General features: G+C 69.2%; 50 protein-coding genes (1 of these 50 running past the window's edge). 29 read left to right on the plus strand and 21 right to left on the minus strand.

Annotation, left to right across the window (positions count from 1 at the left end):
• Nucleotides 1-76: 76 nt before the first annotated feature.
• From rpsF to VHR41_03585, 11 genes are all read left to right on the plus strand, one after another.
• On the plus strand, nt 77-418 hold the full coding sequence (gene rpsF, locus VHR41_03535) for a 30S ribosomal protein S6 (protein HEX3233239.1): 342 nt from the start codon (nt 77-79) through the stop codon (nt 416-418).
• Entirely contained in the window at nt 415-636 is a 222-nt protein-coding gene (gene rpsR, locus VHR41_03540; GenBank protein HEX3233240.1) for a 30S ribosomal protein S18, read from the plus strand. The genes rpsF and rpsR overlap by 4 nt, the downstream gene beginning before the upstream one ends.
• A 104-nt stretch (nt 637-740) precedes the next feature.
• Nucleotides 741-1,589 (plus strand): DUF2232 domain-containing protein, encoded by an 849-nt coding sequence (locus tag VHR41_03545; GenBank protein HEX3233241.1) that lies wholly within the window; start codon nt 741-743, stop codon nt 1,587-1,589.
• On the plus strand, nt 1,586-2,032 hold the full coding sequence (gene rplI, locus VHR41_03550; GenBank protein ID HEX3233242.1) for a 50S ribosomal protein L9: 447 nt from the start codon (nt 1,586-1,588) through the stop codon (nt 2,030-2,032). The genes VHR41_03545 and rplI overlap by 4 nt, the downstream gene beginning before the upstream one ends.
• A gap of 10 nt (nt 2,033-2,042) precedes the next feature.
• Entirely contained in the window at nt 2,043-3,923 is a 1,881-nt protein-coding gene (locus VHR41_03555; protein HEX3233243.1) for a DegV family protein, read from the plus strand.
• Nucleotides 3,920-4,273 carry a ribosome silencing factor gene (gene rsfS, locus VHR41_03560; protein ID HEX3233244.1) on the plus strand — a complete coding sequence of 118 codons (354 nt, stop codon included), beginning with the start codon at nt 3,920-3,922 and terminating at the stop codon, nt 4,271-4,273. Before VHR41_03555 ends, rsfS begins: the two co-directional genes overlap by 4 nt.
• A gap of 11 nt (nt 4,274-4,284) precedes the next feature.
• Nucleotides 4,285-7,494 (plus strand): BamA/TamA family outer membrane protein, encoded by a 3,210-nt coding sequence (locus VHR41_03565; protein ID HEX3233245.1) that lies wholly within the window; start codon nt 4,285-4,287, stop codon nt 7,492-7,494.
• A gap of 129 nt (nt 7,495-7,623) precedes the next feature.
• Nucleotides 7,624-8,982: an SPOR domain-containing protein gene (locus tag VHR41_03570; GenBank protein HEX3233246.1), complete on the plus strand. Its 1,359-nt coding sequence runs from the start codon at nt 7,624-7,626 to the stop codon at nt 8,980-8,982.
• Between the two features lie 50 nt (nt 8,983-9,032).
• Nucleotides 9,033-12,506, plus strand: a complete 3,474-nt coding sequence (locus VHR41_03575) for an AAA family ATPase (protein ID HEX3233247.1) — start codon at nt 9,033-9,035, stop codon at nt 12,504-12,506.
• Between the two features lie 36 nt (nt 12,507-12,542).
• On the plus strand, nt 12,543-13,583 hold the full coding sequence (aroF, locus tag VHR41_03580; GenBank protein HEX3233248.1) for a 3-deoxy-7-phosphoheptulonate synthase: 1,041 nt from the start codon (nt 12,543-12,545) through the stop codon (nt 13,581-13,583).
• The gene (locus VHR41_03585; protein ID HEX3233249.1) at nt 13,583-14,245 is read left to right on the plus strand and encodes an outer membrane lipoprotein carrier protein LolA; all 663 of its coding nucleotides are present in this window, start codon (nt 13,583-13,585) and stop codon (nt 14,243-14,245) included. The genes aroF and VHR41_03585 overlap by 1 nt, the downstream gene beginning before the upstream one ends.
• Here VHR41_03585 and VHR41_03590 read toward each other — a convergent pair.
• The 8 genes from VHR41_03590 to rpmE all read right to left on the minus strand — a co-directional run bounded on the left by VHR41_03590 (nt 14,239) and on the right by rpmE (nt 21,632).
• The gene (locus tag VHR41_03590) at nt 14,239-15,813 is read right to left on the minus strand and encodes a S41 family peptidase (GenBank protein ID HEX3233250.1); all 1,575 of its coding nucleotides are present in this window, start codon (nt 15,811-15,813) and stop codon (nt 14,239-14,241) included. The genes VHR41_03585 and VHR41_03590 overlap by 7 nt on opposite strands.
• 26 nt (nt 15,814-15,839) lie before the next feature.
• The gene (locus tag VHR41_03595) at nt 15,840-16,718 is read right to left on the minus strand and encodes a Rossmann-like and DUF2520 domain-containing protein (protein HEX3233251.1); all 879 of its coding nucleotides are present in this window, start codon (nt 16,716-16,718) and stop codon (nt 15,840-15,842) included.
• Between the two features lie 83 nt (nt 16,719-16,801).
• The gene (locus VHR41_03600) at nt 16,802-18,448 is read right to left on the minus strand and encodes a S41 family peptidase (protein ID HEX3233252.1); all 1,647 of its coding nucleotides are present in this window, start codon (nt 18,446-18,448) and stop codon (nt 16,802-16,804) included.
• A gap of 65 nt (nt 18,449-18,513) precedes the next feature.
• On the minus strand, nt 18,514-19,155 hold the full coding sequence (gene tmk, locus VHR41_03605; GenBank protein HEX3233253.1) for a dTMP kinase: 642 nt from the start codon (nt 19,153-19,155) through the stop codon (nt 18,514-18,516).
• The gene (locus VHR41_03610; GenBank protein HEX3233254.1) at nt 19,152-19,505 is read right to left on the minus strand and encodes a YlbF family regulator; all 354 of its coding nucleotides are present in this window, start codon (nt 19,503-19,505) and stop codon (nt 19,152-19,154) included. The genes tmk and VHR41_03610 overlap by 4 nt, the downstream gene beginning before the upstream one ends.
• Entirely contained in the window at nt 19,502-20,356 is an 855-nt protein-coding gene (gene prmC, locus VHR41_03615; protein ID HEX3233255.1) for a peptide chain release factor N(5)-glutamine methyltransferase, read from the minus strand. The genes VHR41_03610 and prmC overlap by 4 nt, the downstream gene beginning before the upstream one ends.
• Entirely contained in the window at nt 20,349-21,407 is a 1,059-nt protein-coding gene (gene prfA, locus VHR41_03620; GenBank protein ID HEX3233256.1) for a peptide chain release factor 1, read from the minus strand. Before prfA ends, prmC begins: the two co-directional genes overlap by 8 nt.
• Before the next feature lie 3 nt (nt 21,408-21,410).
• Nucleotides 21,411-21,632, minus strand: a complete 222-nt coding sequence (rpmE, locus tag VHR41_03625) for a 50S ribosomal protein L31 (GenBank protein ID HEX3233257.1) — start codon at nt 21,630-21,632, stop codon at nt 21,411-21,413.
• Between the two features lie 169 nt (nt 21,633-21,801).
• Here rpmE and VHR41_03630 point away from each other — a divergent pair, with 169 nt between their 5' ends.
• The 3 genes from VHR41_03630 to VHR41_03640 all read left to right on the plus strand — a co-directional run bounded on the left by VHR41_03630 (nt 21,802) and on the right by VHR41_03640 (nt 24,133).
• The gene (locus VHR41_03630) at nt 21,802-22,458 is read left to right on the plus strand and encodes a Crp/Fnr family transcriptional regulator (GenBank protein HEX3233258.1); all 657 of its coding nucleotides are present in this window, start codon (nt 21,802-21,804) and stop codon (nt 22,456-22,458) included.
• Between the two features lie 95 nt (nt 22,459-22,553).
• On the plus strand, nt 22,554-23,417 hold the full coding sequence (locus VHR41_03635) for an MBL fold metallo-hydrolase (protein ID HEX3233259.1): 864 nt from the start codon (nt 22,554-22,556) through the stop codon (nt 23,415-23,417).
• A gap of 11 nt (nt 23,418-23,428) precedes the next feature.
• Complete coding sequence (locus VHR41_03640) at nt 23,429-24,133, plus strand: CsgG/HfaB family protein (GenBank protein HEX3233260.1); 705 nt, start codon at nt 23,429-23,431, stop codon at nt 24,131-24,133.
• Here VHR41_03640 and VHR41_03645 read toward each other — a convergent pair.
• The 4 genes from VHR41_03645 to VHR41_03660 are packed head-to-tail and all read right to left on the minus strand — an operon-like array spanning nt 24,130 to nt 28,206.
• Nucleotides 24,130-25,380 carry a DUF4105 domain-containing protein gene (locus tag VHR41_03645; protein HEX3233261.1) on the minus strand — a complete coding sequence of 417 codons (1,251 nt, stop codon included), beginning with the start codon at nt 25,378-25,380 and terminating at the stop codon, nt 24,130-24,132. The genes VHR41_03640 and VHR41_03645 overlap by 4 nt on opposite strands.
• The gene (locus VHR41_03650) at nt 25,377-26,405 is read right to left on the minus strand and encodes a Gfo/Idh/MocA family oxidoreductase (GenBank protein HEX3233262.1); all 1,029 of its coding nucleotides are present in this window, start codon (nt 26,403-26,405) and stop codon (nt 25,377-25,379) included. The genes VHR41_03645 and VHR41_03650 overlap by 4 nt, the downstream gene beginning before the upstream one ends.
• A gap of 12 nt (nt 26,406-26,417) precedes the next feature.
• Complete coding sequence (locus tag VHR41_03655; protein ID HEX3233263.1) at nt 26,418-27,722, minus strand: SpoIID/LytB domain-containing protein; 1,305 nt, start codon at nt 27,720-27,722, stop codon at nt 26,418-26,420.
• Nucleotides 27,703-28,206: a YajQ family cyclic di-GMP-binding protein gene (locus VHR41_03660; protein ID HEX3233264.1), complete on the minus strand. Its 504-nt coding sequence runs from the start codon at nt 28,204-28,206 to the stop codon at nt 27,703-27,705. The genes VHR41_03655 and VHR41_03660 overlap by 20 nt, the downstream gene beginning before the upstream one ends.
• 495 nt (nt 28,207-28,701) lie before the next feature.
• On the opposite strand from VHR41_03660, the gene VHR41_03665 reads away from it, so the two are divergent.
• Genes VHR41_03665 through metX form a run of 3 tightly spaced genes read left to right on the plus strand, consistent with a single transcriptional unit; the run spans nt 28,702 to nt 32,299 of the window.
• The gene (locus VHR41_03665) at nt 28,702-30,033 is read left to right on the plus strand and encodes an O-acetylhomoserine aminocarboxypropyltransferase/cysteine synthase family protein (protein HEX3233265.1); all 1,332 of its coding nucleotides are present in this window, start codon (nt 28,702-28,704) and stop codon (nt 30,031-30,033) included.
• Nucleotides 30,030-31,268: a hypothetical protein gene (locus tag VHR41_03670; GenBank protein ID HEX3233266.1), complete on the plus strand. Its 1,239-nt coding sequence runs from the start codon at nt 30,030-30,032 to the stop codon at nt 31,266-31,268. Before VHR41_03665 ends, VHR41_03670 begins: the two co-directional genes overlap by 4 nt.
• The gene (gene metX, locus VHR41_03675) at nt 31,265-32,299 is read left to right on the plus strand and encodes a homoserine O-acetyltransferase (protein HEX3233267.1); all 1,035 of its coding nucleotides are present in this window, start codon (nt 31,265-31,267) and stop codon (nt 32,297-32,299) included. The genes VHR41_03670 and metX overlap by 4 nt, the downstream gene beginning before the upstream one ends.
• Nucleotides 32,300-32,371: 72 nt before the next feature.
• Here metX and VHR41_03680 read toward each other — a convergent pair whose 3' ends face one another.
• From VHR41_03680 to larE, 7 genes are all read right to left on the minus strand, one after another.
• On the minus strand, nt 32,372-33,241 hold the full coding sequence (locus tag VHR41_03680; GenBank protein HEX3233268.1) for a sigma-70 family RNA polymerase sigma factor: 870 nt from the start codon (nt 33,239-33,241) through the stop codon (nt 32,372-32,374).
• Nucleotides 33,242-33,440: 199 nt separating this feature from the next.
• Nucleotides 33,441-34,931 carry an aldehyde dehydrogenase family protein gene (locus tag VHR41_03685; GenBank protein HEX3233269.1) on the minus strand — a complete coding sequence of 497 codons (1,491 nt, stop codon included), beginning with the start codon at nt 34,929-34,931 and terminating at the stop codon, nt 33,441-33,443.
• Between the two features lie 2 nt (nt 34,932-34,933).
• On the minus strand, nt 34,934-35,416 hold the full coding sequence (locus VHR41_03690) for a hypothetical protein (GenBank protein HEX3233270.1): 483 nt from the start codon (nt 35,414-35,416) through the stop codon (nt 34,934-34,936).
• Nucleotides 35,413-36,777 (minus strand): sigma-54 dependent transcriptional regulator, encoded by a 1,365-nt coding sequence (locus VHR41_03695; GenBank protein ID HEX3233271.1) that lies wholly within the window; start codon nt 36,775-36,777, stop codon nt 35,413-35,415. Before VHR41_03695 ends, VHR41_03690 begins: the two co-directional genes overlap by 4 nt.
• Nucleotides 36,774-37,421, minus strand: a complete 648-nt coding sequence (locus VHR41_03700) for a hypothetical protein (protein ID HEX3233272.1) — start codon at nt 37,419-37,421, stop codon at nt 36,774-36,776. The genes VHR41_03695 and VHR41_03700 overlap by 4 nt, the downstream gene beginning before the upstream one ends.
• Nucleotides 37,421-37,975, minus strand: a complete 555-nt coding sequence (gene thpR / locus VHR41_03705; protein HEX3233273.1) for an RNA 2',3'-cyclic phosphodiesterase — start codon at nt 37,973-37,975, stop codon at nt 37,421-37,423. The genes VHR41_03700 and thpR overlap by 1 nt, the downstream gene beginning before the upstream one ends.
• A complete protein-coding gene (gene larE, locus VHR41_03710; protein ID HEX3233274.1) occupies nt 37,975-38,787 on the minus strand; it encodes an ATP-dependent sacrificial sulfur transferase LarE in 813 nt (270 codons plus the stop codon). Before larE ends, thpR begins: the two co-directional genes overlap by 1 nt.
• 77 nt (nt 38,788-38,864) lie before the next feature.
• On the opposite strand from larE, the gene arfB reads away from it, so the two are divergent.
• On the plus strand, nt 38,865-39,302 hold the full coding sequence (gene arfB / locus VHR41_03715) for an alternative ribosome rescue aminoacyl-tRNA hydrolase ArfB (GenBank protein ID HEX3233275.1): 438 nt from the start codon (nt 38,865-38,867) through the stop codon (nt 39,300-39,302).
• Between the two features lie 119 nt (nt 39,303-39,421).
• A complete protein-coding gene (locus VHR41_03720; protein HEX3233276.1) occupies nt 39,422-40,567 on the plus strand; it encodes a DUF2911 domain-containing protein in 1,146 nt (381 codons plus the stop codon).
• An 86-nt stretch (nt 40,568-40,653) separates the two neighbouring features.
• Here the strand turns inward: VHR41_03720 and VHR41_03725 are convergent, their stop codons facing one another.
• Nucleotides 40,654-42,192, minus strand: a complete 1,539-nt coding sequence (locus tag VHR41_03725) for a YifB family Mg chelatase-like AAA ATPase (protein HEX3233277.1) — start codon at nt 42,190-42,192, stop codon at nt 40,654-40,656.
• Nucleotides 42,193-42,335: 143 nt separating this feature from the next.
• Between VHR41_03725 and VHR41_03730 the strand changes: the two genes are divergently transcribed.
• The 3 genes from VHR41_03730 (at nt 42,336) to VHR41_03740 (ending at nt 46,755) form a co-directional block, all read left to right on the plus strand.
• Complete coding sequence (locus VHR41_03730; GenBank protein ID HEX3233278.1) at nt 42,336-42,785, plus strand: hypothetical protein; 450 nt, start codon at nt 42,336-42,338, stop codon at nt 42,783-42,785.
• Between the two features lie 230 nt (nt 42,786-43,015).
• Nucleotides 43,016-44,683, plus strand: coding sequence for a hypothetical protein (locus VHR41_03735; protein HEX3233279.1), 1,668 nt, complete (start codon nt 43,016-43,018; stop codon nt 44,681-44,683).
• Between the two features lie 488 nt (nt 44,684-45,171).
• Nucleotides 45,172-46,755 carry a S41 family peptidase gene (locus VHR41_03740; GenBank protein ID HEX3233280.1) on the plus strand — a complete coding sequence of 528 codons (1,584 nt, stop codon included), beginning with the start codon at nt 45,172-45,174 and terminating at the stop codon, nt 46,753-46,755.
• Between the two features lie 7 nt (nt 46,756-46,762).
• Here VHR41_03740 and VHR41_03745 read toward each other — a convergent pair whose 3' ends face one another.
• Nucleotides 46,763-50,722: an ATP-binding protein gene (locus VHR41_03745; GenBank protein HEX3233281.1), complete on the minus strand. Its 3,960-nt coding sequence runs from the start codon at nt 50,720-50,722 to the stop codon at nt 46,763-46,765.
• Nucleotides 50,723-50,737: 15 nt separating this feature from the next.
• On the opposite strand from VHR41_03745, the gene VHR41_03750 reads away from it, so the two are divergent.
• The 7 genes from VHR41_03750 to VHR41_03780 all read left to right on the plus strand — a co-directional run.
• Nucleotides 50,738-51,457 carry a creatininase family protein gene (locus VHR41_03750; GenBank protein HEX3233282.1) on the plus strand — a complete coding sequence of 240 codons (720 nt, stop codon included), beginning with the start codon at nt 50,738-50,740 and terminating at the stop codon, nt 51,455-51,457.
• Between the two features lie 16 nt (nt 51,458-51,473).
• Nucleotides 51,474-52,121, plus strand: coding sequence for a hypothetical protein (locus tag VHR41_03755; protein HEX3233283.1), 648 nt, complete (start codon nt 51,474-51,476; stop codon nt 52,119-52,121).
• Between the two features lie 113 nt (nt 52,122-52,234).
• Nucleotides 52,235-53,818 carry a TolC family protein gene (locus VHR41_03760; protein ID HEX3233284.1) on the plus strand — a complete coding sequence of 528 codons (1,584 nt, stop codon included), beginning with the start codon at nt 52,235-52,237 and terminating at the stop codon, nt 53,816-53,818.
• A 12-nt stretch (nt 53,819-53,830) separates the two neighbouring features.
• Nucleotides 53,831-55,111, plus strand: a complete 1,281-nt coding sequence (locus tag VHR41_03765) for an efflux RND transporter periplasmic adaptor subunit (GenBank protein HEX3233285.1) — start codon at nt 53,831-53,833, stop codon at nt 55,109-55,111.
• Nucleotides 55,108-55,806 carry an ABC transporter ATP-binding protein gene (locus VHR41_03770; protein HEX3233286.1) on the plus strand — a complete coding sequence of 233 codons (699 nt, stop codon included), beginning with the start codon at nt 55,108-55,110 and terminating at the stop codon, nt 55,804-55,806. The genes VHR41_03765 and VHR41_03770 overlap by 4 nt, the downstream gene beginning before the upstream one ends.
• A gap of 1 nt (nt 55,807) precedes the next feature.
• Complete coding sequence (locus VHR41_03775; GenBank protein HEX3233287.1) at nt 55,808-57,049, plus strand: ABC transporter permease; 1,242 nt, start codon at nt 55,808-55,810, stop codon at nt 57,047-57,049.
• Nucleotides 57,046-57,671, plus strand: partial view of an ABC transporter permease gene (locus VHR41_03780; GenBank protein HEX3233288.1) — the 5' end (the start) only. Its footprint extends 637 nt past the window's final position; the window shows 626 of its 1,263 coding nt (coding positions 1-626); its start codon is at nt 57,046-57,048; the stop codon falls past the right edge of the window. Before VHR41_03775 ends, VHR41_03780 begins: the two co-directional genes overlap by 4 nt.

Below are 57,671 nucleotides of genomic sequence, written 5' to 3' on the forward strand. Positions count from 1 at the left end.
CTATGTTACGCCGTCCATCAAATCTCCTCCCCGGCGCCCACACCAGGCCCGAGGCATCAGCCCGAAGGAAGGTGTCATGACCCGTCAGTACGAGGTGGTCTATATCTTCGACAGTGCGCTCGAAGAGGCCGCCATCAACGAGCGCCTCGCGCGCTTCCACTCCCTCATCCAGCAGTCGGGCGCCGAAGCTCCCCAGGTCAACCACTGGGGCAAGCGGACTCTGGCCTATCCGGTCAAGAAGCATGAGACCGGCTACTACGTCGTCGCCAAGTTCGACGCCGAGGCGACGGCGCTCCCCGAGTTCGAGCGGGCCATCAAGCTCGACGATGGAGTGCTTCGCTTTCTCGTCGTGGTGAACGAAGGCGCCCAGCCGGTCCCGGTGACGGCCGGCAAGAGCGACGAGGAGGACGACGAATGAGGCGGCCCCAGAAGACCTGCGCCATCTGTGAGTCGGGCGTCAGGGTCGTCGATTTCAAGGACGAGCGTACCCTGTCCCGGTTCCTGACCGAACGGGGGAAGATCCTGCCCAGTCGGCTCTCGGGCACCTGTGCGCGGCATCAGCGGCAGCTCAGCACCGCCATCAAGCGGGCCCGCCAGCTCGCCCTCCTGCCCTACATCAAAGGTTTCGGCGGCTGATCGCGGCCGGAGCCGGAACGCCCTGGGGCGCCCGCTCCCGGGGCCGAGCGTCGGGATGGGGTCCGGTCGTCCTGGGACTGGGCTATCTGCTGTTCGCCCCACCGGTGTTCGCCCTGTGCCCCCTGGCCGGGCTGCTGCTCCTCTCCCGCCCCAGCACGGTCCGGGAGTGGGGCTGGCTGCTCGGCACCGCCGCGTGGTCGGCCGTCTGGCTGCAGCAGGTCGGAGGACTCGGCGCCCAGGTCGTCCGCGCGGCGGCGGTCTTTCTCTGCGGCACCTTCCTCGCCCTCACCCTCTGGCGCCCATCGGGCGGCTTTTCCCGGGCGCTGCTTGCCACCGCCGGTGCCGGCCTTACCCTGGTGGCGTGGATGGCGTGGCTGGGGATCAGGTGGGCGGCCGTGCAGCAGGCCATCGAGCAGGACCTCTCCACCTACCAGGCCGCCGCGCGCGCCCAGTGGACTGCGGCGGGCGCGCCCAAAGAGCTGCTCACCGACCTGGCCGCGATGCCCCACACCATCGCACAGCTGACCCCGGGGCTCCTCGCCATCGCGGGAATCGCCGGGCTCAGGCTCGCCTGGAGCTGGTATCATCGGCTGGCCAGCCGGCCCTGGGGCGCGGCGAGTGCCCCGTTTCCGGCGTTCCGCTTCAGCGACCAGATGGTCTGGGGATGGGTCGTCGCGCTGGCGCTCTGCCTGCTGCCCGTGGCCCCACCCTGGCCGCTGGTCGGGGCCAACCTGCTCCTGGTCTGGTCCGTACTGTACGCCACCCGGGGGCTCGCCGTCCTCCTTGGCGTCGCGGGCCGGATTCCCCGGGCCGTGGCCGGCATGCTGGTGCTGATCGCGATGTTTCTGTTGCCGTTCGTGCTGGGCGGGCTCACGCTGCTCGGGCTCGCCGATACTTGGCTAGATTTCAGGCGCCGATTCTCGACGCCGACCACCGGAGGGCTCGACCGATGATGGAAGTGATTCTGCGCGATGACGTGAAGTCGCTTGGCAAGGCCGGCGAGATGGTCCGGGTGAAGCCCGGATACGCCCGCAATTACCTGCTCCCCCAAGGGCTGGCCTACGAAGCCACCGAAGGCAACAAGAAGCGGATCGCGGCGGAGACCAGGGCGCGCACCTCTCGGCAGGAGGCCGAACGGACCGAGGCCGAGCGTGCGGCGGCGACCCTGGGACAGGTGGCCCTTACCCTGGCCGGCAAGGCCGGGGAGGAAGGCAAGCTGTTCGGCTCGATCACGACGCAGGATCTGGCCGAGGCGCTGGCCCGGCAGGGCCACCCGATCGACAAGCGACGCATCGAGCTCGAGCACCCGATCAAGACGCTGGGGCATCATACCGTGACGGTGCGACTGCACCCGGAGGTGCACGCCGAAGTGCACGTGTCGGTCGTCGCGGAGTGACCCGGCTTCGATGAGCCTGGGCATCACCTCGGTCGACGGCCCGCGCCTGAGCCGCGCGTTGTTCGCAGCGGCGGACTGGGTCGCGGCCGGCCGGGAGGAGATCAACCGGATCAACGTCTTCCCGGTCCCAGACGGAGATACCGGTACCAACTTCAGTCTGACGCTTCGTACCGTCGCCGACGCCCTCCGGGCGCTCGGCGACGCGACGCTTCCGGAAACCGCGGCCGGCATGGCCCGCGCGGCGGTTCTCGGTGCCCGGGGCAACTCCGGGATGATGCTCGCCCACTTTCTGCTCGGGTTCGCTGATGCGCTGGGCGACCGGCCGCTGGCATCGGCGGTCGAGCTTGCCGGTGCCCTCCGCCAGGGGGCCGACCGGCTCCAGCTGTCGGTCGACGATCCGCGTGAGGGGACGATCCTCACCGTGGCTCGCGATGCCGCGGGCGCCGCCGAGCGGGCCGCCGCGGAGTCGGCGGACATCGCCCGCCTCATGCGCGCCATGCTCGAGGAGGCCGAAGCCGCACTCGCCCGCACCCCGGAGCAGATGCCGACCCTCAAGGAGGCCGGCGTGGTGGATGCCGGAGGGAAAGGTTTCGTCCGGATGCTGGAAGGAGTGGTACGCGTCATCGATGGCGAGCCGGTGCCGGCGGCGGCCAGCTCCAACGAACGGGGGGAGTCGACGGTAGTAGTCCCGGCGGCTCGAGCGGCGGTAGCCGCGGACCGGGATTACCGGTTCTGCACCGAGGTGCTGGTACGGGGTGACCGGCTCCCGCCGGCCAACACGGTGCGCGCCGCGATGCACGAGTTCGGCGGGTCGGTCGTCGTCGCGGTGATGGCCGACATCCTCAAGATCCATGTGCACACTGATACCCCCGAGGCCGTCTTTAGCTGTGCGGGACGGTGGGGCCGGATCGAGACCAGCAAGGCCGATGACATGCGGGCGCAGCATCGCCGGCTGGCGCATCCCGACCGGCGTGCGGTGGCCGTCGTGACCGACAGCTCGGCGGACCTGCCGGATGGGGTGCTGGACCGTTACGGGATCTCCCTGATCCCGCTCCAGGTCGTCTTTGGCGAGGAAACGTTCCGGGATCGGGTGGAGCTCGCGCCCGAGGAGTTCTATCGCCGGCTCCGCCGGTCGGCCGAGCTTCCGACCACGTCGCAGCCCACGCCGGCCGACTTCGTCCGGGTGCTGCGCGATGCGCGGGAGGAGGCGGACGAAGTCGTCGCCGTATTTCTGTCGGCGAGTCTCTCCGGGACATTCGGCTCGGCCCAGGCCGCTGTCCGCGATGCAGGACTCTCGGGTGTCCATCTGGTGGACAGTCGGTCCGCATCCCTGGGGCTGGGCATGCTGGCGCTCCGAGCGGCGGAGCTGGCGGACGGGGGTTGGACCGGGGCGGATATTCGCCGGGAGCTCGAGCGGGTGCGGGGGCGGTCGGGCATGCTGCTCACCGTCGATCGCTTCGATAATCTTCTCCGATCGGGGCGGGTCTCACGCGGCAAGGCGTGGCTCGGGGGCATGCTGGACCTGAAGCCGATCCTCACGCTGGACCCCGTGGGGCAGGTCGTGGCAATGGATCGGATCCGCGGCCGGGAGCAGCTCGTGTCGAGGACGTTGGAGCTGCTCCGACAGCGGCTTACGCCGCGGCCGGAGGTCGTGCGCTTCGGGGTGGCGCACGCGGAGGCCCCGGAAGCGGCCGAGCGGGTGCGTGCCGAGCTCGTGGCGGAGTACCGGCCTCGGGACTGCTTCGTCACCCTGGCCACCGGTGTGCTGGGGGCCCACGTGGGCGCCGGGGCGTGGGCGGTCTTCTATCAGGTCGAGGACGGCACTCCCCGGCAACTCGAGCCGGCCGGCGCCGGAGGTCAGCTGGCTACGCGGGAGCACGGCGCCCGGTGACGCCCCGGCCCCCCGAGGCGTTGCGGCTGGCCATGGACGCCATTCAGGATCTGAAGGGCAATCAAATCGTGGTCCTCGATTTGCGCGGGCTGACTGAGGCCACGGACTATTTCGTCATCGCATCGGGTACATCCGACGCGCACGTGCGGGGCATTGCGGAATCGGTCATCGAGAAGCTCGGCCGTCGGGGCCACCGCACGCATCACGTCGAAGGCCTGAACGGCGGCCGATGGGTGCTGCTGGACTTCGTGGATTTCGTGGTTCACCTGTTCCACCCCGAGACCCGCTCGTTCTACCAGCTCGAGCGGCTCTGGGACGACGCACCGGAGCTCCTGATCAGCTCCACCTAGCTGAGGTCGCCATGTTTCGACGCACCGCACCGGCATTGCTGCTCCTGCTCCTCGGGGTGCCGGGAGTCCTGCCCGCCCAGTATTTCGGGCGCAACAAGGTCCAGTACACGAGGTTCGACTTCAAGGTCATCCAGACCGAGCATTTCGATGTGTACTACTACGACCGGGAGCGGACCGCCGCCATGGATGCCGCGCGGATGGCGGAGCGCTCCTACGGCCGGCTCTCCAAGGTGCTGAATCACGAGTTCCGGGAGCGGAAACCGATCATTCTGTACGCCTCCCATTCCGACTTCCAGCAGACCAACGCGCTGGGTGAGGCTCCGGGCGAAGGCACCGGCGGCGTGACCGACTTCGAGCGCAACCGCGCGGTGATGCCGTTTACCGGCTCCTACGCCGAGTTCGAGCACGTGCTCCAGCACGAGATGACCCACCAGTTCCAGTACGACATCTGGTCCCATGGGCGGGCCGGCGCGGGCCTCTCCAACCTGATCGCGATCGCGCCGCCGCTGTGGTTCGCCGAGGGCATGGCGGAATACCTCTCGCTCGGCCCCATCAACGCCGAAACGGCGATGTGGCTGCGCGACGCCTCGCTCGAAGGAAAGCTCCCCACCATCGAGCAGATGACCGAGGACCCGTACACCTACTTCCCCTATCGTTTCGGCCACGCGCTGTGGTCCTACATCGGCGAGCGCTGGGGAGACGAGGCGGTCGGCGCCATCATGAAGGCGACCCTCGCCGGCGGCATCGAGCCCGCCTTCAAGCGCACCATCGGGCTCAATCTGGAGCAGTTGTCGGATCAATGGCGGGACGCCGTGCAGAAGCGCTACCTCCCGGAGATCGGTGCCCGGGCCAAGGCGAAGGCCATCGCGGACGAGCTGCTCACCGAGAAGCGGTCGGACGGCACCCTGCACCTCGCGCCGGCCCTCTCGCCCGATGGCTCGGCGGTGGCCTACTTCAGCGAGAAGAACTTCTACTTCGTGGATCTGTATCTGGCCGACGGCACCACCGGCAAGGTGAAGCGCCGGATTCTCAAGTCGGGCATCAGCAGCAACTACGAGACCTACCGCTTCATCAACTCGCAGGCCAACTGGTCGGCGGACGGGAAGTATCTCGCCTTTGCCGCCAAGCGGGGACCGCGAGACGTCATCGTGATCGTCGACGTGGCGCGCAACAAAGAGGTGAAGCGCATCGACGTCAAGCTGAGCGGCGTCACCACGCCCTCCTGGAGTCCCGACGGAAACCAGCTGGTCTTCACCGGCTACGACGGTGGCCTGAGTGATCTCTTCGTCGTCGACCGCGATGGTCGCAATCTCCGCCGGCTGACCACCGACAAGTTCGCCGACCTGCACCCGGTCTGGTCGCCCGACGGCAGCACCATCGCCTTTGCCACCGACCGGGGCCCCCGGACCGACTTCAAGACGCTGGACATCGGCAACCTGCGCATCGCCTTCTACGACCTGGCCACCGGCACCATAAAGGTGCTGGAGCATATGGACCAGGGTAAGAACGTGAGCCCGCAATGGGCGCCCGACGGTCACTCGCTCGCGTTCGTCTCCGACCGGAACGGGGTGAGCAACGTCTTTCTCTATGAGCTGGGCGACCAGCAGGTCTATCAGCTCACCGATTTCTACACCGGCGTCCAGGGAATCACGCCGCTCTCACCCGTGCTCTCCTGGGCCCGCCAGGCCGACCGGCTCGCCTTCGTGTACTACGAGGCCGGGAAGTACGATGTCTACTCGCTGGCGAACCCGCGGTCGCTGAAGCGCTCCCCCTACCAGCCGGCAGCGGTGGACAGCACCGGGATGCTGGCCCGGGTGACCAACCCACCGATCGACACCACCCGGTCGCTCCAGGTGCGTGAGGACGTGCGCGCGCAGGTGGGTGAAGGCGGCTCGATCTACCGGACCCAGCGGGGATTCCGCTCCGCCGCTGACCTGGCCCGCTCGGGAGACACCGTCCAGCTCGACCAGCCGGTCTCGATCTCGGCGCTGATGGACTCGGCCAACTACAGCCTGCCCGATACCAGCGAATTCACTCTGAAAGACTACCGGGTGCACTTCACGCCCGACTACATCGCGCGGCCCTCGATCGGATATGCCCGCGACAACTTCGGCCGCGGATTTTTCGGCGGGTCCGCCATCTCGCTGAGTGATATTCTGGGCAACCACCAGCTGGTGTTCGCGGGCTACGTCAACGGGCGGATCAGCGAGGCCCAGGTACTGGCGGCCTATGCCAACCTGAGCAAACGGGTCAACTGGGCGGTGGGCGCCTCGCAAGATCCCTACTATTTCCTCGAGCCCAGCACGGTGCTTACCGGCAGCCCCACGGCGGGGGAGAACACCTTCGTCACCAACATCCGCCGGCTGGTGCTGCGCTCGGTGTTTGGCCAGGCGTACTATCCTATCAGCCGGTTCCAGCGGATCGAGGCGGGGATGCGCTTCTCCAACGTGGACGACGCCATCCTCCACATCAATGAGCCCTACGATCCATCGACCAGCTTCGCCACCCGGGACGCTTTCCTGGAGACGGAGAACCTCCCGGGCGTCAACTACTTCCAGCCTTCCACCGCGCTGGTGTTCGACAACTCGCTGTTCGGTTACGTCGGACCGTTCTACGGCCGGCGCTACCGCCTGGAGTTCGCCCAGACCCTGGGCGACTGGCGCTTCTCCCAGGTGACCGCCGATTACCGGAGGTACGACCGCATCGTCGGACCGATCGTGCTAGCGACCCGGGCGCTCTACTTCGGGCGGATCGGGCGGGACGCGCGCGAGTTCCGCATTTTCGCGGGCAGCACCGACCTCATTCGAGGCAATACCTCGGGGTCCTACCGGAGGAACGAGTGTCTCAACGCCGATGATCCCAACTCCGAAACCGGGTGTGCCGAGCTCGACCGGCTGGTCGGGACCCAGGTCGGGGTCGGCAGCGTGGAGCTGCGCTTCCCCATCCTCAACCCCTCGTTCGGACTGCCGGCGGCGTTCCCGCCCATCGAAGGCGCGCTGTTCTACGACATCGGCCTCGCCTGGGACGAACAGAGCACGCTCAAGTGGAACCGGGAGGCCGGTGACGACCCGATTCGGGTGCGGACTCCGCTGCAGACGCTGGGCGCATCCGTCCGGGTGAACCTGTTCGGCTTCGCCATCGCGCGGTTGGACTATTCGATTCCGCAACAGCGAAAGGGCGTCAAGGGACTTTGGACCTTCAGTCTCGGGCCGACCTTCTGAGCCTCCGGAAAAGCAGGCGGGCACGGCGCTAAGCTTCCTCGCGCCGTCCCCGCCCGTCTGCCACCGGTCGGCACGCCCGACTATCTTTTCCTTGTGAACATTTCCTGGTCAGCGCTGGGAGTCGTCCTTGTGCTCCTCGGGGCGGCGTGCGAGCGCGAGACGAAGCTGTCCCTGGGGAAAGTCCCCGCCGTCACCCAGGGCCCCGCTCCGTCCTCCGCGTTGCGCATGCCCCCCGGTGGTGGCGTCCCTCGACTGTACCGGCTGCCCACCCTGAGCCCATCCTCCTGGGCCATCGAAGACAAGCTCCCCGCGATCGAGCGGCCGATCGGGGCCGACGCCGAGCAGGGGCTGGTGTACGTCCTGGACGGCAAGCGCAACGTGGTGGCACTCGACCTGGAGACCCGGCGGGTACGGACCTCGCTGGATCAGATCCGCTATGCCGCGGTCGGGCCGGATGGTGCCTTGTACACCGTCGATACGGGGAGCACGGTCACCCAACTGGTACGGCGAGCGCCGGTCCGCTTCCGCTCCAAGCTGCAGGGCACCCCCGCCGAGCTCTATGCTACCATGAGCGGAGCCGTGCTGGCGCGGCTGACCGGCCCAGCGCCGGTGCTGGAGGCGTTGGGCTCCGACCAGGCGCCGACCTCCACCACACTCCCCTCGGGCCCGCTGGCCACGAGCCTCTACGGCGACCTGGTGGCGGTAGCCGCCGATACCGCGGTGGTCCTCTACGCGCCGCTGGGCAAGACGCGCCCGCTCTCGCTCCCGGTGTCGGGGCACGCGCGGGCGGCCGTGTTCTCGCCGTCGGGGCATCGGGTCTACGTCGCGCAGCAGGACCACCAGCTGCTGGTCTTCGACCGCTTCAGCGGCGCGCGGATCCAGACCATCGACCTGCCCGGCGGCGCCCGCGGGCTGCGGGGCGACCAGTACGGCCAATGGCTCATGGTCCGCCCCGACAGCGGTGATTCGGCGTGGGTCATCGACATCGGGCGCGCACGCCGCACCGGCACGGTGGCCACCAAGTGGGCCGCCGACCTGCCGGCGGTCGCGTCACCCAACACTCTGCTGGCGCGCGAGGGGAAGGACGTGATCGGGCGCGACCTGGGCAAGACCGGATTTCCCGAGACCGGTCGGGTGGCGGATGGGGCGGACGATTTCTGGCTGGTCATCGGATGGCGGCCCGCCCAGGACGTGGAGACCGTCAGCGCCTCGGATTCGGCGGCCGTGGCGGCGGCGGCCGATTCGCAAGCGGCGCCGTCGGTGTATCTCCAGGTGAGCAGCTCACAGAACCCGTCCTGGGCCAACGAGCTGTCGGACAAGCTGCGGGCTGCGGGCCTGCCCGCGTCGGTGCTCCCGCCCAAGCGGAGCGACGAGGCGTACCGGGTGGTGCTCGGCCCGTATGCCTCGCGCGATCAGGCGGAGGAGACCGGCCGGAAGATCGGCATGCCGTCGTTTGTCGTCACGGCGCAGGACGAAGCGGCGCAGTAGCTCCCCAGCGTGTTCGAGACCAGCACTCCACCCCCACTGGGGCCACCCGCATGAAGCTCACCCGGCTGGAGCTCTCCGGCTTCAAGTCTTTCGCCGATACCGTCACCCTGACCTTCGAGGAGGGGGTGACCGCGATCGTGGGGCCGAACGGATGCGGCAAGTCGAACGTCTCCGACGCGGTCCGCTGGGTGCTGGGAGAGCAATCCGCCCGGCTGCTGCGCGGCGGCAAGATGGAAGACGTCATCTTCCAGGGCTCCACCGCCCGACGTCCGGTGAACGTCACCGAGGTATCGCTCTACCTCGACAACAGCGAGGGGGACCTGCCGATCGCGTACCGCGAGGTGGTGGTCACCCGGCGGCTCTCTCGTTCGGGCCAGAGCGATTACCTGCTCAACGGCTCTCCGGTCCGGCTCCGCGACATCCAGGACCTCCTGCGGGGCACCGGTCTGGGGAGTGACGCGGGCGTGGTCATCGAGGCCAAGATGATCGACCTGCTGCTCTCCGACCGGGCGGACGAGCGCCGCTCCCTGTTCGAGGAGGCGGCCGGCATCGGGCTCTACCGCGACCGGAAGCACAGCACCGAGCGGCGGCTGGAAGAGACCGCGGTCGACCTCCAGCGAGTGGAAGACCTGATCGCCGAGGTGCAGTCCCAGATCCGCAGCCTGGCGCGTCAGCGCGGCAAGGCCGAACGCCACGGCAAGCTGACCGAGGAGAAGTTCTCGGTGCAGCTCACCCTCGCGCGCCGGCAGCTCGACCGGCTGAGCGAAGAGGCCGCCGGCATGGAGGCGCGGTTCGCCCAGCTGACCGAGCTGTTGCCCGCCGGACGCGAGCGCCTCGCCCAGGCGGAGCACCGGCGGGAGGAGGGCGCGCGAGCCCGAGGGGGGGCGGAGGCCAACCGGACAGAGATCGCGCGCCGCTTGTCCGCCATCCAGGTCGAGCTGGGCAAGCTGGACGGAGATCTCGCTCTCGCGGCCGAGCGCCTGGCCAACGCCACCGCACGCCGGCTTCGCGCGCAGGAGGAGCGGAGCGTGATGGAGCTCCGGGTCCAGCAGGCGCTGGTGGAGCGTGACGCGGCGCTGGCCGACCGGGATGCGGCGTCGGTGGAGCACCAGCGGATCCGTCAGGAGCTCACCGACCGCGCCCACGCCGAGGAGGAGGTCCGCCGCCGGCTGGGCGAGCAGCGCAATCTGGTCCGTCAATGGGAGCAGGAGCTGCAGACGCTGGCCCAGAGCCTCCGCTCGCTGGAGGGGGAGCGGGCCGCGCTGGAAGGCGAGTTGGCGTCGCTGCGTGAGCGCGCCGCCCAGGCCGCCGCGCACCGCGCCAGCCTGCAGGTAGAGCTGGCCAACGCCCAGCGCCAACGCGACCAGGGGATCGAGCGCGCTGGATTTCTCAGCCACGAGGCCAAGCGCTCCGCCGCGGAGGCCGAACGGGCTCGCCACGCGGTGGCGGAGGCGCGGGAGCAGGAGGCGATGAATCGGTCGCACCGGCGCCAGGCGGAGGAGGCGCTGGCCCAGATGACGGCCCGGCGCCACGCACTGGAGGAGCTGGAGCGGGACCGGGTGGGGCTCGCCCCGGCTGCGGCCGCGCTGCTCGACGCCCGAACCCGATTCGACGGCGGTGTGCTCGGACCGTTGAGCGATTTCGTCAGCACCGGCAGGGACGACGCCGAGCTGACCGAGCGGCTCCTGGGCGACTGGATGCATGCGGTGCTGGTGCGCGATGATGCGGCCGTCAAGGCGATTCAGGACTGGCACGCCGAGCAGCAGCCGGGAGCCCTGGTTCTGCTCCCGCTCGACCCCGGTCCCCAGATGGCCTCGGATGGCCAGCCGCTGGACGCTCGATTGCGGGTGGACGGGCCGGCCCTGGGCTGGGTCCGCGCGGCGCTCGCCGGGTCGGTGGTGCTGGATACCACGGGACGGGTACTCCGTCGGGCCAGCGGGGCCATCTTCCTGAGCGGCGCCGCCACCCCCTCGGGACCGCTGCGCCGGCGCGCGGAGCTCGCATCGCTGGCGCTCGAGGTGGAGCGGGGCACGAGCACGGTCCAGGCCACCGAGGCAACCCTCCAGAGCACGGTGGAGCGCCTGGCCGAGCGGGAGCGGACGCTGGCCAGCGTCACCGCGGCGGCCGAGCAGGCCCGCGAGGCCGAGCGCCAGGCTGTGGCCGTCCGAGAGGATGCTGTCCGCCTGGTGGGGAATCTCACTCGCGAGGCCGATGGCTCCGAGGCCCAGCTCGCCCGAGTGACCGAGCGGCTCACAGATTGCGAGCGGCGCATGGCCGAGATCGATGCCGCGCTGGTGGAGGGCGATCTGTCGCGCGGGCGCCTGGACGAAGCCCTCGGCGCCGGCCGCACCCGGCTGGCGGACCTGGAGACAGAGCAGGAGCTCGCCCGCGAGCAGCGGGCCCACTGGCAGGTCCAGGAGGCGCACGTCGGAGGCGGGCTCCGCTCGGCGGAGGAGCGCCTGCAGCGGGCCGCCGCCGCCGGCACCGAGGCCGACAACGCGGTGCTGCGGCTGAGCGGCGAGCTCAGCCAGCTGGAGGCGGACAGCGGAGCGCTCGCGAGTCAGCAGGCCGCCTGGCGAGAGTCGCGGGCCGAGCGGCAGCTCGCGTTCCAGGAGGTGGAAACCGCCACCGCAGCGGCGGAGACCGACCTGACCCGGGCCGACGCCGCCCTGGCGGCGGCGGAGCGCAACGTGACGGCCGCACGGAGCACGCTGGAGAGCGTGCAGGAGGAGAGCCACCGGCTGCAGGTCCAGCTCACCGAAGCGAGCGGCGCACGGCGCAGCATCGTCGAGCGGATCGAGGCCGAGTGGCACCGGCCGCTCGACCAGCTGCTGGACGGTGCCGCGCTGCTGGACCTCGACCTCGAGACGCTGGAGACCGAGGCCGCCCGCATTCTGGGCGCCCTCGAGGGAATCGGGCCGGTCAATGCGCTGGCCGTCGAAGAGCACGCCGAGGAGGTGAAGCGTCTGGAGTTTCTCACCTCGCAGCGCGACGACCTGGTCGGCGCACGGCAGTCGCTCATCCAGGCCATCCGGGAGATCGACGGGACCGCCCGCAGCATGTTCCTGGAGACCTTCACCGCGGTGCAGGCCAATTTCACCACGGTCTTCCAGACGCTCTTCGGCGGCGGTGAATGCGAGCTGCTCCTGGCCAACCCCGCCGACCCGCTGGAGAGCGAGATCGACATTCACGCGGCGCCCCGAGGCAAGCGGACCCAGCGGATCCATCTCCTGTCCTCCGGCGAGCGGACCCTGGTGGCCGTGTCGCTCCTGTTCAGCATCTATCTCACCAAGCCGAGCCCCTTCTGCCTGATGGACGAGGTGGACGCCCCGCTGGACGACGCCAACGTGGGGCGCTTCACCCGGCTGCTGGACGAATTCAAGGCCGGCACGCAGTTCCTGGTCATCACCCACAACCCGCGCACGATGCAGGCGGCGGATGCGGTCTATGGGGTGACTATGCAGGAGCCCGGCGTATCCACCATCGTGGGGGTGCGGTTGGGTGAGGCGGAGCACGTCGCGTAAAGCGCGGCGGGGCGACTACACCGAGCGAGGATCCCGATGCTAATCGTGATGCGCCACGGCGCGGCCGAAGAGGAGATCCAGCGGGTGGTGGCCACCATCGAGGAGATGGGCTACCAGGCGCGGCCGATGCCTGGGAAGCAGCGCACCTCCGTCGGGCTGGTCGGCAACGACGGGCGGGTGGACGGGTCCCGGCTGGCGGCGCTCCCCGGCGTGCAGGAGATCATCCACGTCACCAAGCCGTACAAGCAGGTTTCCCGCGAGTGGAAGGCGGAGCCGACCATCGTGCGGTTGGCCGGCGGACTCTCGGTGGGCGGCGAGGACGTCGTCGTCATGGCGGGGCCCTGCTCGGTCGAGAGCGAGCGGCAGATCATCGAGGCCGCCCGGGCCGTGCGGGAAGCCGGGGCGACGGTGCTCCGGGCCGGCGCCTTCAAGCCGCGCAGCTCACCCTACGCCTTTCAGGGACTCGGGGCCGTCGGCCTCCGCCTCCTGGCCAAGGCCCGGGAGGAGAGCGGACTGCTCATCGTGACCGAGGCGATGGACGCCGAGGGGCTCGACCAGGTGGTCGAGGTGGCCGACCTCGTGCAAGTGGGGGCGCGAAACATGCAGAACTACTCCCTGCTCAAGCACGCCGGCCGCTGCGGCAAGCCGATCCTGCTCAAGCGGGGCCTTTCCGCCACCGTCCAGGAGCTGCTGCTCTCGGCCGAGTACATTCTGGCGGAGGGCAACACCCAGGTGATTCTCTGCGAGCGCGGCATCCGAAGCTTCGACCAGGCCACCCGCAACCTCTTCGACCTGAGCGCCATCCCGGTGGTGCACGGGCTATCGCACCTGCCGATCGTCGCCGACCCGAGCCACGGCACCGGCCATCGCGACATGGTCATACCCATGGCGCGGGCGGCCGTCGCGGCGGGGGCCGACGGTCTGCTGGTCGAGGTGCACCCCTATCCCGACCGGGCCCTCTCCGACGGCGCGCAGAGCCTCTACCCCGAGCAGTTCGAGCGATTGATGAAGGAAGTTCGCCTGATCGCCGAAGCCATCGGACGCCGGGTCGCCGAGCCGGCAGCGGCTCGGGCCTGATGCTGCGGCTCCTGCTCCTGGTCGGCTGCCTCACGGCTGCGCCGCCGCTGTGCTCCGCCGGGTTGGTCGCCCAGGATGCCCAGGCGATCGTCGGCCGCTCCTCGCGGGTGTACCGCTCGCTCAGCAGTCTCAAGGCCGACTTTGTCCAGGTGATCGACAACCCCATGATCGACAGCGCCGAGAGCCGGGGCGTCCTGGCGCAGGCGGGGGCCGACAAGCTCTCGATGCGCTTCAGCGATCCCCCGGGCGAGGCCATCGTCATCGACGGACAGCACGTCTGGGTCTACACTCCCAGCACCACGCCGGGACAGGTGCTGCGTCTGGCGGTGCCGAGCGGAGGGCCGGTCTATGGCTACAACATGCTGGCCTGGCTGCTCGACCGTCCGGCGGAACGCTATCAGGCCTCGTATGTCCGGACCGACAAGCTGAACGGGCGGGCGATGGACGTCGTGGCGCTGGTGCCCGCGGTGCCCGACCTTCCGTTCGAGCGGGCCGTCGTCTGGCTCGACCGGGAGGACGCCCTGCCCCGCCGCCTCGAGATCAGCGAGCGCAGCGGCTCCACTCGGATCCTGACGCTTTCCAGGGTCCAGGTGAATCGGCCGGTCCCGGACCGCACCTTCACCTTCGAGGTGCCGCCCGGGGCCCGGGTAGTGGATCAATGAGCCGGTGCCGGAATCGTGGCCATCCCTAGGAGAGCCTGGGGCGTCGGGGCGTTCCGCAGCAGCAGCAGGGCCTGCCGGATCTGCCGGTCGTCGGCCACGCGCCGGCGGCTCTCGGCGGCCGGCCCGAAGCGGTAGCGGATGATCTCGTAGGCGAGCTGCTGGTCGAGCAGCGATTCGCTACCGCCGTAGAGGCTGTCCGGGATGACCACCCCACGCTGTTGCAGTCTCCGCCGCAGCTCCTGCCGCATCGCGCGAGTGACCTCGAACGCCTCGGACCGCACGTCGGGCGAGCGCCGCAGGTCCAGCGCATAGGCGGTGAGCACATCACGAAACGCCGGGACCTGCCCTTCCAGAGCCCGGGCGAAGAGCTGCTCCGCCGAGCTGAGGGTATCGGGCTGCAGGCGCACGTCGGGAACGATGCCTCCGCCACCCGGAAGCACTCGGCCCTCATCCGATTGGAATCCCACCTGCACCGCGGGCGCGTGTGCCGCGCCCATCGCCGAGTCGAGCAGGGCTCCTTGAATCGAACGGCCGCTCGGGGTGTACCAGCGGGCAGTGGTCATCCGCAGGGCCACCTCGGGTCCCAGCGGAAAGACGGTCTGCACGATCCCCTTGCCATAGGTCGTATCGCCGACCACCAGCGCGCGGTCGTGGTCCTGCAGCGCTCCCGCGATGATCTCGCTGGCGCTCGCTGTTCCCCGATTCACCATGACCACGATCGGCAGGCCGCGCCAGCGCTGGGGCGCGCCGTCCCGCCAGACGTGGTTGTCCCCCGGGGCGCGGCCGCGGCTCACCAGAATCCCTTGCGGCGGGTCGAGAAAGAGATCGGCCGCCGCCACTGCTTCGTCTCGCACCCCACCTGGATTGGACCGGAGATCGAGCACCAGGGATTTCATTCCCTCGCCGACCAGCCGGGTGATCTCCTGCTCCAGCTCTGCCGCGCAATGATCCCGGACCATGGTCAGGCTGAGATAGCCGATCCCGCCGCCCAGCAGGACGCCGTCGGACACGGCGCGCTGGTGGATCCGCTCGCGATTGAGGCGGATGCGGAGCGGCGCCGCGGAGCCGTCCCGGAGCACCGCGACTTCGATGGGGCTGCCGACCGGTCCACGCAGCGCCTGCACCGCGCGTTCGAGCGTCCAGCCAGCCGCCGATACACCGTCGACCTCGACCAGTTGATCTCCCGCTCGGATGCCGAGCCGCTCCGCGGGCGTGCTGGGCATCGCGGCCATCACGGTGATCCAGCCATTCCGGGCGTCCACCTGCAGGCCGATGCCGGCGTAATCTCCCGTGGTCCGCTCCTGCAGGCTGGTGTAGTCCTTGCCTTCGAGCAACGCGGCGTAAGGGTCGTGCAGCTCGGTGAGCAAACCGTCGGTGGCCCGGTGATAGAGTTCGGATTCGGGCACGCTGTCGACGTGATAGTCCCGCACGTGGGCCAGGACGGTCTCGAAGAGGCGCGCCTGCTGATAGACATCGTTCCCTGCGCCCAGGCGGCGTTGGAGAAGCCAGCCGCCGCTGAAGCACACGAGCATGGCAAGGAGTGCGGAAACAGCCCAGGGTCGGGACATCGCGAACCTCGGTGGGAGTGTACTCCCTAGGGGTGCCCAGGGGAAAAAGTTTCGGGATCATCCTGATCGGTGAGAATCTGCTCGACCTTCCGAGCCGACGCCGCGTCCAGCCCTGCCTGCCGCGCGAGTCGGAGGGCGGCCACGCCCAGGCCGCGGTACAGCTGCCGGTCGGCCGGCGGCAGCGCGGCGAGATGGGCCCGGATGGTGCCGAGGTCGCCCCGGCGAATCGGGCCGGTCAGCGCGGCCACGGGCCCCAGATCCAGATTCGACACGGCGCCGCGCATCAGAGGCAGGTAGAGCCGGCCGGCGATCTCCGGAGGAACTCCGGCCTCGCGTGCGAGGTGCTCGGCGATACCGGCGAGCACGACGGTATAATTGGCGGCGAAGACCGCCCCGGCGTGGTAGCCGGCCTTCCGATCCGTGGCGAGCACCACCGGGTGCATCCGAAGATCGCCGGCGAGCCGGGTTCCCGCGGCGAGCGCGCGGGCATCGCCTTCGATTCCGGCATAGCAGCCGGCCAGCCGCCGGGCCGCGGTGGAGGGCTCGACGATCGTCTGCAGCGGGTGGAACGATCCCAGCGCCGCGCCGGTCGCGTCGAGCGAACGCAGGGCGCGACGATCGAGGAGACCGGAGAGATGGAGCACCACCTGAGGCCGGCCCACCGCACCTTCGTCCGCCAGCTCCGCGGCCGCGTGCGGAATGACGTCGTCGGGCGTGGCGAGCAGCACCAGCTCGGCGGCTCGGACCTGCCCCGCGCGGGGGCCCGGATGGAGGGCCAATGGTGGAACCAGCGACCGTGACCGGCGGGAGAACAGCGCGACGTCGGCGCCTGCTGCCGAGAGGGCCAGTGCCAGCCCCTGGCCCATCCGGCCCGCGCCGATGATCACCACGTGCTGTCGCTCCACGGCATCCCCCTGAGCCGGCCGGAAAACGCGCGAGCCCGGCCTCGGCCGGGCTCGCGAATGGTGTCCTCACACTGGCCGGAGCGCTAGTTCTGCGCCGGCGCCGTTCCGTGGCTGGCGGCGGCGAGACTCATCAGCTCTTTGGGACTCTGGGCCTTCCGCAACAATGCCATGGCCGTCTGCATCTGCCGGTCGTCGGTGGCCTGACGCTTGAACTCCGCCGGGCGGCCGAAGACGTAGCGGGTAATCTCGTAGGTCAGCTGCCGGTCCAGGAGCGCGCTGGCGCCGTTGAACACGGTGGGGGAGATGTCCACGCCCTTGGCCCGAAGCCGCGCGAGCACCTGCTGGCGCATCTCCGGCGTCACCTTGAACGATTCTGAGGTCACGGTGTGATTCTGCTTCGCCTCGAGCGCGTAACCGGTGAGCACGTCCCGGTATTCCGGCACGTGGCTGCCGACGGCCTTGGCGAAGTCCCGCTCCCCCTGTGTGAGGGTGTCGGGCCGGATGACCAGATCGGGCACGATCCCACCGCCGCCGCGGACGATCCGCCCCGCGTCGGTGTGGAACACCGGCCGAGTGCGGATAGCCGAGTCGCTGTGCTCCTTGGGGACGGCACCGGGGATGGTATCGCCGGCTTCCTGGGCCGCCTGCTCCGCCTGGTCCTCTTCGTTCTTGGCGATCCGCTGAATGGTGCGGCCGCTCGGCGTGTACCAGCGGGCGGTGGTCAGCTTGAGGGCCACGCCATCGCCCAACGGGAAGAGCGTCTGCACCAGGCCCTTGCCGAAGGTCGGCGTGCCAACCACCACGGCCCGATCGTGGTCCTGCAGTGCGCCGGCGATGATCTCGGCAGCGCTGGCCGTTCCGTCGTTGACCAGCACCACGATGGGGAGCTCGGGCCACGCCTGCCGCGCCTCGTCATAGAACTCCTTGGTGGAGCCGCGCGCGCGGCCGCGAGTCGCCACGATCTCCTGCTTCGGGTCGAGCAGGAGGTCGGCCACCTTGACCCCCTGGTCGAGCAACCCGCCGGGGTTGAAGCGGAGGTCGAGGATGAGCGACTTCATCCCCTTGGACTTCATCGCGACGATTTCCTGCTGCAGCTCGTCCGCGGACGTCTCCGAGACCGGATTCAGCGAGATGTAGCCCACCCCGCCGTCGAACATCGTCCCGGGCGGGACCGAGCGGATGTGGATCTGGGCACGAGTCAGGGTGTACTTGATCGGCTCGGCGATGCCGACGCGGCGGATGGTCAGGGTGACCTTGGTGCCGGCCAGCCCTCGGAGCGACTTCACCGCCTGGTCGTTCTTCCAGCCCTCCGTCGACTTGCCGTCGACTTCGATGATCTGATCGCCGGTTCCGATGCCGGCCCGTTCTGCCGGCGTCTCCGGCAGGGGGGCGACGACCGTGATCCAGCCGTCGCGCACGTCGATCTGGATGCCGAGCCCGGCGTAGTTGCCCGAGGTCTGCTCGGTGAGCGCCTTGTAGTCGTCGCCCGTAAGGAGCACCGAATACGGGTCCTTGAGCTGCTCCAGCATCCCGCGACTGGCGCGGTCGTAGAGCTCGGTCTCCCCGATCGAATCGACATAGTACGCGCTGACATGCCCCAGCACGTCGTCGAAGAGCCGGGCCTGCTGATACACGTTGCCGCCGGTAGCGACGCCACGCTGCAGCAGCCAGCCCCCGCTCACGAAGGAGATCGCCGCCACCAGCGCCATCACGCTCCACCGCTGCTTCATACCTTCCTCCACTGCCGCAGAATAGCTCCGATGGGACAGGCGACTCTCATCCCACCGCGTCCCGCCTAACCGGTTACGCCGCCAAACCTTTCCGGCGCTGCCGCCGCCAGCTCCGCCCAGGCCGTCTGCAAGAGCCGGTCCGGCGGGAGGCGTGCATCCAGATGGCGAATCCCCTTGCCCTGCACTCCCAAATAATAGTCGATTACCCGGCGATGAAACTCGGCGCTTTCCCCGTCGAGGCGGTCCAGCCGCTTGCCGGCCGCTTCCTGCCGCGCACGACCCACGGCCGGCGGGAGGTCGAGAATGAGCGTCAGATCGGGAATCAGCCCGCTGGCCGCGGCCTGGTTCGCGGGCCGCACCACCTCCGCCGGCAGCCCGCGTCCGGCCACCTGGTAGGCCTCGGTCGAGAGAATGAATCGATCCGAGAGTACCACCCGACCTGCATGCAGCGCGGGCAGGATCACGGTCTGCACCAGATCCGAGCGCGCCGCCAGATAGAAAAAGAGCTCGGCCAGCGATCCGAGCGGATGCTCGGGATCGAGCACCGCCTGGCGGGCCAGCTCGGCCGCGCGGGTGCCCCCGGGCTCCCGGGTCAGAATCGGGTCGACCCCGCGCTGCCGCATGCGCTCCGCCAGCGGTGCGGCCAGCGTGCTCTTCCCCGACCCCTCCGGCCCCTCGATGACGACGAAGAAGCCCGGGTGGCTCATCCCAGCGTGATGATGCTGCTGGTCGCCCCCTTCTCCATGCCCTCGCTGATCTGCTGGTTCACCCGGGTCATCAGCTTCTCGAAATTGGCGCGAGCTACCACGTACGCCTGGCCGACCGGGCTCATCTCCAGCTCTCGCACGGCCGTCTCGTAGGCCTCGGCGGTCGCCTGGTCGGGCATCTGCCCGGCGGTGACCAACTGGTCGACCTGGCGCGCGAGGGTCTGAATCTGATCCAGCTTGCTCACCGTCTCCTTGTCGTCGCGCAGCGTCGCTTCGGCCCGCCGCAGTGCCTGGTATTCCGCCGCTTGCCCGATCAGCCTGCCGAGCTCCTGCGCCTTGTCCCAGATCACGGTGTCTCGCTCCTTCGCGCGAGCAGGTAGCGCTCGCGACCGAAAAGGTCTGCGTGGATGGCGACATCGGTCCAACCGAAGGCGCCTGCCCGTCGGGCGGATTCCGCCGCGCGGCCAGCATCGACTTCCATCGCGAGCCACCCGCCCGGCCGGAGCACGGTCCGCCCTTGCTCCAGCAGCCGGGTGGTGGCCTCGAGTCCATCACTCCCGCTCTCCAGCGCCGACCTGGGCTCCCAGTCCCGCACCGAGCGGTCGAGCACGGCGTATTCCCCACTCGTAAGATACGGCGGATTGGAGACCAGCGCGTCGAACGCTCCACCCCCGAGCGGCGCGCACAGGTCCCCCCTGACCAGCGACACGGACACTCCGGTGAGCGCGCGATTCTCCCGTGCCAGCGCCAGCGCGTCGGCCGACCGGTCCACGGCGACCACCTGGTCAAATTCACCCTCGAGCGCGAGGCTCAGGGCCAGGCAGCCGCTCCCGGTTCCGATGTCCGCTGCCCGTCCGGCGCGAACGCGAGTGAGCAGCAGATCGACCAGGCCCTCGGTCTCAGGCCGGGGGATCAGGCCCCGGGCGTCGCTTCGAAGCGTCAGCGTGCGAAAGTCCGTCCGGCCGGTCACGTGCGCCAACGGCTCACCGGCGGCGCGGCGCTCCACCGCTGCGAGGAACGCGACCGCGGCCGCACTGTCGATCACCCCTTCCGGCCAGAGAACGGCCTCAGCGGCATGCTCGCCCGAGAGATCGGCCCAGATGCGCAGCGCTTCCCGCCTCGGCGAGACGAGTCCCGCCGCAGTCAGCCCGGCTGTCGCGTCCGCCAGCAGCGCGCGGCGGGACTGCTCCACGTCAGGCACCGTCCTGCTCCTGCCGGCTGGCCACCCGCAACGCCTCTACGACGTCATCCAGGTGGCCGTTCAGTACCTCGGCCAGATTGTGCACCGAGAGATTGATGCGGTGGTCGGTGATGCGGCTCTGGGGAAAGTTGTAGGTCCGGACCTTGGCGGAGCGGTCGCCGGTGCCGACCATGGCGCGCCGGTCGCGGGCGCGAGCCGACTCCTGCTCGGCAATCATCCGGTCGAGCAGCCGCGCCCGAAGCACTTCCATCGCCTTGATCTTGTTCTGCAGCTGTGATTTCTGATCCTGCTGACTGACCACCAGCCCGCTCGGGAGGTGGGTGATGCGCACCGCGCTGTCGGTGGTGTTCACGCTCTGGCCGCCGGGACCGGACGAGCGGAACACGTCGATCTTGAGATCCTGCGGCTCGATCCTGATGTCCACCTCTTCCGCTTCCGGGAGCACCGCCACGGTGGCGGCGGAGGTGTGGATCCGACCCTGCGTCTCCGTGGCGGGCACCCGCTGCACCCGGTGGACACCCGACTCGCGGCGCAGCAGCCCATAGGCCTCCGGGCCACGCACGGCCACGATTGCCTCCTTGAGGCCGCCCAGGGTTCCCTCGCTCAGGGAGATCGGCTCCCAGGCGAGGCCGTGCCGCTCGCTGAAGCGCTGGTACATGCGATAGAGATCGGCCGCGAATAGCGCGGCCTCATCGCCGCCGGTGCCGGCGCGGATCTCCACGATGGCATCGCGATCGTCGTGAGGGTCGCGAGGGACGAGCAGGGTGTGCAGCTCGTCGGCGATGGCCGCGATCTCCTCGGGCAGGCGGGCGAGGTCGGCCCGGGCCAATGCAACGAGCTCGGGATCCGCCTCCTGGGCGAGCTCCCGAGCGTCTACCAGCTCGCGTTCCAGCCGCTCCAGCCGCTGGGCCAGGCGGAGGATGGGCGCGAGCCGCGCGTGCTCCCGCCCGAGGGCCTGCAATTGCGCCGGATCTCGGGCGACCGCCGGATCGGCGAGGAGCCGCTCGACCTCCGCCGCCCGCTGCAGTGCCTGGCGGAGTCGAGCCTCCACGGCTTACGCCTTAGGTGCGGCGGCCGGCTCGGTCTGATATCTCCGGCGAAACCGATCCACCCGTCCAGCGGTGTCCACCAGCCGCTGCTTGCCGGTGAAGTAGGGATGGCACTGGGCGCAGACCTCCACGTGGATGGATGCGGCGGTCGACCGGGTCTCGAACGAATTGCCGCAGGCACACACAGCGGTGACCTTGCGGTAGTTGGGATGCAGATCGGCTTTCACGATGAAACTCCGCGGTTGGCGCTAAGCCGTGAAGTATAACCGCTTTGCGGGGCCGGATGCAAGGAGAACGCTCCGGCGCCAATTGACTTCGTAACAAGCTGCAAGTATAGTACTCGCAACTACTTCCGCCATTCGGAGGCGCCTCGTGCCCCTGTCCCCCCTAGAAGTCTTGCGAAAGGTTCCCCTCTTTGCCGGGCTCGCCGAGGCCGATCTGGCTGCCTTCGCCGAGCTCACTCGCGAGCGCAGCTACCCCAAGGGTAGCGTGATTGTCTTCGAGGACGACCCGGGAGACGCCCTGTACCTGGTAGCCGCCGGGCAGGTCAAGGTCGTGCTGATCGCGGAGGACGGCCGGGAGGTCATTCTCTCCGTCCTGGGCGAAGGGAGCTTCTTCGGCGAGATGGCGGTCATCGACGAGGAGCCACGCTCCGCCCACGTCATCGCGATGGAGGATTCCGGCCTGCTGGTGCTTCGCCGGGAGGACTTTCACGCCCGTCTCAGGAGCTCGCCCGAAGTGGCGATTTCGCTGCTCCGGGAGATCTCCCGCCGCCTCCGGCGGGCAGACGAGAAGATCGGCAGCCTGGTGCTGCTCGACGTCAACGGCCGGGTGGCGCACCTCCTCCTCCGAATGGCCGACGACGAGGGAAACGACAGGATCACCCGCAAGCTCACCCACCATACCATCGCGCAGATGATCGGCTCCAGCCGAGAGACCGTTTCGCGGACCATGCGCAATCTGGTCGAGCGGGGAATCATCCAGGTCACCCGCAAAGACATCACCCTCAAGGACCGGCGCTCCCTCATGCTGGCGGCGCGGCGCGGCGCGTGAGAGCGGTCACTCGAACCGGGTGACCGCGACCGCTGCTCGATACCTGTGACGGGAAGAGGTTCGGGCATGTTGCTTCACGCAAGCAATCCGAAGCCGTGTCCTACAGCTTGAGGTTCTGGGGGACACGTGGCTCCATTCCGACTCCTGGTCCCCAGACCGCGCGCTACGGGGGGAACACCCCGTGCGTCAGCATTCTGGGCGAGGGTCGGCTGCTGATCCTGGACGCGGGGAGTGGCTTGCGTCCCTTGGGGCACGAGCTGATGAGCCCGCACGCTCCTCCCCTCTCGGCCGACATTCTCCTCTCCCACACCCATTGGGATCACATCCAAGGTCTGCCGTTCTTCAAGCCACTGAGCGCCCGGGGCAACGCCTTCTGCGTCTACGGCGCCCGCCAGGAGGGCGTTCCCCTGCAGGAGATCCTGCGGCGTCAGATGGATCCGATGGTTTTCCCGGTTCCCCTCGAGGCGCTGGCGGCCACCATCCGGGTGAGCGACATCGAGGAGGGCGAGCTGGCGCTGGACGGCTTCCAGGTACGCGCCTTCCGCATGCGGCACCCGGGTACCACCTTCGGCTACAGGCTGGCGCCGGTTGGCGGCGGACGGGAGATCGCCTATCTCACCGACAACGAGCTCGGGACCGGTGGCACCTATCCCGTCGCGGCGGACTGGCGCGCCCGCCTGGTCGAGTTTCTGGCCGGCACCGACACCCTGATCCACGATGCGATGTACGCCGACCGCTTCATCCGCGCACGGGCAGGGTGGGGGCACTCGACGCCCCGGCAGGCGGTGGATCTGGCGGTCGAGGCCGGGTGCGCCCGGCTGATCCTGTTTCATCATGAGCCGGAGCACGACGATGATGCTATCGACCGGCTCCTGGCGGACACCCGCTCCTACGCCCGTGGCATCGCCCCGCTCCTGGCGATCGACGCGGCAGCCGAAGGGATGACGATCTCGCTCTGAGAGGAGGACGTATGGGGCGGCTTGGCTGGGCCTGGGGCTTCGCTGGCGCGGTGCTGGTGTCACCGCTGCAGGCGCAAGGCGGTCGGACCGTCCTGGCGGTGCTGCCCTTCGAGAACGCGGGATCCTACGGCGAGGACGAGGAGGTCTCCGAGGGCCTACGGTTGGGGATTCCGGCGATGCTCTCGAGCGCGTTGGCCGACCGTGCCGGCGTCCGGGTGGCGGAGCCGAGCCGAGTGGCGCAGGCGTTGGAGGCGCGGCACCTCCGCTCCGGCGGCCGACTCGATGCCGCCACCGCGGGACAGGTGGGCAAGGCGACCGGTGCCCGGTACAGCGTGACCGGAAGCTTCGCCGACTTCTACGGCAAGTTCCGGATCAACGCGCGGGTGGTCGACACGGAGACCGGCGGGATCGTCAAAGTGGTCTCCAACGACGAAGCGAGCCTGCAGGATCGGGCCCGTCTCGGGCTCATCATCCAGGCGGTGAGCGAGAAGATCGCCGCCGCCGTGGGGCTGCCACCCTTACCCTCTGACGCCGCCTCCAGCCGGGCCGGCGCGCTCCCGACCGAGGCGCTCACCCAGTACAGCCGCGGGCTGCTGTACGAGAGCCGGGGCGACAAGGACAAAGCGGCCGATGCCTACCAGCACGCCCTGAGCGCCTACCCGGAATACCCGGAAGCGCGCGACGCCCTTCGTCGCATGGGACCCATCAGCCGCTAACGAAACGACCGGAGCGCCGCCACTACGCCCAGGTGGGCCGGGAGCGCCAGAGCGATCACCGATCCGTTCACCTGGTGGAACCCGGGCAGCAGCTTGGCCGCGAGCCCGAGGCCGGAAACACCGGCCACCATGGCGGCAACCGCGAAGGCGCTCCGCCCCCGTCCCGACGTTCCCCGGACCGCGCCGAACAGAAACGGCAGCAGCAGCAGCGCGAGCGGGGACATCTGCAACAGGTTCTCGTTCCGATACGCCATGACGTGATCGGTCAGGCCCCAGAGACCCGCCAGCACCAATCCCGCGAGACCCACCAGCAGGGCCCAGCCCGCCACCACGAAGAGAAACCCGGCACGCGCGACGACGTTGCGGCGCGCGCCGCGGGAGAGCACCCACGCCAGCCCGCCGATGGTCGAGCCGACCAGGAGGTACGCCGGCAGCCAGTCGGGCGGCGCGTCGGGTGGGGGCGAGCCGGTCGAGCGGAAGATGGTGCGCTCGGATTTCACAAGCGGTCTGGGCCGGCCATCGGGCCCGGAGATGGTTACCCGCCGGAGGTGCTCGCGCAGCTTGAGGGGCAGGAACATCTCCTCCCATGCGCTCAGCGGCCGATCGACGCCCGGGCCGAGCGCGAGGAGGAGACCGGTGTAGATCAGAGGATCGTTCGCGGTGAGCCGCTGAGTGTGGAACCGGTAGCTCGCGGCCACCGGCACGGCGGCCGTGGCCCGTCGCACCGCGCCGCCGACGACACGGTCGATGACGTCCCGCACCCGGGTGGAGCAGTTGTCGCGGTAGTAGTCGTAGTGGTAGAACCGGTTCTCCGGCCGCGCGTTCCAGGCGAGAAACTCCTGCAGCTGGAGCCGAGCCCGGGGCGGGAGATCGAGCTCCTGGACCCAGACCGACCGATTGTTCCGCTTGTACTCCTCCAGATACTGGTCAGCCGGGAATCCGGCCATCCAGTACCACATCTGTCCCCGGACGAAGCGGAGCACGAAATTGTGCTGGCGAAAGTCGAACAGGCCGTAGTTGTAGGTGAGATCGGTTCCCTGCACCGGATCGTGGACCCAGATCGCGTTGTGGCCGAACCGCTCCCACACCATTGCCCCGGGGCCCATGGTCATGACGTACACTGTGAGCGCGGCGCCAGGCTCCGCCGGGCTCGGCGCGGTCTGGCCCGCGGCCACGACGGGCGTCCCACCCCAGGCGCACGCGACCCAGAGACCCAGGCGTCCGACCGTTCGGCAGGCGCCGCTCACAGCTGGACGTCGCGGCCGTCGTCCGTCGAGCGATAGATCGCATCGAGGATCTTGTGCAGCACCAGGTGCTCGCTGAGGCTTGGCGCCTTGGCCTCACCGGCGATGGCGGCCTCGAAATGGGCCCACTCTGCCCGATAGGACGCGGTGAAGGCATTCTCCCGGCTGCCCGACGAGGTGGGCGACACATCCGCGGGCAGCCCGTGGAGCTCCTTCCACACGGTCAGCGGGTTGATCGCGGCGGTCCCCTTGCTGCCACGGAGACCTACCCCGAAACGCTCGCCCTCGCCCAGGTGGTGCCAGGTGACGTCGACGAAGAGGGAGATGCCGCCTTCGCACACCACGAAGGCACTGCCCGACTGCTCCACCGCTCGTCCGGAGCCGGTGGTGTCGAGGCAGGCGCTCACCCGGGCGGGCGTTGGGTTGCCCCCCAGCCACAAGCCCAGGTCGAGGATCGAGAGTCCCAGGTCGAGCATCGCGCCGCCACCGGCCTGGTCGCGCCGCTGGCGCCAGCCAAGCTGTGACCGTCCGGGCCGGAAGACGTGCCAGCTCCCGCGCACGCTCTCAATGGTCCCCAGTTCGCCGCTCTGCACGAAGCTGCGGACGATCTGGACGTCGGGTCGATAGCGGTGATTCATCCCCACCATCACCACTCGATCGCGCTTTTCCGCGGCGCGCACGATCCGCTGCACGCTGGCCGCAGTCATCGCCAGCGGCTTCTCCACCAGCACGTGGAGGTTCGCCGAGAGGGCGGCCAGGATATGCGATTCGTGGAGATGGTTCGGGGAGCAGATCACCACGGCGTCGAGCGACTCGAACCGCAGCAGCTCCTCGATGTCGTCGAACGCATCCTTCACCCCGAAGCGGGTGGCCAGGGCGCGCGCCTTCGGCAGATCGGTGTCGCAGATCGCCTGCACCTCGATGGTCTTGAGCTTCTTGAGCACCGGCAGATGGGCCACCTGGGTGATGGCCCCGCCGCCGATGATGCCCAGTCGGAGCCGTTCGCTGACCGGCCGGCTGACGCTCATGCCACTCTCCCTCTAGTAAAGGCGCTCGAGCACGGTGCCCGGATAGTATGCCGCGAGGATCTGCTGATGACTCTGCCCGACGCGGGCGCGCCCGACGGCCCCCCATTGGCAGAACCCCACCCCGTGGCCGGCACCCGCGCCGTCGGCCACCAGCCGGGTGACTCGCGCTCCCCCGCGCGTCGCGGTGAGGGTAAAGACGCTGCTCCGCAGGATGTCCCCCGTGGTCGAGCGGAGCACCTGGCGCACATTCGGGCCGTCCACCTGGACCTCGGAGCGGCGCAAGCCGATCGCCAGCTGGCCGACCCGGCCGGATGGAGTCCGATAGGCCACCCGCACGTCGGATACCTCCTCCGCGTCGCGGCTGGAGACCCCGACCGTCGGAAGCGTCCGCCGCAGGACGGCGCGCAGCTCGTCGCCGCCCCAGGTCTCCTTCCAGCGAAACCGGGGCGAGATGCTGCAGTAGACGGCGCCATCATCTGCGACGTCCGGAACGGAGCGCAGGTAGGGCCGATCCGCGCCCCGGAACACCTCGGTGCCGTCTGCCGTTCGACCGCCACAGGTGGAATAAAAGAAGGCGTCGATCGGCTGGCCCCCGTAGGTCAGGATTCGACCGCGGGTGGCCATCACGGCGTCGGTACCCTCCGGCGTCTCCCGCTCCGCGCCCCCGTAGACCTGATCGGCCACCGTGGCGTACAGGTCGAATCCCTGTACATCCCACCGGCGGAGGTGCCGGAGCGCGTACGTGCGGGAGACCACCGCCTGGGCCCGGAGCGCCTCCAGCTCGGCGGGAGCGCGCCGGCCCATCTCGGTCGACACCACACCGAGGAGATAGGTCTCCATCGGAAGCCGGTTGACGACCGTGAGGCCGGTCCGGTCTCGAAGGATCTCGATCATGCCGCGGTAGGGGCGGCCGTTCACCCGAACGAGCGCGCCGCTGTCGCTGCCCGTCACATCGATGATCTCCCCGCCGGTCGAGCCGCCTCCCGGCGCCCGCACCGCGACGCCGCTGCCAGCGGTCACCGCCTGCCAGCTCTCTCCGGGCGACACGGCCGCGAGGCGAGCGCCGGACGGGTCGGTGACCGAGAGGCCCGCGTCGCCACTGATCACGGCCGACACCGCGCCGACCATCAGGCCGATGCGGACCAGCGGCTCGGCTGTCCCCGGCGCTCCGGGCGCCGGCTGCTCCGGGGCGACCGGGGTCGGCGAGGGCCCCGGCGCGCAACTCCCCATGGGGAGGGCCGCGCCCGCCGTCACCAGAAACGCGGCACCCCAACGCCGCAGTTGAACAGCGGCGGCGTCAGCCGCGATAGTTGCCAAACTTGAGCTCGATCCCGAAGTCCTGGGCCTTGAGCGCGCCGATCACCGCCTGCAGCTCGTCGCGCGAAGGGCTGGTCACCCGGATCTCGTCGCCCTGGATGCTCGCCTGGGTCTTCTTGAAGCCGCCGTCCTTCACCGCCTTCACGATCTTCTTGGCGACGTCCTGGGGAATGCCCTGGGTGAGGCTCACCGTGCGGCGGACCGACTGCCCCGTCCCCTGCACGATATCGCCGACCTTGAGATTCTTGACCGGAACTCCCCGCTTGATCATGCGCGACTGCAGCACGTCCACCAGCGCGTCCATCCGGAATTCGTCGTCGGCCGCGAGCCGGATCTCCGCCTTGTCCCGGTCGAACTCGATGGTGCAGTGGGTGCCCTTGAAATCGTAGCGCTGCGCGATCTCCTTCAACGCCTGGTTGACCGCGTTGTCGACCTCCTGCAGGTCGGCACCGGTGGACACGTCGAATGAGGAATTGCTGGCCATAGCGGGAACGGCGCGGTCGGTGAGAGGACGGATGATGCCGGACGGACGCGGGAAGGATTACCCCGTCGGTAGGGCCCAAGCAAGCGCTTCGCTTGACAGCCGGCCGGGCCCCCGGTACTCTACCCGGTAGTCTACCAACGGCGGTTGATTTAGGGCCACTTGCTCCCGCCGGCCCCGGACGTTCAGGGCAAACCAAAGAGCTAAAGCGCCGGATGTACGCCCTCCGCGCTGATCTGGCCGGGGGGCGTTGCGTTTCACGCGGTTGCCTATCGCCCCGAGTGCTGGCTTCGCCAACCCTGGACCCGACATGCTGCCTCAGTTGCGCGGGTGCTGTCGAATGTTCGCCTGTCGCCCCTGTCCGGGGTGGACGGTGCCGTCCGGGTACACGCGGGAGGGAAACGGAGTGTAGCAGTCCCTCAGGCGACGATCCCAGGCCCGGACCACCGCTCGAGTGGTCCGGGCCTTTTCGCTGACCTATTTCCCCAGGAGTGAGGCATGCCGTACCGTCCCGATACGCTGGCGATCCACGCGGGCCAGGCCCCCGACCCGGCCACCAACGCCCGCGCGGTGCCGATCTACGCCACCACCAGCTACGTGTTCAACGACGCCCAGCACGCCGCCGACCTGTTCGGCCTGCGGGTCTTCGGCAACATCTACACCCGGATCATGAATCCCACGAGCGACGTGCTGGAGAAGCGCATCGCGGAGATGGAGGGCGGCGTGGCGGGGTTGGCGGTGGCCAGCGGCCAGGCGGCGGAGACGCTCACCGTGCTCAACCTGGCGCGCGCCGGGGACAATCTCATCTCCTCCCAGACGCTGTACGGTGGCACCTACAATCTCTTCACCTACACGCTGCCGAAATGGGGCATCACCACCCGATTCGTCGACATTCACAATCTCGATCAGGTGCGCTCGGCCATCGATGACGGGACTCGGCTGATCTTCGTGGAGACGATCGGCAACCCCCGGCTCGATGTCCCCGACTTCGAGGCGCTGGCGGATATCGCACATGCCGCGGGGGTGCCGCTGGTGGTGGACAACACCTTCGGCGCCGCCACCCTCTCGCGGCCCATCGAGCACGGGGCCGACATCGTGCTGCATTCCGCCACCAAGTGGATCGGCGGGCACGGGACCGCGATCGGCGGCCTGGTTGTGGATGCCGGCCGATTCGACTGGGCCAGTCCCTCTTCGCGGCGGCGCTTCCCCGAGTTCACCACTCCGGATCCGTCGTACCATGGGCTGGTCTACACCGACGCCTTCGGCCCCGCCGCCTTCATCATCAAGCTCCGGGTGCAACTGCTCCGCGACCTCGGTCCGGCCCTCTCACCGTTCAACTCTTTTCTCTTCCTGCAAGGACTGGAGACGCTGCCGCTCCGGATCCAGCGGCATTCGGACAGCGCGCTGGCCATCGCGCAGTGGCTGGCGCAGGACTCCCGGGTCGAGTGGGTCTCCTATCCCGGTCTGCCCTCCCATCCCGAGCACGCCAATGCCGCCAAGTACCTCACCGGCGGATTCGGAGGCGTGCTGACCTTCGGCGTGAAAGGCGGGCACGCGGCGGCCAAGACCCTGATCGACAAGACCAAGCTGTTCTCGCTGCTGGCCAACGTCGGGGACGCCAAGTCGCTCATCATCCACCCCGCCTCGACCACCCACGAGCAGCTCTCGCCCGAGCAGCAGCGTCTGACCGGCACGACGCCGGAGCTCGTCCGGCTGTCCGTCGGTCTCGAGGACGTGAAAGACCTGATCGAAGACCTGGATCAGGCGTTGGGTGAGGCTCCCGCACCGGCCAGGAAGGGATCTACCGCGGCCGTCGGGGCCGGACGGTGACGCCACCGCTGGTGGTGAAGCTCGGCGGCGATGCGCTCGCGTCACCGGAGCGGATCGCCGCGGCCGCCCGGCGCCTGGCCGAGCGGCGCCGCGACAGACCAGTCGTGGCCGTTGCGAGCGCACGGCGCGGGGTCACCGATCATCTGCTCGGATTGGTGGAGCAGGTCCGGGGCGCCGCGAACCCGTCTGTCAGCGGCGGCGGGCTCGCCGCGGCCGACCGCGCCGCCGCCGCGGGCGAGATCGTCGCCGCATCGCTCCTGGTGGTGGCGTTGGATGGCCTCGGCATCCCGGCGGCGGTGCTCGATGCGCGCGAGGCAGGGCTCGCCAGCACTGGGCACGTCGGGAGGGCACGCATCACGGCGGTCAGGCCCAGGCGGGTGCAGGCGCTGCTTGGCCGGGGGGTGGTACCGGTGGTGGCCGGCTTTCAGGGATGGCATCGCGGCCGAGTGACCACGCTCGGCCGGGGCGGGTCCGACACCACTGCGGTGGCCCTGGCCTCGGCGCTCGGCGCGGCGGAATGCGAGCTGGTGAAGGAGACCGGCGGCGTGCTCACCGCCGATCCCCGGCTGGTGCCTCAGGCGGAGCGGATTCCGGCGGCGTCACACCGATTTCTCAGCGAGCTCGCGTCGGCCGGCGCCAGGGTGATCCACCAACCGGCCGCGGCGTGGGCCGAACGAGGCGCTCTGCCGTTGCGATTCACGGCGCTGGGCGAGACGGAGTGGTCGACCAACGTGACCAGCGCGGCAGAAACCGCGTGGCTCTGGGCGGTGACGCTCCGCGCCGGCCGATCACGCTTCATCATCCCGCTCAGGCGCAGGATCGCCTCCGACCTTCAGGGCAGACTGCAGCGGAGCCTCTGGGACGCCGGACTCACGGCGGATGCCGAGGTAATCCAGGAGGCGGGCGGCGGGCGGCTGGAGCTACTGGCGGAGGCATCGGATCTGGAGGACTGTCTCCACGCCCTTCGCCGGCTTCTCGGCGCAACCGAGCGACCCGGTACGGTCCGGAGCGGGCTCAGCACCGTCACCGTCGTGACCGGCGCGCCGACGTCTTCCCGGCTCATCGACTCGATGGTGCAGCATGTGGTGGCGGAGTGCGGTGGCCGGCCGATGCGAGTGACCACGCATGCCCACCGCACCGCTCTTCTGGTGGAGGATGCCGACGGACCCGATCTTGTGCGCCTGGTCCATGACCGTATCGCCGATGGTGTCTCGGCTCACCTGGGCGCCGCGTGACCGCCGGGCTCACCTCCGAATCGCTGGCCGGTGACCTGGCACTGGGTGAGTTCCGGACGGCGGCGGGGCACCAGCTCAAGGGGCTACGCCTCCGGTACCGAGTCCTGGGAAACCCGGAGCTCGCCCGCCGGCACGGATGGATGCTGGTGTTCCACGCCTTGACCGGCAGCGCCGAGGTGGAAACCTGGTGGGGACCGATGGTTGGACCAGGCCGGCCGCTCGACACCACGCGACATGCGATCGTCTGCGCCAATCTCCTGGGAGGCTGCTATGGGTCCACCGGACCTCGCGATTGGTCGATCGATCGCACGGACCCTTTCCCCGAGCTCACGCCCTCGGATCTCGCCCGGGCGCATATCCCCCTGCTCCGCCACCTCGGCGTCGAGCGGCTGGCGCTGGCCACCGGCGGCTCACTAGGCGGCATGGTGGCCTTGGAATGGGGACGGCTCTCCAGCGTGCCGGTGGATCGGCTCGTGGTCTTCGCCGCACCCGCCGCGACCTCGGCTCAAGCGATCGCCTGGAATACGGTGCAGCGGATGGCCATCGAGGCCGATCCCGCGTGGAACGGAGGCCGCTACCCGGAGGGAGCGGGCCCCGTGGCAGGTCTGGCCGCCGCTCGCGCTCTCGCGATGATCACCTACCGCAGCGCCCTCGAGTTCGAGGAGCGCTTCGGGCGGCGCTCCTCCCGGGCGCCGGGTCGATTCGACGTCGACCACTATCTCCGCCGCCAGGGCGACAAGCTGGTGGCGCGGTTCGACGCGGCGAGCTACGTGTCGCTGATGCGCAGCATGGACCTGCACGACGTGGGCGATCTCTCCCGCGCGGCTCGCGAGACCGCTGCACGGGTCGGCACCATCATCGGGGTGGGCGTGGGCAGCGACATCCTGTACCGCTGCGAGGAGGTGCGTGACTGGGTCGATGCCTATCGTGCGGCGGGCGCGGCGGCCGAGTACCGGGAGATCACCTCGACTGCCGGCCACGATGCATTCCTGATCGAATGGGATCAGGTGGAGGCGATCCTCCGCGGCTGACCTCGACCGACGGGCACGGATGCGCGGCGTGAAGGTGGATGTCCGGCGGGCGAGGCGGAGATGCCCCCGGGGTCAGGCGAGGAAGCTCTCCAGCGCCCGGGCGCGACTCACATGGCGGAGGCGACTCAGCGCCTTTTCCTTGATCTGGCGCACCCGCTCGCGAGTGATGCCCAGCAGGCTGCCGATCTCCTCGAGCGTCATCGGCTCGGGGCCGTCGAGGCCGAAATAGAGCCGCAGGATCTTGGCCTCCCGTTCCTTCAGGGTGGACAGCACCTCTTCAATGGACTCGGTGAGCGCGTGCTCGAAGGTTTCGGAATCGGGGCCTGGGTTCTGAGTGTCCGGCAGGTAGTCCAGCAGCTTGTTGTCTTCGCCCGGGGTGAGCGGTGCATCGAGCGAGAGGTGGTTCTGCGAGATGGAGAGCGTCTTCTGCACTTCCTCCATCGAGATGTCCATCCCCTCCGCGATCTCGGAGGGGGTCGGCTCACGGCCGAGCTCCTGGAGCAGCGCCGAGGAGCGCTTGCCGATCCGGTGGAGCGTGCCGGCCCGATTGAGCGGTACCCGCACGATCCGGCTCTGCTCGGCGAGGGCCTGCAGGATGGCCTGCCGGATCCACCACACCGCGTAGGAGATGAACTTGATGCCCTTGGTCTCGTCGAATTTATGGGCCGCGCGGATGAGGCCGAGGTTTCCCTCGTTGATCAGATCCGCGAGCGAGACCCCCTGGTTCTGATACTTCTTGGCCACCGACACGACGAACCGCAGATTGCTGCGGACCAGCTTGTCGAGGGCTTCGCCATCTCCCGTACGGATCCGCTGGGCGAGGTTGACTTCCTCCTCCTGCGGAATCAGCGGGTACTTGCTGATCTCGCGGAGGTACTGGTCCAGCGACCCCTCATCGAACGAGGGTCCCCGCTTGCCGGAACCGACCTGCATTGGACGCATGAGACTGGACCTCGAACTGAACCGGGGGATCGACTGGAAAAGCGGCGCGGCTTTTAGAGAACATCCTCAACACCACACCGAAAGAATACGCCGGAAGCTTGAGCCTGACGAACCTTACTCTCCGGCCAAGCGCCGCGCAACCGCTCCCCGCGCGCCCGCTCGAAGCGCGGGTCATTCATCACCGAGGTCGCGCGAGCTGCTACACGTCGTAGGTGTCGATCTGCGCGCGCTGCAGCCGTCCGGAGTAGTCCACGTAGCAGACCTTGGTCTCCGAGTAGAACTCGTACACCTCCCAGCCGCCCTCGCGATGCCCGTTCCCGGTGGCTTTCACGCCCCCGAACGGCAGATGCGCCTCCGCGCCGATGGTGGGCGCGTTGACGTAGGTGATGCCGTTATCGAGCTCCTGCATGGCACGGAACGCCTGGTCCACATCGTCGGTGTAGATCGAGCTGGAGAGTCCGTAGCGGACGTCGTTGTTGACCCGGACGGCCTCGTCGAACGACCCCACCCGGATGACGCTCAGCACTGGACCGAAGATCTCCTCCTGCTCCAGGCGGCTCTTGGCCCGCACCCCAGCGAAGACCGTGGGCCGGAAGAACCAGCCGCGGCCCAGGCGCCCGCCAGGGGCCTTGCCGCCGGTCACCAGCTCGGCCCCTTGCTCGCGCCCGATCTCGACGTACCGCTCCACCTTCTCCCGGGCCGCTTCGTGGATGAGCGGGCCCACATCGGTCTTGTCGGCCCGTCCGTCTCCCAGCCGCAACCCCTCGGCCGCGTCAGCCAGACGGCGGAGGAAGCGATCGTGCACCTTGCGATGCAGGATCAGACGGCTGGTGGCGGTGCAGCGTTGGCCGGTGGTGCCGAACGCGCCCCAGAGCACCCCCTCCAGCGCGAGGTCGAGATTGGCATCGTCCATCACGATCATGGCGTTCTTGCCGCCCATCTCCAGAGACAGACGCTTGTGCATCCGGCCGCAGGTCTCGCCGATGACGGCGCCGGTCTCGGTCGATCCGGTGAAGGAGATCACCGGCACATCGGGATGCTCCACCAGCGCCTTGCCCGCGGTCTCGCCCCGGCCGTGGACCAGCTGGACCACCTCCGGCGGCAGACCCGCCTCCAGCAGCAGCTCGACTAGCAGGTGCACCGTGTGGGGGACGTCCTCCGATGGCTTGATCACCACCGAGTTTCCACAGAGCAGCGCGGGAAACATCTTCCAGGTCGGAATGGCGAGGGGAAAGTTGAACGGGGTGATCAGGCCCACGACCCCGATCGGCCGGCGGTAGCTCATCGCCCACTTGGAGCGAAGCTCCGAGGGCACCACGTGACCGAAGAGCCGCCGCCCCTCGGTGGCCGCGTAGTACGCGGTATCGATGCCCTCCTGCACGTCACCCCGGGTTTCGGCGAGCACCTTCCCCATCTCCCGGGTCATCGCGCTGGCGATCGCCTCCTTGCGCTCGACGAGCAGGTCGCCCACCCGGCGCAGCACGTCGCCCCGCACCGGCGCCGGCGTGCGCGACCAGCGCGCGAACCCGCGCCGCGCCGAGCGGACCGCCGCATCCACGTCCCGGTGATCCGAATCCGGGAAGCGGCCGATCAGGTCGCTGGTCTCCGCGGGGTTGCGGTTCTCGAAGTAGGCGTCGGTGGCGGGTGCGACCCAGTCACCGGCGATGAAGTTGCGGAAGGTCTTGGCCATCGTTAAGGCGTCTTGGGTGTGGGAGCGGGAGCGGCGCTGGGCGCCTCGGAGGGACACATCCAGGTCCGGCTCTCCTTGGCGTAGCCGATCCGCGGCAGGACTTCACGCGCGGTCAGGATGCCGGCCCAGGCGAGGACCGTCAATGCGAGCAGGTGGGCAAACCCCCGGCGGTGCGCCCAGCTCGAGAGGGCGCCGAGCACCCCGACGATGATGGTGATCCCGGCCGCGCCGAGGAAGAAGAAGAGCTGCAATCCGCAGGTCTTCTCGTAGGGCCATAGCGGGAGCGCCGCCGCGAGGGCCACGGCGAGCAACACCCAGAACCAGGCGAGCGCCACCGATCGCCGGCGCGGCGCGGGCACTCCCGCCGGACTCCTCGGCGCGGCGCCAGCGGTTGGGGGTGAGCCGGCCGGGGTGGCGCCTTGCTTGGCGATGGCCTTGTCGATATTGGCCAGCTCCCGGTCCCAATCCCTTGGCGGATCGCTCATGCCGTGTCCCGTGTGATGCCGTAGCGCTCGATCTTCTTGTACAGGTTCGAGCGCGGCATCTTGAGCGCCCGCGCCGTCTCCGAGACGTTCCAGTCGTGCTCCCGGAGCTTGATGGCGAGGAAGCTCTTCTCGGCTTCCTGCCTGAACGTCTCGAAGGTCTGCTCCCCGCCGGTCTCGCCCGCGGATTGGCCTCCGTTGCCCCCCGGCAGGAGGCGATCGACGTCCGCGGGGGTGACCACCTTGCCTGGGGCCAGGATCAGCGCGCGCTCCACCGCGTTGCGCAGTTCGCGGATGTTGCCCGGCCACTGGCGTGCCTGGAGCCGCCGCACGGCGTCCTCGGCGAATGTCTTCCCCGGCACCCCGGCGCCGGCCGCCAGCTGCCCGGCGAAATGGGCCACCAGCGCCGGAATGTCCTCCACCCGATCTCTCAGTGCGGGGACCTCGATCGGGACCACGTTCAACCGGTACAGCAGATCCTCCCGGAAGCGCCCATCCGCGATCTCCACCTCGAGGTCTTTGTTGGTGGCCGCGAGCACCCGCACATCGACCTGGATCGACTTGGAGCCGCCGATCCGGGTGACCACCCCCTCCTGCAGGACTCGGAGCAGTTTGGCCTGGGCCGAGAGCGACATGTCGCCGACCTCGTCGAGGAACAGCGTGCCGCCGTCGGCCTGCTCGAACTTTCCGGCGCGATCGGCGAAGGCGCCCGTGAAGGAACCCTTCATGTGGCCGAAGAGCTCGCTCTCGATCAGCTCCGAGGGAATGGCGGCGCAGTTCACCTCGACGAAGGCGCGATCGCGGCGGGGCGAAGCCTCGTGCACCCCGCGGGCCACCAGCTCCTTGCCCGTGCCGTTGTCTCCAGTGATCAACACCCGTGCTGCGGTAGGTCCGACTTTGGCGATCAGCTCCCGCACGGCCTGCAGCCCCGGGCTCGATCCCACCATCTGATAGCGGCTCTCGGCCACCTCCCGCAGGCGGGCGTTCTCGCCCACCAGCTCGGCGTGCGCGAGCGCGTTCCGGACCGTGAGGAGAAGCCGGTCGGTGTCGAGCGGCTTCTCCAGGAAATCGAAGGCGCCACGCTGAGTGGCTTCGACCGCCGTCGCGATCGTCCCATGTCCCGAGATCATCACGATCTGGGCGCGGGAGTCAATTGCCCGAAGACGGCTCAAAGTCTCCAGGCCGTCCAGGCCGGCCATCTTCACATCGAGGAACACCAGATTGGGCCGGAACTCCGAGTAGACCGTGATGGCTTCTCCGCCCGAGGCAGTGACCCGCACCTCCAGGTCCTCGTACTCGAGGACCTGCTTCAAGGCCTGGCGGATGCCGGCCTCGTCGTCGACGATGAGCACGCGGTGGCTCATGGGCGTGTCGCTCCATACAGAGTAGCACCGCTGGGCCGAAGCCGGACGGCCCGGACGCCCGGCGGGACACGCCAGGGTACCGTGCGCTGCCGCGGATCGCCCAGCGCCCGCGAGACCAGACGCGGAACCATCGCGTCTGGCAGCGGGAAGTCTCGAATTCGGACGGAGCGGATCGCCCACTCACCGCTCCCGGGACCGAGAACCCGCAAGGGGCCCACCGCCTGTACCGGCTCGTAGGCTCGCAAGGCCACGCCGAGCGGTCCCACCAGCTCCTTCGGCAGCCGAGCGGTCCTGAGCCGGGCGTGTACCGCGACTTCCCCGTCGAGCAGTTGCACCTGCAGTGAATCGAGCTCCTTTCGAAACTCCGGTTGCAGTCCGCTGCCCATGAGGGACGCCACTTCGGAGGCAGTGAGCACGATCGAGTCGGCACGCCATCCGTTGAGCGAGTCCACCTTGGACCGCGCCGATGCCAGCGCGCGTGCACCCGGGCGCCCGCCCGAGACGCTCGGCGCCGCTGCCGCGCGATCGCCCAGGATCCGCCGGCCCTCCCGCAGGAGCCGGTCGCGGTAGAGCCAGCCGAGCGCCAGGCCCGCGATCAGGCCGAGCCAGCCGATGAGCCGGAGCGGCGCGCTGAGACAGCCCATCAGGCTCCCAGCTCGAGCGCGAGCCGGGCCTCATAGCGGGGGCCCCGGGTGGTCAGCACGCTCTCGTACAGCCCCAGCTGGCTCCCGACGAAGGGCACCCGCCGGTATACCGCCTGAAACTCGTCGAGACCGTGTGACGGACAGCGCTGGCCTTCCCGCACCCGGCCCAAGGTCACGTGGGGCTGAAACGGCGTTCCCTCCGGCGGGAAGCCGATCGCCTCACCGGCGCGCTCCAGCCGGTCCTGCAGCAGCTCGAGCGCCGGCGTCCCTTCCAGGCCGATCCACAGCACCCGGGGCCGGCTCTCGCTGGGGAAGGCACCGAGATCACCCAGCGTGAGCGACAGCGGCCCCAGATCCTGGCCGGCGATCCGCATCGCTTCCTCGATCACCTCCAGGCGCTCGGAGGCCACCTCGCCGAAGAACTTGAGGGTGAGATGGAGTCCTTCATCCTGCACCCACCGCACCGGCCACTCGGTGGCCCGGAGGCGGGCCAGCAGGGCGAGGATCTCGGTCCGGGCCGGCTCCGCCACCGGCACGGCGGCGAAGAGCCGCATTACCGCTCCGGCGCTCGGGGAGCGATGGCGAGCAGCCCGCCTCGGCGATAGCCGGCCGGGTCGAGCTCCACCGCGGCGAAGCCGAGTCCGCCGAAGAAAGTGACGACTGCGCTCCACTCCTCCCGTACCCGGGAAAGCTGTTCGGCCGAGACCTCGAGTCGAGCCCGCTCGCCGTGATGCCGGACGCGGAGATCACCGGTGACTCCCATCCCGCGCAGAAAGGCCTCGCCGGCCTCCACCTGCTGCAGGCGTGCCGGGGTGATGCGGAGTCCGTACGCCACCCGGCTGGAGAGACAGGGCGCCGACGGCGCATCCCAGGTTGGCAGTCCAAGCTCGCGGGAGGCGGCACGGATGGCGTCCTTGGTCCATCCCAGTTCGGCCAGCGGAGAGCGGATCGAGCGCTGCTCCGCTGCCCGGAGCCCGGGTCGGTGCTCCCCCAGATCATCGGCATTGGTGCCGTCGATGATCGTATTGAACCCGCGCTCCCGCGCGATCTCCCCGAGCCGGGTCCACAGCTCGGACTTGCAGAAGTAGCACCGGTCGGTCGGATTGCTGAGGTAGCGCGGGTCCGCCAGCTCGCGGGTCTCCACCTCGAGCAGCGGCACCTCGAAGTCCCGGGCGAGCTCGACGGCGGTGCGCCATTGCGCCTCCGGATAGGAGGCGCTCCGGCCGATGACGGCGAGGAAGCGCTGGAGACCGAGCGTCTGTCGTCCCACCACCGCCAGCAGCGCGGAGTCGACGCCTCCCGAATAGGCCAGCAGCACCCGCCCGAGTCCGAGCAGGTGCCGACGTAGGGGTTCCAGGGCCGTCATGGGCAGTAACGTAATGCTATCCCTAGGCAACGGAAGCGCGTTTGCGCCGGGGTCGCGGTGGCGGTTAGATAGGTGCCATGGATGACGTCAGTCACCTGATCGTGAGCCCCGCGCTCAGCCTTCCGCTGAGCGAGCTCGAGTACCGGGCGTCTCGCTCCGGCGGCCCCGGCGGGCAGCACGTAAATACGTCGTCGACACGCGTCGAGGTGTGGTGGGATGTGGCGGGATCGCCGGCGCTCAGCGAGGAGCAGCGGGCGCGGTTGCTCGGCCGTCTGTCCAGCCGGCTCGATTCGAGCGGACGCCTGCGCCTCGTCTCCAGCGGCTCCCGCAGTCAGCTCCGGAACCGCGAGGAGGTGACCGAGCGGCTGCGCGACTTGGTCGCGGCGGCACTGCGGGTGCCCAAGCCTCGCAAGCGGACCCGGCCCACCCGCGCAGCCAAGGCCGCTCGACTGGAGGCCAAGCGAAAGCGGTCCGCGATCAAGCGCGAGCGACGCCCGCCGGGTGCCGAGGAGTGAGTCCGCTGGGGGAAACTGAGCCAGGGAAGCCGTCGTACGGTCAGTACACCGCTGGTCCTCGCCCGCTTCGAGGTCGCCTCATGTTTCGCCGTGGGACTCCGCGCCGCACGACAATCGCCTTGCTAACGACGGCCCTGTGCCTGCTGCTGGCCGCCCCCCGGGCGATGCGGAGCCGCACCGACCAGGGCGGGTTCATCGTGTGCCTCGGGTCCGATACGCTGGCGGTGGAGCAGTACGCTCGCACCGACACGAAGCTCGAGAGCCAGCTGGCGCTCCGGGCGCCCTACGCTCGTCGCGTGCACTACGTCGCGGCGCTGGATTCGGCGGGTCACATCACCCGGTTCGATCTCACCATGCGACCGCTCGCCACCGGAATCGGAGCTCCGGCGCTCGGGACCATCGTCTTCAGGGGAGACACGGCCGACGTCACCGTCACCCTGGACGACAGCGTCAGGCAACAGCACATCCCCGTTCGGCCGGGCGCGGTACCGCTCTCGATGTTCTCCCACGCGCTGGTCGAGCACGCCATTCTCCAGGCCAGGCGTTCCGGATTGGACAGCGCTGCGTTCGACTGGCTGGCGCTGGGATCCCCCGAGGCTTCGGCCTCGTACGTCGTCCGCTTAGGCAAGGACTCGGTGGCAGTCGGGCTGTTCGGCCGCCCGCTCTTTGCCAAGGTCGACCGCCGCGGACGGTTGCTCGGGCTCGACGGTCGCGCCACCACTCAGAAAGTGGTGGTGGAGCGGGTGCGTGAGGTGGACGTGGGGAGCTTCGCGACCGAGTTCGCCAGGGCGGACATGGCGGGAAAACCGATGGGACAGCTCTCGCCCAGAGACACGGTGCGGGCGACGGTGGGCACGGCACACCTGCTGGTGGACTACGGCCGCCCCTGGAAGCGAGGGCGGCGGATCTTCGGGAACGTGGTGCCTTGGAATCAGGTGTGGCGCACGGGGGCCAACGCGGCGACGCAGTTCACCACCGACATGGCGCTCACCATTGGCGGTACGATTGTCCCGGCCGGCAGCTACACCCTCTGGACCGTTCCAACCCCGACCGGCGCCACCTTGATCATCAACCGGCAGACTGGCCAGTGGGGCACCGACTACGACGCTACCCGGGACCTCGCACGGGTCGAGCTCGAGCAAGACCATCTGGCAGTGCCGCTGGAGCAGTTCACCATTGCGGTCGATTCCACCGCCGGCGGCGGGGTGCTCCGGCTGGCGTGGGACAGCACCGGATTCAAGGTACCGTTGACCCCGACCCGGTGAGCTTGCCCCCAGCCGACTCCCCAGTTGTTTCTGTCAGGACGATCATACAAATTCCAGCTGACGCACCACCCCACCGGACAGGAGAGTCACGCCGCGGCCTTCCGCCGGTCCAGGCTCCGGTACTGAATGGCCTCACGGACGTGTGTGCCGGCCAGCAGGTTTGCGCCGGCCAGATCGGCGATCGTGCGTGCGATCTTGAGGATGCGGTGATACCCTCGGGCCGACAGGCCGAAACGGTGCACCGCGTCGCGCAGCAACTGCTCGATGTCGGGAGTTACGGCGCAGTGGCGGCGCAGATCGCGCGTGGTCATGTGGGCATTTGCGTCGACCCCGGGTCGGTCCCGGAAGCGCTGGCGCTGGATGCCCCGTGCCCGCTCGACCCGCTCGCGGATGATGGCGCTCGGCTCCTCCGCGCGGCACTCGACCAGGTCGGAATAGACCACGGCGGGAACCTCGAGGTGAATGTCGATCCGGTCGAGCAGCGGACCGGAGACCCGAGACCGATACCGCTCCACATCCAGCTCGGTACAGCGGCACTGCTGTCGCGGATCTCCGAAATAGCCGCAGGGACAGGGATTCATGGCGGCGGCGAGCATGAACCGCGCGGGATAGGTCAGGCTGATGGCGGCCCGGCTCAAGGTGACCACGCCATCCTCCAATGGCTGGCGGAGCACCTCCAGGACGTTTCGCCGGAACTCGGGGAGCTCGTCCAGAAAGAGCACTCCCCCGTGGGCCAGGCTGACTTCCCCCGGCCGGGGGCAGGATCCGCCGCCGATCAGGCCGGCATCGCTGATGGTGTGGTGCGGCGCGCGGAAGGGCCGTAGGGTGCAGAGGGACTGCCCCGGAGCGAGCAGACCAGCGACGCTGTGGATTTTGGTGGCCTCCAGTGCCTCGTCCAGGCTCATGCTAGGGAGAATGGTGGGAAGCCGCCGGGCCAACATGGTTTTCCCGGCGCCCGGCGGTCCGACCAGGAGCAGGTTGTGCGCGCCCGCCGCGGCCACTTCGAGCGCCCGTTTGGCGGACGCCTGGCTCCGGACGTCGGCAAAGTCGCACTCGTCGGCGTGCCGGCCAGCCATCAGCCCCGCGACGTCGATCCGGGCGGCGGCAAGAGGGCGATGACCCGTCAGGTGAGCGCAGGCATCGGTGAGGCTCCGCACCCCCCGCACCTCCAGGCCTTCGACGACGGCCGCTTCGGGGAGATTCTCCAGGGGCAGGAGCATTCCCCGGCAGCCGGCGGCGCGAGCGGCCAGTGCCATGGAGAGTGCGCCGCGGACCGGCCGGACGTCTCCCTCGAGGCCGACCTCTCCGACGACGATGTGGTCGCGAAGTCGCGCGTCGTCGAGCTGGCCGCTGGCAACGAGGAGGCCCAGGGCGATCGGCAGGTCGAGTCCGGTACCATCTTTGCGGACATCGGCCGGGGCTAGGTTCACCGTGATCCGCCGGAGCGGAAAGGCGAACCCGGCGTTGGCGAGCGCGGCACTGACTCGCTCTCGCCCTTCCCGCACCGCTCCATGGGGCAGCCCGACGGTGGAAAACGAGGGAAGCCCGTTGCTGATATCGACCTCGACCTCGACCGGCAACGCGTCGATGCCGAGCACGGCGGCGGAACGAATGCGCGCGAGCATGGCGGGACCCGGGTGAAGGCCTCGGGAAGGTAGAGCAAAACGCCACTGGGCTCGCATCACGCATCTGCCCGGCGGTACCCAGGAGCGCAGGATGGGGTGGTGCGACGCCCCGCCGCGTGGGTTCGGTCCTCAGGGAGAGATGAATGCGCAAGTTGTTCTGGACGGGGGTGTTGCTGGTCAGCGCGTGTGCCATGCCTCGGGCCGCGGGCGCTCCGCTCGCTCCGGTGGAGCGGGCCTGGGCGGTGCCCACGCTGGAGCTGTACCAGGACTGGTGGGCCAAGACCGAGGCGTGCTCCGGACGCACCGCGGACATGTCCGAGGTGTCCTTCTATGCCGTGGATGCTCCCAACGGCGCGATCGACCTCGGCGGCCCGGTGGCGCACGGGTGGTGGGTTCGCACCGGCAACCGCATCTATCTCCCCGCCAACGCCTTGGGTGAGGAATGGCTGGTGCGCCACGAGATGCTGCACGCCCTGATCAGGCGCGGGTCCCACCCTTCCCGCACGTTCGTGGAGTCCTGCCACCTGGCCTCTGCGCAGGTTTGGCGGGACTCGACCCTGATCGTCGATCCGGAGAACCCCAAGGGTCACTGACCGTTGGGGGTCGCTCAGAGCGCGGCCCCTGGATGCTTCCCGCCGATTCCCTTCCGAGACTCTTCGTTCCCTTATACGACAGGCGCCGGCCGGTACCGGCCCTATTCTATTGATATAGGCAGTTCTGGCTACTCACCCCAACTGCTCGGCGCTTGCTGACCCCTTCCCACCCCACCGGGGCGCTCGCCTCGCAGGGCCCTCCCGTGCCTCCTCCGACTGACCGCCGGAGATTGGACGAGTCCGTCGCAAGACTGCACCAGGCCGCTCCCAGCTTCGCCATGCTCCGCCTGGCCGACCGCATCCGACTCGCGACCGCCATGCGCGCCGGATATGCCCAGACGACCGCTCGCTCGGTAGAGCTGTCCTGCCAGGCCAAGCGAATCGTGCCCGGTACACCACTCGAAGGGGAAGAGTGGCTGCTCGGGCCGTGGCCGGTGTTGCGCCACCTGCGACTCCTGATCCAGGCGCTCTCCGCCTTTGGTTGCCGCAGGCAGCCGCCGCTCGGCCGCGTCGGCAGCACCGTCGACGGCCGATTGTCGGTCGAAGCCTTTCCGGGAAGCGTCCTGGACTCGCTCGTCCTCGGCGGCACCCGCGCCGAGGTCCATATGCGGGCCGCGGTGGAAGAGCCGGAGATGCGGGCGACTCGCGCGCGCTTCTACAAGGAGACACCGGGATCCGGCGGAGTCGTGCTCATCCTCAGCGGTGGCAGTGCGGCCGCGCTCCCCTGCCATGATCTCCTGATCAAGCTGTTCAATGAGGGGAAGGTCTGTCTGCTCAAGATGCACCCGGTGAACGCTTATCTAGGCCCGCTCCTGGAGCACGCATTTGCCGCGGCGATCGAGCAGGACTTTCTGCGGATCGTGTATGGAGGCCACGACGAGGGAACCTACCTGGCTCAACACCCGGGAGTGGACGAGATCCACCTGACCGGCTTCTCCGCCACCCACACTGCGCTGCACTGGGGTGGGAATTCCCGGGAGCGGAGGCGCAGGGTCGACGACACACCCGCACCGGGCAAGCCGATCACCGCCCAGCTCGGCAATGTGAGTCCGGTGCTCATCGTGCCGGGGCCGTACCTCGACCGGCAGCTCGCCGCCCATGCGGAATGGCTCGCCGGCGCCATGGTCCAGAATGCCGGGTGCAACCGGACGACTCCGCGGCTGATCGTCACGGCACTCGGCTGGCCGCAGCGCGCGGCCTTCCTCCGTTACCTGGAGGACGCCTTGAGCCGCGCCCCGTTGCGGATCCCGTTCTATCCCGGCGCCCTCGAGCGATGGGAGCGCCTGACGGAGAATCACCCCAACGGCCGATGCGTCGGTAAGCCGGTCGCCGGGGCGCTCCCGTGGACGCTGATCCCCGGCCTCGACGCCGCGGACCGCCGCGAGCCGCTGTTCTCGACCGAGGCGTTCTGTCCCATCGTGGGGGAAACCTCCGTTGGCGGTCGCGATCCCCTGGAATACCTGCATCATGCCGTCGGGTTCGTAAACGAGCGGGTGTGGGGGACCCTCTCCGCCTCCCTGATCGTTCACCCCCGCACGCTGGCCGACCACGAGCTCGGGGCGGCCGTCGAGCGCGCCGTCGCCCAGCTCCGGTATGGCGCGGTCGGGATCAACGCCTGGCCTGCCCTCCTTTCGGCGCTCGTGGCCCCACCCTGGGGCGCCCACCCGAGCTCGAGCGCGGGCGACGTACAGAGTGGTCGCGGCTGGATCCACAACACCGCTATGCTCGAGGATGTCGAAAAGACGGTGTTACGCCGGTCCTTCTCCATCCACCCTCGGCCGCACTTCGCGCCGGGCCACCGCTCGGCCCACCTCGTCGGCCGCCGCCTGGCGGACATCGAACGAGGCGCCGGCTGGGCCGGGCTCCCTGGCGTGATCAGGGCCAGGCTTCGGGCCTGAGCCGCTCCGGTTATCCGAGTTGCTCTTGAGGACCTGACACGGGGCCTGACGCTCGACGCGCTGGGCTTCCTCGAGGTGGATTGGCAGGCGCTGGACTTCCCCCTGCATCGCGTGCGACCCTCCCACGGCCTCGCACATCCTCCAGCGCGAGGTGGAGACCGCAAATCGATGAAGCCATCTTCGGATGGCTCTCCAGCGCGAACGAACAGGGATAGCCGCAGACGAGTTGCAGGATATCGTTCAGCACTGCACGCAGGCCGACTCGTCGACCACCCGGAAGCACGGCGGCACTGGACTGGACCTGGCCATCGGCGGTCAGTCCCTGGCCGATGCCCTGTCCCGCTGGCTGCCTCGGCCGGGGGGCATATGACGGCTACCGGCGGCCTCCCTTTTGCTGCATCTTTCCTTCAGAGGCTTCATCCCGCCGTCTCTCCTCCGTCGAGGTTGCATCCGGCAGACCTTCTCGCATTGTGCGGGAGCCATGGGCCATGATGAAATCGTTCCCTCGAGCTCGCTGGGTTGCGCTGACGTCCATCGTCGCTCTGTCATTCGCGAGCGGCGGCTGGCTGCTTCGGCCCCGACCGTCCGCGGAGGGTGGGGTGTACCAGCAGGCCCGCCTGTTCGAGGACGTCGTCGCGACGATTCACCGACACTACGTCGACTCGCTGGGCGAGGGTGACCTCTACCAGCGCGCTTCCGATGCGCTGGTGAAGTCACTGAACGATCCGTACGCCGAGTTGCTGGTGAAGGACGGCTACCGGGAGTATCAGCGGCAGATGACCGGCACCGAAGTGGACCTCGGACTGGAGAAGACGCCGACCGAGTCGGGTATCAGCGGCTATGGCAGCTTTGGAGCCATCGCCCCAGGCGATCAGGTGCTGAGCATCAACGGCAAGAGTACCAAGGGCTGGTCGGTGCGGAAGCTGGACGAGGAGCTTCGGAGCGGTACCGGGCCCACGGTGACGCTGGTGGTGCTGCCCAAAGGCGCGCGCCGGGCGGTTGTCCGGCGGCTCACTCGCACGGAGGTGCACGTTCCCGCGGCCTCCGAGGGGATGATCCTCCAGGGGAACATCGGGTATGTCGTGCTCCGGCGGATGAGCGACGGGGCCACCGACGAGCTGCGGCAGGCGGTGGACCACCTGGTAGCCGAGGGCATCACCGGCCTGGTGCTCGATCTGCGGTCCAACCCGGGAGGGCTCATCCGAGAAGGCGTCGGCGTGGCCAGCCTGTTCCTCCATCCGCGCGATACGGTCGCCACGTCGCTCGGCCGCTCCTCCGGCCAGATGAAGACCTACCTGGCCGGACGCTCGGGCGAGTGGAACGGCCTCCGGCTGGTCGTCCTGGTCAACCGGGGCACTGCGAGCTCCGCCGAGCTGGTGGCCGGCGCGCTGCAGGACCACGATCGGGCCGTACTCACCGGCACCCCGACCTTCGGCAAAGGCGTGCTGCAGACCACCTACCCGCTGGCCGATGAGGTCGCGCTCAAGCTCACCACGGCGCGCTGGTTCACCCCCAGCGGCCGAAGCGTGCAGCGCCCGAGAGCCGATACGGCCGGCGGCGTCGGCAACCGCACACCGGCGCTCCAGCCTCGGATCTTCCGTTCCGACGCGGGGCGGCCGGTGCAGGACGCCAGCGGCGTGCTGCCCGACCTGCTGGTGCGCTCCATCCCCCGCTCGGACGGCGAGCGCATCCTGATCGGAATCCTGGGCGATGACCTCGACCACTTCCGCGACGTGATGGTGGGATATGCGGCCGAGCTGCGGGCCGCCAGGAGCGTGAGCAACGAATCGTTCGCGGTCACCCCGGAGATGCGGGAAGGCCTGTTCCAGCGGCTGCAGGAGGCTGGGGTTCGGCTCGACCGGGAGAGCTTCGATCAGGCTCGCGGGTACGTGGACGAGCAGCTCGGATTTGAAATCGCGCGCGAGCTCTTCGGCTCCGATTCAATGCTGCGCCGGCAGGCCAAGACCGATCGCCAGGTCCAGGCGGCGCTTCAGATCCTGCGCGCCTCCCGCACCCAGCAGGACGCCCTGGCGATGGCCACCGCGGCTCAGCTCACGGGCCGCTTCCGCTGAGAGCAGGTCAGACCGGCAGGCGGACCAGAATGGTGGTCCCCTGCCCCACCTCGCTGTCCACCTCGATCTCTCCCCCCCAACTCTCCACCAGCCGGCGCACGATCGCGAGCCCCAGGCCGGAGCCGCTGGTGGTGGTGGAGAATCGCGGCTCGAAGATCCGCGGCAGGAGGTCGGGTGGGATGCCACTGCCGTCATCGGCCACCCGAATCCGTCCAGGCCCCACGGCGATTTCCACCACGGCCGCACCGGCATTCCTGGCATTCTCCAGCAGATTTACCACCACCTCCTTCACCTCGTCGCTGCGCGCCGCTCCGGTCGATCCGGGCTCCGCGGTGAGCCGGATCTCGCAACCATCCTCCGACAAGCGATAGAGCTGGACCACCTCCGCGACCGCGACGCCGAGATCGATGCGCTCGAGGGGCTGCTGGTCTTCGGCCGGCGCCGCGAAGCGGCTGAAGGCGCGGGCGATGGTATCCAGACGGTCGATCTCGCTGAGCATCCGCTCCGCGGTCTCTTCCAGCGTGCGGTCGAAGTCGGTGCGACGGTCCCGGTAGACCCGCCGGAGGTGCTGGAGCCCCAGTCGCATCGGGGTGAGAGGGTTCTTGATCTCGTGGGCGACCTGGCGCGCCATCTCTCCCCAGGCGAGCACGCGCTGTGCCCGGGAGACATCGGTCACGTCATTGAGCGCGATCACCACCCCGCGCACCTCCGGTCCGAGGGCCGCGAGCTGCAGGGTGAGGCGCCGGCCTCCGACCTCGAGCTCGGTCGAGGCCTGAGCCGTCGGATTGTCCAGGAACCAGCGGACCTCGGCGGCCAGGATGATCCACTCGGGTGAGAGACACTCCAGAAAGGGCTGGCCCTCCTCCAGCCGCGCTCCGAGCAGATCCACCGCGCGCGGATTGGCGAGGAGCACCCGGCCCTCCGGGTCGAGTCCCACGACTCCGGTGGCGACCGTGGCCAGCACCGCGTCGGTCCGCCGCCGGGCCTGCTCCAGTGCCTGCTGGCTGGACCGAATGTCCTCCGCCATCCGCTCGAACGCGCCGAACACCGGCTCGAACTCGAGCGGCGGGTGCTCCGAATGGGGCGGCATGACCAGGCCGCGTCCCAGGGCGAGCGCCGAACGCCGCAGCTCGGCGACGGGTCGGGACAGTGCACGCGAGGCGCGCTGCGCTCCAGCCAAGGCAGCGGCGATGCCGGCCAGTGTCGCGAGCAGCAGCACCAATGCGAGGTCCAGCTGGCGTCCAGCCAGGGAGCTGTCATCCGCCGGCTGGGGAGTGGCGAGAACGCCGATCTCGCTCGGTCCCCCCGGTTGAATCACTCGGTATCCCACGCGCTCGGCCAGCTGAGGCAGCGAGCCGTCGCGAGCCACCTCCGACTCGCCGTGCAGCGCGAGGGACTGAAACGCGACCGGGTCCATGAGCTGCGGCAGGACGCCGAGATCCTCCAGCACCGGCGCGCTCGCGCCCTCAAGCCGGCCCCCCTGGTATAGCGCGAGATCGGCATCGATGCGGCGGCTGAGCTCCTCCAGCCGGTCCTCGACGATGGGGCCGCCGCCGCGCACGGCCCCGCCGGCCGTCAGTACGGCGTCACGCAGGGTCTGGGTGATGAGCAGGTCCCGGCTGCGCTGCACCTCCTCCGCCAGCCGCAGGAAGCTCCAGCCGGCAAACCCGATGACCGGCAGCAGGAAGAACGCGGCCAGCGTCGCGGCCAGTCGGATGCGGAAGGATCGCGCCAGGCTGTGCCAGTGAAAGCGCGGCGGGCGGGCACCCGAGATCAACTCTCCCACGAACCAGAGCAGCGCGAGCGTTCCCGCGTCGAGCAGCACCACTAGCACGCCGCGTACGAACAGCGGCAGCTGACCCCGCAGGTCGATTCGTGCGTGGACGATGCGCACGCCATCCGGCAGCATCAGCGGGTACTCGTTGCGGAGCGACCATCCTTCCCGCCGCCAGTGCGGGCGCGGTGGGCGAGTGGACGAATCCAGCGGCGGAGAGAGGGTCAGGCGATACAGCGGAATCCGGTGCGCCGACGGGTCCAGCAGCCGGCCGACACGGCCGCGCTGGACGAGCTCGGACCGCGGTCCGATGGCGGTCGTCATCACCACGCTGGGCGCGACCCGGACGGCCAGCACGTAGTGCACTCCCGGCACCCGTACTACCTGCCCGACCATCATGGAGTCGCCTGGCGCCAGACCGCGTACCAGTCCGGAGAGCAGGGATGGTGGAAGGTCGAGCGAATCGAGCGTCAGCTCGTCGAGGAGCGCACCCCTGGAAGACCAGAGCGCCAGGTGAGTCGGATAGCGCTGGTCGGCGAGGGGCGAGCCGTGCCAGAGCGCGTACATCTCCGATGCCGTGGCCGGCGCCGCCGCCCGCCGCGCCTGCTCCCCGAAGCCTTCCAGCAGCGGCACCGCGAGCGGATCCGCCTCGGCACCGAGCCGGGTGACATCGCGCTGGGCCACCTGCACCTGCCCCGCGAGCTCCGCGCCCCAGGTGACCAGAGCAGCCGAGCTGCCGGCCACCAGCGCGATGCCGCTGATCGCGGCCCACCGGGGCGCCGGAAGGGTGACCAGGAGCAGCGCCGGCGTCCAGAGAAAGGTGTACCAGTCGGGCCAGCCGCCCCGGGGACTCCATACCAGCACGCCGATGATAGTGGCCGCCAGCGCGATGGCCACACCGATCGCGATCCGCCACGACGTGCGACGGTCCGGCTCCGGGCCCCGGAAGAGGGCCGCGGCCGGGACGATGAGCGCAGAGACTGAGACCAGCAGGGCGAGCTGCCAGGTGAGCCAGAGGCCAACCGATACACCCTCGGCCGGCGGGGTGATCCCGCGACCGAGGCTGCTGATGAGATAGGGTGCCGCCAGCAGCAGCGCCCCGCCGAGCGCCAAACCATACCAGCGATGGGGAAAGCGCTTTCGCCAGAGCCACACGCCGGCGAAGGTGAGGAGGATGCCGGCCACCGCCAACGCTCCGGCCGAGCCGGACAGCGGTCCCAGGAGCGGCCGAAAGAAGGTGGCGGGGGAAAAGAGTGGCTGCAGTCCGAGTGCCGGACCGATCGGCGCGCGCCCGGCCAGCAAGAGCGGCAACGAGAGCAGGGCGATCCGCTCGCTCGGTCGGGCTGCGAGGCTCAAGGCCAGCCCGAGCATGGCGAGGAGCAGCCAGGCGATGGATCGGCTCCCCCGCTCGAACACCAGCTCCTTGGCGGTGCCCTGCTCCGGCGGCACGGGCAGCACGCTGAACAGAAGGCGCGGACCGGCGGTGGTGGGCTCCTGATAGTCGAACACGTCCGCGTTGTCGGGAGCCTTCCCCGGCGGGTACACCATGAGCCCCACCTCGGTGCGCTCGCGGAAGAGCTCGGCCAGGCTGCGGCCGCGATCCGGGGCGGCCGGGTGGGCCCAGATGAGAATCGCCGCCACGGCGGTCCGGCCGCGGGCGCCGTGGCGCCGAGCCTCGAGCTCCACGTAATATCCAGTCGCCCGCGAGCCGATGGAGTCTCCTTCGCTCCTGGGCGGCAATCGATGGCGGCCGGCCCAGGCGTAAGGCGTTCCCAGCGAATCGAGCACCACCACGCTCATCTCCGGCCCGCTGGATGGCACCAATCGCCCGAGCACCCGGAAGGCGCCCTCCCGGTCGTCCGGGCTGGTGGCCGCCGCTGCCTCCGCCAGGCGCTCGGCCCGGTGGAAGGCCGCGTGGAGATCGCCCTCCAGGCGGCGGGAGGCGGCGTCCACCCGCCGCTCCCGCTCCGCGGACCAGCGAAACTCGATAGCGGACAGCCGCCACTGGGCCAACCCCATCTCCAGCACGAGGGCGAGGAGCGCTATGGCCAGTCCGCGCCGCCGCCAGCCGCCCAGCGGTGCGAGCACCGCGAGTCCGGCCAGCAGCACCACCGAGGTAACGACCACCCAGACCGGCGATGGATGCCGCAACCATTCCGCGGCGCCGGCGCCGGCCCCCAGGACGACCACCACCCACCAGCGTCCCCCATGACTCAATCGACACACCCCTGGCGGATCAAGGAAATGACGCCCGACGCGGTACGGGAGCGCCTGCAGGAGCGGCCGACCCTTCTGGTCGCGGTCGGGACCACTGAGCAGCACGGTCCCCATCTCCCGCTCGGATGCGACACGCTCATCGTGGAGCGTCTGGCCGACGACATCTCGGCCAGCTTCGGCGTTCCACGGGCACCGACGGTGGAATACGGCGTCCACACGCCATCGCGTGATTTCCCTGGGGGCGCCGCGCTCAGGCGGCGCACGTTGCACCGTGTCATGAACGAACTTATCGAGTCCTGGGAAGCAGGGGCAGGCGTCCGGGAGTTCGTCATTCTTACGGCGCAAGCGAGCGACGCCCACCTGGAGGCGTTGAGCACCATTCGGACCGATGAGGCCACGGTCCAGGTCATGGATGTCTTCAGCCTCGATTTCGGCTCGCTGCTGGAGCACCCGGGCGCCCCAATACAGGGGGGAGAGCTGGATACCTCCCTGATGCTCTACCTGGCCCCCGAACTGGTCCGGATGGATCAGGCGCAGGACTTCGCGCTGACACCGAAGGTGATCGCCCGGTACCGGCCCGGCCACAGCCGCCACCTGCCCTCCGGCTCGCCCGGCTCGGTCGGCTATCCCAGCCTCGCCTCAGCACAAAAAGGCGAACTCCTATATAGATTTATCCTCGATCGGATCCGCAGCTGTCTGACCGGGCCCTGACGCGAGCGGAGTGAGGATGCGCGGCGCCGCGCCTTACCTTGTCCTGATGCTCCACGTCCTCCCGGCGGCGGCACAGCAGCCGCCGGAGACCAAGCTGGTCATCCAGCAGGGCGGCCGGGAGATCGGTCGGGAGGAGTTCAGTCTGCGGCAGAGCCGCGGCCGCGGGCTGCCGGGAAGCACGATCAGCGCGACCGCCAAATATCCGGCGACCGCACCCACCACCCAGCTCGCAGCCACCCTGGAGCGAACCCCCGAACCGGCGCTGGCCAAATTCCAGCTCGACGTCGAGAGTGCGGGGGCCGTGACGGTCATCCTTGCGGCCGGCTCGGGGGCTCGGCTGATCGTCCGCACCGTGGCCAAGGGATCGGAGTCCGGGCGGGAGTTGCCGGGAGGACCCGATGTCGTGCTGCTCGACGACTCGGTGTACTCCCTGTATATCGTGGTGGCGGACCTCGCCACGCCGGCCGGAAGACCGCTGACCGCGATCTTCCCTCGGACCGGGCGGCGGGTCAGCTTCACGGCGCGGCGCGAGCCGGGAGGCAACGGTGGGGCGAAGGTCACTCTCACCGGCGATCTTTCCGGCACGCTGCTGACCGATGCGCAGGGCGGGCTTCAGCGGCTCGAGCTGCCAGGGCAAGGGATTCTGGTTACCAGGGCCGAATAGCTCCCTCCTCGCAACATCCACATGTTCGTCGGGCCTTCGTCGCAACCTGAAACCTTGCCGGTGAGGGTCCCGTATTGGCCCCGGTCACGTCCACACCACAAAGGGCACCATCAATGAATCGCTGGTTCGGCCTCATCGCGCTGCTTGGCATCGTCCCCGAGTTTGCGTCCGCCCAGGACACCACTGCTGCCGCCCGGGACACGACTATCGCGCGGGACACGACGGTCGCCCGGGACACGACGGTCGCCGCCCGACCCGCTTCGGCCGTGACGCTCTCGCTGACGGAAGCGTTGACCCAGGCGCAAGCCCACAGTCCCACCTACCGACAGACGCTCAATGATGCGGGCCCCGCCAAGTGGGGAGTGCGGAACGCCTACGGCAATCTGCTTCCCTCCTTCAACGTGTCGTCCGACCTGGGGTACATCGGCACCGGGCAGACCAATATCGGTGGCGGCCTGATCCAGCCGACCTCTGCCTTCCTCACCTCGGGATACAACCTCGGGCTGCAATGGCAGCTCGATGGACGGCGGCTCTCTGGTCCTGGGCAGCAGAAGGCGCTGCAGCGGGCCACGGAGGAGGACATCAGTGGTGCGGGGATCACCCTCCGGGCCGAGATCACGACCCAGTACCTGAACGCGCTGCAGGCCGCGGCCCAGGTGGACGTCGCACGGCAGCAGGTGATCCGCAATGAGGATTTTCTGCGGCTCGCGAAGGCGCGGTACCAGGTGGGCCAGGCCACCCTCCTCGATGTCCGCCAGGCCGAGGTCACCAAGGGCCAGTCGGACGTGGCGCTCCTGCGGGCGGTCCAGGCCGATAACGAGGCCAAGCTGGACCTGCTCCGGCGCATGGGAGTCGAGTCGCCGGTATCGATCGAGCAGATCGTCCTCAGCGACTCCTTCCCGGTGACCGAGCCGACCTTCCGGCTGGATAGCATGCTGGCGCTGGCGGAGCAACAGAATCCGAGTCTCCGATCGCTTAGAGCCCGGCGCTCCGCCGCCACCTGGGACGTCCGAGCGGCCAAATCGGACTTTCTGCCGACCCTCTCGGTGCAGGCCGGCTGGAGCGGCTTCACCCAGCAGTTCACCAATGAGGACTTTCTGGTGAACCAGACCCTGGGCGACGCGCAGCGGATGGCGGCGGACTGCCAGTACAACAATTCGGTCCGCTCCGCGCTCGGGCTCGGGGGCGTGGTCCCCAACTGCTTCACCTCGGTCGGCCTCAACAGCGCGGGCACGGGGTTGCTCGATCCGGTGAGCCAGCAAATCCGAGATGCCAACAACGTGTTCCCCTTCCATTACACCGGCCAGCCATTCCAGGCCAACCTGCGGATCTCGCTGCCGATCTTCACCGGCTTCAGCCGCTCGCTCCGTTTGTCCCAGGCTCGGGCGCAGGAAGACGATGCCGATGAGGACGTGCGGGCGCGCCGGCTCCAGGTCCGCAGCGACGTGCACGCCCGGATGCTCGGCCTGGAGACGTCCTACAAGGCGATCGCCGTTCAGGCGGCCAATCGCGAGGCCGCGCGGGATCAGCTCCGACTGGCGCAGGATCGCTACCGGCTAGGGGCCGGCACCTCCCTCGAGGTGTCCGACGCCCAGAACGCGGTGCAGCGTGCGGAAGGCGACTACGTGAACGCCGTCTACGATTACCACAAAGCCGTCGCGGCGCTGGAAGCCGCGGTTGGCCGTCCCCTTCGCTAACGAGGAATGCACATGTCGCGCGGGATGAAGCTGGGTCTTCTGGTCGTGGTCGTCGCGCTGGCGTCCGGCGGAGGCGTGGCCTACCGCATCAGGCAGAAGAAGAATGCCGGGACCGAGGTCCGCGTGGCGCAGGTCGGCCGGCGCGATCTGGTCAGCGCGGTCACCGCCAGCGGGACGATCGAGGCCAAGACCTCGGTCGACATCAGCGCCGACATCACCGGCCGGATCATCCGCATTGCGGTCCGGGAGGGTGATCTGGTCACCAAGGGCCAGTTCATCCTCCAGATCGATCCCGCGCAGTACCAGGCCGCCGTGTCCCGGGCCCAAGGGCTGGTAGGCTCGACCGAGGCGACCCTGGCGCAGACCAAGGCCAACCTGGACCAGTCCGAGCGGGCCTGGAACCGGGCCCGCCAGCTGACCCAACTGGGCCCCAATCTCATTACCGCCGAAGCCGCGGAGCAGGCGCAGACGTCCTATCAGGTGGCGCAGGCGAATTACGAGGCGAGCCGGGCGCAGGTGGCGCAATCGCGGGCGAGTCTGCAGGAGGCCCGGGACAACCTGAGCAAGACCCGCCTGGTCTCTCCCATCTCCGGCCGGGTGGTCCGTCTCGCGGTGGAGGAGGGGGAGGTGGCCGTGCCGGGTACCTTCTCCCGGGAGACCGGCCTGCTGATGACCATCGCCGATCTATCGGTCATCCTGGCCAAGGTCCAGGTAGACGAGACCGATATCGTCCGGCTCAAGCCGAACGATTCGGTCCAGGTAACCATCGACGCCTACCCGGACACCACGTTCGTCGGGCGGGTCACCCAGGTGAGCCATAGCGCGCGCCTCACCCCGACCCAGACGGCCTCCGGATCGAACGATCGCGCCGTCGACTTCGACGTGGAGGTGACGCTGGACAATCCGCCGAGGGACATCCGGCCGGACTTGAGCTGCACGGCGCGGATCGTCACCGACACCCGGCTCCACGCGCTCAGCATTCCGATCATCGCGCTCACGGTGCGGGGCCACGAGCGGGTGCCCAACGAAAACGATTCGGTGCCGGGGATGGACACCTCGCGGGTGCGGGACCGGTCGAAGGAGGTCGAAGGTGTCTTCGTCGTGCGGAATGGGCTCGCGACCTTCCGCCCGGTGAAGGTGGGTATCGCCGGGGACGAGTACTTCGAGGTGATCGACGGACTCCGCGAGGGCGAGACCATCGTCGGAGGCACCTACCAGGCGATCCGTGACCTCAAGGACGGTCGCCGGGTCCGCGCCGCCGACACCACCAGCAAGGCCACGGCCCAGTCATGAGCCCGCTCATCCGGATCCTGAATCTCACCCGGGAGTACCAGATGGGCGACGAGCGGATTCTCGCCCTCCGCGGGGTGACGTTGGATATCGTCCGCAACGAGTACCTCGCCATCATGGGCCCTTCCGGCTCGGGCAAGTCCACCATGATGAACCTGCTCGGCTGCCTCGATACGCCGAGTGGCGGCGAATACTGGCTCAATGGTCAGGAGGTCTCCCGGCTTTCCGATGACGAGCTCGCCCGCGTGCGGAACCGAGAGATCGGCTTCGTGTTCCAGACCTTCAACCTGCTGCCGCGGGCCACGGCGTTGCACAACGTCGAGCTCCCGCTGGTCTATTCCGGCGTCCGGGGGCGCGAGCGCCGGGCGCGTGCCGCGGCGGCCCTGGAGCGGGTGGGGCTGGGCCACCGGATGGCGCACCGGCCCAACGAGCTCTCCGGAGGCCAGCGCCAGCGGGTGGCGATCGCCCGCGCGCTGGTGAACCAGCCGTCGATCCTCCTGGCGGACGAGCCGACCGGCAACCTGGACAGCGTCACCAGCGAAGAGATCATGAGGGTGTTCGCCGACCTCCACGCGGCGGGCCAGACGGTGATCATGGTGACCCACGAGCCCGATATCGCGGCGCACGCGGAGCGGGTGGTGGTGCTGCGTGACGGCGCCGTCGAGACCGACCGTCTCACCCGGGGCGCCGCGGCCTAGGATGCCCGTGCTCGAGGCGGTCCGGATGGCGCTCCGGACGATCCGGGCCCAGAAGCTCAAGAGCTTCTTCTCGCTGATCGGGGTCCTGATCGGGGTGACCTTCCTCATCGCGGTCGTCTCGATCGTGCAGGGCATGAACCGCTACATGGTGGACCGGTTCGCCAATGCGCTAATCGGCGCGAACACCTTCGAGCTGCGCCAGCGGCCCAGCATCGTGACCGGCAACGTTCCTGATGACGTGTGGCTCGCCTGGAGGCGCCGGCCCCGCATCAGCTACGAAGACGCGGACTACGTGCGCCAGCGGATCCACACCCCCGCCACCTTCACCAAATTCTGCTCCGACCGGGTGCAGGTGAAATACGCCGGCCGGGTCGCCAAGGACATCGATCTGGTCGGAGCCGAGGCGAGCTACTTCGGGATCCGGAACTACGAGATCACGGCGGGACGCAGCTTCACCGAGCAGGAGGTGCAGACCTCGCTCCCGGTGCTGGTGGTAGGGAACGAGCTCGCTGCCAAGCTGCTTCCCAATGTCGACCCGCTGGGGAAGACGGTCGAGATCGGCGGGCTGCCCTACCGGATCATCGGCGTGGTGGCCAAGCAGGGCACCTTGTTCGGGCTCTCGCTCGACAAGTTCGCCATCATGCCGTTCAGCGCGCCTGGCCGGCGCCTCATCTGCCCGATCAACATCCTGGATGCCCTGATCGTCCGGACCAGCGACCCCGGCCGGATGCAGAACGCGATGGCGGAGGCCGAGGCTGTCATGCGCGGCCGCCGGCACCTCAAGCCATGGCAGGAGAACAATTTCGCTTTTCAGACCGCGGAAGGCGCCCTGGGCACCTGGCAGAAGATCTCCAAGGTCCTCTTTCTCACGCTGCCCGGCCTGGTCGCCATCTCCCTGGTGGTCGGCGGGATCGTGATCATGAACATCATGCTCATGGCGGTGAGCGAGCGGACCCGGGAGATCGGTATCCGGAAGGCGCTCGGCGCGCGGCGGGGCGACATCCTGGCGCAGTTCGTGATGGAGTCCGCCACGCTGTCGCTGGCCGGAGCGATCCTCGGCATCGGCTTCGGGATCGTGCTCGCGTTCGTGGTCAAGGCGCTGACGCCCCTCCCGGCCGCGGTGGCTCCCTGGTCCGTGCTCGTCGGCGTGGTGCTGGGCGTGACGGTCGGGGTGGCCGCGGGGGTGTATCCCGCGAGCCGCGCGTCGCGGCTCGATCCCATCGTCGCGCTGAGGGCGGAATGACTCCGTCCCGCCCGATCACCCTGGCCAGCCGGATGCTGGAAGGCGTCGCCATCGCGCTCGACTCGCTCCAGGCCAACAAAGTGCGGGCCGGGCTCACCGTGCTCGGCGTGGCCATCGGGGTCACCGCAGTGATCGCGATGGGCTCCGCCATCACCGGCATCAACCTGAGCATCACCCGGATTCTCGAGTCGGCCGGACCCAAGACCTTCTTCGTGCAGCGCTATTTCTCCGGCGGCCTGGAAGTGTCCGACGGTTCGGAGGAGCTCTCACCCTGGCGGCGGATGCCATGGATCACCACCGAGGAAGCCGAGCTGATCCGTCGGCTCCCGCTGGTGCGGGAGGTGAATATCGGAGAGTACGCCGCGGGGCCGGTGAGCTTCGAGGGGATCGACCTCAAGAGCGTCGATGTCGCGGGGTTCTCGCCCACCTGGCCCCAGGTGAACGGCGGGGACATCCTGGCCGGGCGGAATTTCACGCCGATCGAGTACAGTGCCGGGGCGCACGTCGCGGTCATCAACGACAAGGCCGCCGAGTCGCTGTTCCCCGGACGGGATCCGATCGGGAAGACGATCAAGATCTTCGGCCAGCCGTTCCAGGTCATCGGGCTCCACGTCGAGGCGGC

It is taken from the genome of Gemmatimonadales bacterium, assembly GCA_036265815.1.
Classification (GTDB): domain Bacteria; phylum Gemmatimonadota; class Gemmatimonadetes; order Gemmatimonadales; family GWC2-71-9; genus CAVVWJ01.

What these genes read in the sequence shown, in the direction of transcription:
- rpsF (HEX3233239.1), top strand. Translation starts at nt 77, where the DNA reads ATGACCCGTCAGTACGAGGTGGTCTATATCTTCGACAGTGCGCTCGAA.
- rpsR (HEX3233240.1), top strand. Translation starts at nt 415, where the DNA reads ATGAGGCGGCCCCAGAAGACCTGCGCCATCTGTGAGTCGGGCGTCAGG.
- rplI (HEX3233242.1), top strand. Translation starts at nt 1,586, where the DNA reads ATGATGGAAGTGATTCTGCGCGATGACGTGAAGTCGCTTGGCAAGGCC.
- VHR41_03555 (HEX3233243.1), top strand. Translation starts at nt 2,043, where the DNA reads ATGAGCCTGGGCATCACCTCGGTCGACGGCCCGCGCCTGAGCCGCGCG.
- VHR41_03565 (HEX3233245.1), top strand. Translation starts at nt 4,285, where the DNA reads ATGTTTCGACGCACCGCACCGGCATTGCTGCTCCTGCTCCTCGGGGTG.
- VHR41_03575 (HEX3233247.1), top strand. Translation starts at nt 9,033, where the DNA reads ATGAAGCTCACCCGGCTGGAGCTCTCCGGCTTCAAGTCTTTCGCCGAT.
- aroF (HEX3233248.1), top strand. Translation starts at nt 12,543, where the DNA reads ATGCTAATCGTGATGCGCCACGGCGCGGCCGAAGAGGAGATCCAGCGG.
- VHR41_03585 (HEX3233249.1), top strand. Translation starts at nt 13,583, where the DNA reads ATGCTGCGGCTCCTGCTCCTGGTCGGCTGCCTCACGGCTGCGCCGCCG.
- VHR41_03590 (HEX3233250.1), bottom strand. Translation starts at nt 15,813, where the DNA reads ATGTCCCGACCCTGGGCTGTTTCCGCACTCCTTGCCATGCTCGTGTGC.
- VHR41_03600 (HEX3233252.1), bottom strand. Translation starts at nt 18,448, where the DNA reads ATGAAGCAGCGGTGGAGCGTGATGGCGCTGGTGGCGGCGATCTCCTTC.
- tmk (HEX3233253.1), bottom strand. Translation starts at nt 19,155, where the DNA reads ATGAGCCACCCGGGCTTCTTCGTCGTCATCGAGGGGCCGGAGGGGTCG.
- VHR41_03640 (HEX3233260.1), top strand. Translation starts at nt 23,429, where the DNA reads ATGGGGCGGCTTGGCTGGGCCTGGGGCTTCGCTGGCGCGGTGCTGGTG.
- VHR41_03650 (HEX3233262.1), bottom strand. Translation starts at nt 26,405, where the DNA reads ATGAGCGTCAGCCGGCCGGTCAGCGAACGGCTCCGACTGGGCATCATC.
- VHR41_03660 (HEX3233264.1), bottom strand. Translation starts at nt 28,206, where the DNA reads ATGGCCAGCAATTCCTCATTCGACGTGTCCACCGGTGCCGACCTGCAG.
- VHR41_03665 (HEX3233265.1), top strand. Translation starts at nt 28,702, where the DNA reads ATGCCGTACCGTCCCGATACGCTGGCGATCCACGCGGGCCAGGCCCCC.
- VHR41_03680 (HEX3233268.1), bottom strand. Translation starts at nt 33,241, where the DNA reads ATGCGTCCAATGCAGGTCGGTTCCGGCAAGCGGGGACCCTCGTTCGAT.
- VHR41_03685 (HEX3233269.1), bottom strand. Translation starts at nt 34,931, where the DNA reads ATGGCCAAGACCTTCCGCAACTTCATCGCCGGTGACTGGGTCGCACCC.
- VHR41_03690 (HEX3233270.1), bottom strand. Translation starts at nt 35,416, where the DNA reads ATGAGCGATCCGCCAAGGGATTGGGACCGGGAGCTGGCCAATATCGAC.
- VHR41_03695 (HEX3233271.1), bottom strand. Translation starts at nt 36,777, where the DNA reads ATGAGCCACCGCGTGCTCATCGTCGACGACGAGGCCGGCATCCGCCAG.
- VHR41_03700 (HEX3233272.1), bottom strand. Translation starts at nt 37,421, where the DNA reads ATGGGCTGTCTCAGCGCGCCGCTCCGGCTCATCGGCTGGCTCGGCCTG.
- thpR (HEX3233273.1), bottom strand. Translation starts at nt 37,975, where the DNA reads ATGCGGCTCTTCGCCGCCGTGCCGGTGGCGGAGCCGGCCCGGACCGAG.
- larE (HEX3233274.1), bottom strand. Translation starts at nt 38,787, where the DNA reads ATGACGGCCCTGGAACCCCTACGTCGGCACCTGCTCGGACTCGGGCGG.
- arfB (HEX3233275.1), top strand. Translation starts at nt 38,865, where the DNA reads ATGGATGACGTCAGTCACCTGATCGTGAGCCCCGCGCTCAGCCTTCCG.
- VHR41_03725 (HEX3233277.1), bottom strand. Translation starts at nt 42,192, where the DNA reads ATGCTCGCGCGCATTCGTTCCGCCGCCGTGCTCGGCATCGACGCGTTG.
- VHR41_03730 (HEX3233278.1), top strand. Translation starts at nt 42,336, where the DNA reads ATGCGCAAGTTGTTCTGGACGGGGGTGTTGCTGGTCAGCGCGTGTGCC.
- VHR41_03740 (HEX3233280.1), top strand. Translation starts at nt 45,172, where the DNA reads ATGATGAAATCGTTCCCTCGAGCTCGCTGGGTTGCGCTGACGTCCATC.
- VHR41_03750 (HEX3233282.1), top strand. Translation starts at nt 50,738, where the DNA reads ATGACTCAATCGACACACCCCTGGCGGATCAAGGAAATGACGCCCGAC.
- VHR41_03755 (HEX3233283.1), top strand. Translation starts at nt 51,474, where the DNA reads ATGCGCGGCGCCGCGCCTTACCTTGTCCTGATGCTCCACGTCCTCCCG.
- VHR41_03760 (HEX3233284.1), top strand. Translation starts at nt 52,235, where the DNA reads ATGAATCGCTGGTTCGGCCTCATCGCGCTGCTTGGCATCGTCCCCGAG.
- VHR41_03765 (HEX3233285.1), top strand. Translation starts at nt 53,831, where the DNA reads ATGTCGCGCGGGATGAAGCTGGGTCTTCTGGTCGTGGTCGTCGCGCTG.
- VHR41_03770 (HEX3233286.1), top strand. Translation starts at nt 55,108, where the DNA reads ATGAGCCCGCTCATCCGGATCCTGAATCTCACCCGGGAGTACCAGATG.
- VHR41_03775 (HEX3233287.1), top strand. Translation starts at nt 55,808, where the DNA reads ATGCCCGTGCTCGAGGCGGTCCGGATGGCGCTCCGGACGATCCGGGCC.